At 67.4% G+C, this 57,671-nt stretch carries 43 protein-coding genes (1 of these 43 running past the window's edge); 21 read left to right on the top strand and 22 right to left on the bottom strand.

Annotation, left to right across the window (positions count from 1 at the left end):
• The 6 genes from ACFOD4_RS01095 to moaB all read left to right on the top strand — a co-directional run.
• Positions 1 to 309, top strand: the 3' end of a protein-coding gene (locus ACFOD4_RS01095; protein ID WP_379592721.1) for a uracil-DNA glycosylase. The gene continues 570 nt to the left of window position 1, outside the view; only the last 309 of its 879 coding nucleotides appear in the window; its start codon lies beyond the left edge, outside the window; the stop codon is at positions 307 to 309.
• 266 nt (positions 310 to 575) lie between these two features.
• Entirely contained in the window at positions 576 to 2,225 is a 1,650-nt protein-coding gene (locus ACFOD4_RS01090; RefSeq protein WP_379592719.1) for a lytic transglycosylase domain-containing protein, read from the top strand.
• Between the two features lie 270 nt (positions 2,226 to 2,495).
• Positions 2,496 to 4,982, top strand: a complete 2,487-nt coding sequence (locus ACFOD4_RS01085; RefSeq protein WP_379592717.1) for an ATP-binding response regulator — start codon at positions 2,496 to 2,498, stop codon at positions 4,980 to 4,982.
• Complete coding sequence (locus tag ACFOD4_RS01080; RefSeq protein WP_379592715.1) at positions 4,979 to 5,377, top strand: response regulator; 399 nt, start codon at positions 4,979 to 4,981, stop codon at positions 5,375 to 5,377. The genes ACFOD4_RS01085 and ACFOD4_RS01080 overlap by 4 nt, the downstream gene beginning before the upstream one ends.
• Positions 5,374 to 6,999 (top strand): GGDEF domain-containing response regulator, encoded by a 1,626-nt coding sequence (locus ACFOD4_RS01075; RefSeq protein WP_379592713.1) that lies wholly within the window; start codon positions 5,374 to 5,376, stop codon positions 6,997 to 6,999. The genes ACFOD4_RS01080 and ACFOD4_RS01075 overlap by 4 nt, the downstream gene beginning before the upstream one ends.
• 66 nt (positions 7,000 to 7,065) lie before the next feature.
• Complete coding sequence (moaB, locus tag ACFOD4_RS01070) at positions 7,066 to 7,599, top strand: molybdenum cofactor biosynthesis protein B (RefSeq protein WP_379592711.1); 534 nt, start codon at positions 7,066 to 7,068, stop codon at positions 7,597 to 7,599.
• Positions 7,600 to 7,615: 16 nt separating this feature from the next.
• Here moaB and ACFOD4_RS01065 read toward each other — a convergent pair whose 3' ends face one another.
• The 7 genes from ACFOD4_RS01065 to ACFOD4_RS01035 all read right to left on the bottom strand — a co-directional run bounded on the left by ACFOD4_RS01065 (position 7,616) and on the right by ACFOD4_RS01035 (position 17,530).
• The gene (locus ACFOD4_RS01065; protein WP_379592709.1) at positions 7,616 to 9,526 is read right to left on the bottom strand and encodes an AsmA family protein; all 1,911 of its coding nucleotides are present in this window, start codon (positions 9,524 to 9,526) and stop codon (positions 7,616 to 7,618) included.
• Positions 9,527 to 9,634: 108 nt separating this feature from the next.
• Positions 9,635 to 10,252: a hypothetical protein gene (locus ACFOD4_RS01060; protein ID WP_379592707.1), complete on the bottom strand. Its 618-nt coding sequence runs from the start codon at positions 10,250 to 10,252 to the stop codon at positions 9,635 to 9,637.
• Positions 10,253 to 10,319: 67 nt separating this feature from the next.
• A complete protein-coding gene (locus ACFOD4_RS01055) occupies positions 10,320 to 10,667 on the bottom strand; it encodes a hypothetical protein (protein ID WP_379592705.1) in 348 nt (115 codons plus the stop codon).
• Between the two features lie 63 nt (positions 10,668 to 10,730).
• Positions 10,731 to 12,818 carry a hypothetical protein gene (locus ACFOD4_RS01050; protein ID WP_379592703.1) on the bottom strand — a complete coding sequence of 696 codons (2,088 nt, stop codon included), beginning with the start codon at positions 12,816 to 12,818 and terminating at the stop codon, positions 10,731 to 10,733.
• A 47-nt stretch (positions 12,819 to 12,865) separates the two neighbouring features.
• Positions 12,866 to 15,592 (bottom strand): DUF4159 domain-containing protein, encoded by a 2,727-nt coding sequence (locus ACFOD4_RS01045; protein ID WP_408904438.1) that lies wholly within the window; start codon positions 15,590 to 15,592, stop codon positions 12,866 to 12,868.
• A gap of 65 nt (positions 15,593 to 15,657) precedes the next feature.
• Entirely contained in the window at positions 15,658 to 16,533 is an 876-nt protein-coding gene (locus ACFOD4_RS01040; RefSeq protein WP_379592699.1) for a DUF58 domain-containing protein, read from the bottom strand.
• The gene (locus ACFOD4_RS01035) at positions 16,526 to 17,530 is read right to left on the bottom strand and encodes an AAA family ATPase (protein WP_379592697.1); all 1,005 of its coding nucleotides are present in this window, start codon (positions 17,528 to 17,530) and stop codon (positions 16,526 to 16,528) included. The genes ACFOD4_RS01040 and ACFOD4_RS01035 overlap by 8 nt, the downstream gene beginning before the upstream one ends.
• Before the next feature lie 220 nt (positions 17,531 to 17,750).
• On the opposite strand from ACFOD4_RS01035, the gene ACFOD4_RS01030 reads away from it, so the two are divergent.
• The 3 genes from ACFOD4_RS01030 (at position 17,751) to ACFOD4_RS01020 (ending at position 19,603) form a co-directional block, all read left to right on the top strand.
• Positions 17,751 to 18,275 (top strand): DUF1285 domain-containing protein, encoded by a 525-nt coding sequence (locus tag ACFOD4_RS01030; protein WP_379592695.1) that lies wholly within the window; start codon positions 17,751 to 17,753, stop codon positions 18,273 to 18,275.
• A complete protein-coding gene (locus ACFOD4_RS01025) occupies positions 18,272 to 18,895 on the top strand; it encodes an NUDIX hydrolase (protein ID WP_379592694.1) in 624 nt (207 codons plus the stop codon). Before ACFOD4_RS01030 ends, ACFOD4_RS01025 begins: the two co-directional genes overlap by 4 nt.
• A gap of 87 nt (positions 18,896 to 18,982) precedes the next feature.
• Positions 18,983 to 19,603: a pyridoxamine 5'-phosphate oxidase family protein gene (locus ACFOD4_RS01020; RefSeq protein WP_379592692.1), complete on the top strand. Its 621-nt coding sequence runs from the start codon at positions 18,983 to 18,985 to the stop codon at positions 19,601 to 19,603.
• Positions 19,604 to 19,783: 180 nt separating this feature from the next.
• Here the strand turns inward: ACFOD4_RS01020 and ACFOD4_RS01015 are convergent, their stop codons facing one another.
• On the bottom strand, positions 19,784 to 22,018 hold the full coding sequence (locus ACFOD4_RS01015) for a TonB-dependent siderophore receptor (RefSeq protein ID WP_379592690.1): 2,235 nt from the start codon (positions 22,016 to 22,018) through the stop codon (positions 19,784 to 19,786).
• Between the two features lie 145 nt (positions 22,019 to 22,163).
• Here ACFOD4_RS01015 and addB point away from each other — a divergent pair, with 145 nt between their 5' ends.
• Positions 22,164 to 25,196, top strand: coding sequence for a double-strand break repair protein AddB (gene addB, locus ACFOD4_RS01010; protein WP_379592688.1), 3,033 nt, complete (start codon positions 22,164 to 22,166; stop codon positions 25,194 to 25,196).
• A 5-nt stretch (positions 25,197 to 25,201) separates the two neighbouring features.
• Complete coding sequence (addA, locus tag ACFOD4_RS01005) at positions 25,202 to 28,660, top strand: double-strand break repair helicase AddA (RefSeq protein ID WP_379592686.1); 3,459 nt, start codon at positions 25,202 to 25,204, stop codon at positions 28,658 to 28,660.
• Here addA and ACFOD4_RS01000 read toward each other — a convergent pair.
• Positions 28,657 to 29,370, bottom strand: coding sequence for a UdgX family uracil-DNA binding protein (locus ACFOD4_RS01000; protein ID WP_379592684.1), 714 nt, complete (start codon positions 29,368 to 29,370; stop codon positions 28,657 to 28,659). The genes addA and ACFOD4_RS01000 overlap by 4 nt on opposite strands.
• Before the next feature lie 309 nt (positions 29,371 to 29,679).
• Here ACFOD4_RS01000 and dnaN point away from each other — a divergent pair, with 309 nt between their 5' ends.
• Both dnaN and ACFOD4_RS00990 read left to right on the top strand, forming a co-directional pair.
• On the top strand, positions 29,680 to 30,807 hold the full coding sequence (dnaN, locus tag ACFOD4_RS00995) for a DNA polymerase III subunit beta (protein WP_379592682.1): 1,128 nt from the start codon (positions 29,680 to 29,682) through the stop codon (positions 30,805 to 30,807).
• A 1-nt stretch (position 30,808) separates the two neighbouring features.
• Positions 30,809 to 31,204 (top strand): hypothetical protein, encoded by a 396-nt coding sequence (locus tag ACFOD4_RS00990; RefSeq protein WP_379592680.1) that lies wholly within the window; start codon positions 30,809 to 30,811, stop codon positions 31,202 to 31,204.
• On the opposite strand, the gene mtgA is transcribed toward ACFOD4_RS00990, so the two are convergent.
• From mtgA to ACFOD4_RS00970, 4 genes are all read right to left on the bottom strand, one after another.
• A complete protein-coding gene (gene mtgA, locus ACFOD4_RS00985; protein WP_456316858.1) occupies positions 31,152 to 31,829 on the bottom strand; it encodes a monofunctional biosynthetic peptidoglycan transglycosylase in 678 nt (225 codons plus the stop codon). The two genes, ACFOD4_RS00990 and mtgA, sit on opposite strands and share 53 nt — an antisense overlap.
• A 25-nt stretch (positions 31,830 to 31,854) precedes the next feature.
• Entirely contained in the window at positions 31,855 to 32,445 is a 591-nt protein-coding gene (locus ACFOD4_RS00980) for a thermonuclease family protein (RefSeq protein WP_379592678.1), read from the bottom strand.
• Between the two features lie 99 nt (positions 32,446 to 32,544).
• Positions 32,545 to 33,456, bottom strand: coding sequence for an SAM-dependent methyltransferase (locus ACFOD4_RS00975; protein ID WP_379592676.1), 912 nt, complete (start codon positions 33,454 to 33,456; stop codon positions 32,545 to 32,547).
• Entirely contained in the window at positions 33,453 to 33,836 is a 384-nt protein-coding gene (locus ACFOD4_RS00970; RefSeq protein WP_379592674.1) for a DUF423 domain-containing protein, read from the bottom strand. Before ACFOD4_RS00970 ends, ACFOD4_RS00975 begins: the two co-directional genes overlap by 4 nt.
• A 183-nt stretch (positions 33,837 to 34,019) precedes the next feature.
• Here ACFOD4_RS00970 and ACFOD4_RS00965 point away from each other — a divergent pair, with 183 nt between their 5' ends.
• The 5 genes from ACFOD4_RS00965 to ACFOD4_RS00945 are packed head-to-tail and all read left to right on the top strand — an operon-like array spanning position 34,020 to position 39,206.
• A complete protein-coding gene (locus ACFOD4_RS00965; RefSeq protein ID WP_379592672.1) occupies positions 34,020 to 35,627 on the top strand; it encodes an ABC transporter substrate-binding protein in 1,608 nt (535 codons plus the stop codon).
• Positions 35,624 to 36,721, top strand: a complete 1,098-nt coding sequence (locus ACFOD4_RS00960) for an ABC transporter permease (RefSeq protein WP_379592668.1) — start codon at positions 35,624 to 35,626, stop codon at positions 36,719 to 36,721. The genes ACFOD4_RS00965 and ACFOD4_RS00960 overlap by 4 nt, the downstream gene beginning before the upstream one ends.
• 3 nt (positions 36,722 to 36,724) lie before the next feature.
• Positions 36,725 to 37,627, top strand: a complete 903-nt coding sequence (nikC, locus tag ACFOD4_RS00955; RefSeq protein ID WP_379592666.1) for a nickel transporter permease — start codon at positions 36,725 to 36,727, stop codon at positions 37,625 to 37,627.
• Positions 37,624 to 38,475, top strand: a complete 852-nt coding sequence (locus ACFOD4_RS00950; protein WP_379592664.1) for an ABC transporter ATP-binding protein — start codon at positions 37,624 to 37,626, stop codon at positions 38,473 to 38,475. The genes nikC and ACFOD4_RS00950 overlap by 4 nt, the downstream gene beginning before the upstream one ends.
• The gene (locus ACFOD4_RS00945; protein WP_379592662.1) at positions 38,472 to 39,206 is read left to right on the top strand and encodes an ABC transporter ATP-binding protein; all 735 of its coding nucleotides are present in this window, start codon (positions 38,472 to 38,474) and stop codon (positions 39,204 to 39,206) included. Before ACFOD4_RS00950 ends, ACFOD4_RS00945 begins: the two co-directional genes overlap by 4 nt.
• 234 nt (positions 39,207 to 39,440) lie before the next feature.
• Here ACFOD4_RS00945 and ACFOD4_RS00940 read toward each other — a convergent pair whose 3' ends face one another.
• The 3 genes from ACFOD4_RS00940 to ACFOD4_RS00930 are packed head-to-tail and all read right to left on the bottom strand — an operon-like array spanning position 39,441 to position 44,285.
• Complete coding sequence (locus ACFOD4_RS00940) at positions 39,441 to 40,649, bottom strand: glycosyltransferase (RefSeq protein ID WP_379592660.1); 1,209 nt, start codon at positions 40,647 to 40,649, stop codon at positions 39,441 to 39,443.
• Positions 40,650 to 40,662: 13 nt separating this feature from the next.
• A complete protein-coding gene (locus tag ACFOD4_RS00935) occupies positions 40,663 to 42,021 on the bottom strand; it encodes an O-antigen ligase family protein (protein ID WP_379592658.1) in 1,359 nt (452 codons plus the stop codon).
• A complete protein-coding gene (locus ACFOD4_RS00930; protein WP_379592656.1) occupies positions 42,018 to 44,285 on the bottom strand; it encodes a Wzz/FepE/Etk N-terminal domain-containing protein in 2,268 nt (755 codons plus the stop codon). Before ACFOD4_RS00930 ends, ACFOD4_RS00935 begins: the two co-directional genes overlap by 4 nt.
• Before the next feature lie 125 nt (positions 44,286 to 44,410).
• On the opposite strand from ACFOD4_RS00930, the gene ACFOD4_RS00925 reads away from it, so the two are divergent.
• Positions 44,411 to 44,866, top strand: a complete 456-nt coding sequence (locus ACFOD4_RS00925) for a calcium-binding protein (RefSeq protein ID WP_379592654.1) — start codon at positions 44,411 to 44,413, stop codon at positions 44,864 to 44,866.
• A gap of 26 nt (positions 44,867 to 44,892) precedes the next feature.
• Here the strand turns inward: ACFOD4_RS00925 and ACFOD4_RS00920 are convergent, their stop codons facing one another.
• From ACFOD4_RS00920 to ACFOD4_RS00905, 4 genes are read right to left on the bottom strand one after another with little or no spacing between them, the layout of a single operon-like run.
• Positions 44,893 to 46,200 (bottom strand): glycoside hydrolase 5 family protein, encoded by a 1,308-nt coding sequence (locus ACFOD4_RS00920; RefSeq protein WP_379592652.1) that lies wholly within the window; start codon positions 46,198 to 46,200, stop codon positions 44,893 to 44,895.
• Positions 46,190 to 47,539, bottom strand: a complete 1,350-nt coding sequence (locus ACFOD4_RS00915) for a lipopolysaccharide biosynthesis protein (RefSeq protein WP_379592993.1) — start codon at positions 47,537 to 47,539, stop codon at positions 46,190 to 46,192. Before ACFOD4_RS00915 ends, ACFOD4_RS00920 begins: the two co-directional genes overlap by 11 nt.
• 47 nt (positions 47,540 to 47,586) lie before the next feature.
• Entirely contained in the window at positions 47,587 to 48,714 is a 1,128-nt protein-coding gene (locus ACFOD4_RS00910) for a glycosyltransferase family 4 protein (RefSeq protein ID WP_379592650.1), read from the bottom strand.
• A gap of 11 nt (positions 48,715 to 48,725) precedes the next feature.
• A complete protein-coding gene (locus ACFOD4_RS00905) occupies positions 48,726 to 49,919 on the bottom strand; it encodes a glycosyltransferase (RefSeq protein ID WP_379592648.1) in 1,194 nt (397 codons plus the stop codon).
• A gap of 497 nt (positions 49,920 to 50,416) precedes the next feature.
• Here ACFOD4_RS00905 and ACFOD4_RS00900 point away from each other — a divergent pair, with 497 nt between their 5' ends.
• On the top strand, positions 50,417 to 53,464 hold the full coding sequence (locus ACFOD4_RS00900; protein WP_379592646.1) for an acetoacetate--CoA ligase: 3,048 nt from the start codon (positions 50,417 to 50,419) through the stop codon (positions 53,462 to 53,464).
• Positions 53,465 to 53,527: 63 nt separating this feature from the next.
• On the top strand, positions 53,528 to 54,163 hold the full coding sequence (locus tag ACFOD4_RS00895; RefSeq protein ID WP_379592644.1) for an ABC transporter substrate-binding protein: 636 nt from the start codon (positions 53,528 to 53,530) through the stop codon (positions 54,161 to 54,163).
• A gap of 24 nt (positions 54,164 to 54,187) precedes the next feature.
• On the opposite strand, the gene ACFOD4_RS00890 is transcribed toward ACFOD4_RS00895, so the two are convergent.
• Together ACFOD4_RS00890 and ACFOD4_RS00885 are read right to left on the bottom strand one after the other, a co-directional pair.
• Complete coding sequence (locus tag ACFOD4_RS00890; RefSeq protein WP_379592642.1) at positions 54,188 to 54,850, bottom strand: MlaA family lipoprotein; 663 nt, start codon at positions 54,848 to 54,850, stop codon at positions 54,188 to 54,190.
• 77 nt (positions 54,851 to 54,927) lie between these two features.
• The gene (locus ACFOD4_RS00885; protein WP_379592640.1) at positions 54,928 to 57,513 is read right to left on the bottom strand and encodes an MMPL family transporter; all 2,586 of its coding nucleotides are present in this window, start codon (positions 57,511 to 57,513) and stop codon (positions 54,928 to 54,930) included.
• Positions 57,514 to 57,671 lie beyond the last annotated feature (158 nt).

Genomic DNA, 57,671 nt, shown 5'->3' with positions numbered 1-57,671 from the left:
GAGGTGAACCTGTTCCTGCCTCTGGTGCTTCGCCACATCGCAATCGTCCGGCCACGCCACGTGGTGCTGCTGGGCGGCGTTTCGGCCAAGGCGCTGCTGGGACGCAAGGAAGGCATCACACGGTTGCGGGGCCGCTGGCACAGCGTGGCAGGGCTGGAGCTGGGTGGGCTTGAACCGCCGCCGGCCCTGCCGAGCTGGCATCCGGCCTATCTGCTGCGCAATCCTGCAGCCAAGCGCGACTCCTGGGCCGATCTGCTTCTGCTGCGGCGCACCCTAGACGGCGAAGCGATCTCAACCATTGCGGAATAACGAACTCGTGATGCAACCTGAGGCGCCAAGAAGCTGAAATGCTGCTCAGCTGTCCTGAATTTTGAGATTCGTCTCACTCATCGACATTGCCCTGCTTCGGCTGTGCCGGTAACGCCATCACTGCCATGAGAGCGATCTGCACCGTGGCCCTTCGTCCACCCGCCCTTGCCTTGTGCCTGGGATGGGCGGCGTCGCTGTGCCTCGGGGTTCAGGTCCCGGCCATGGCGCAACGGGCTGGAGAGACCGTCCCCCTTGAGCGGGCCGCCATGCGACCGGTCACGGCGCAATCTGGCGCCTTGATCGAGGAAGCCATGAGCGTGCCCCGGCCGTCACGGCATGGCATCGCGGGCTTGCCGCAGCCCCTCGCGGCTTCGGACGCCGCACGCCTTTCCCGCATCTTCGCATTGCAACGGCAAGGGGACTTCGACGCAGCCGAGGTCGAAGCGAGGCGCCTGGACGATCGTCGCTTGATCGGACATGTGCAGGCGGATCGTTGGCGCCGGGCGCCGACACCGCCTTCCACGCCGGAACTGCATGACTGGCTGACCCGCCACTCGGACCTCCCGGATGCGGGGGCCATTCACGCCATGCTGAGCCAGCGCTTGCCGCGCAACGTTCCGCAGCCGCCCGTGCCAACCGACGATTCGCTGCCGGCGGATATTGATATGGCCCCGGAAGACCGGGCCCCGGCCTCCGCGAGCCGCGATGCCGTTTCGCGGACCGAGGTGGCGCAGACCGCGTTCCATCAGGGCCGTGACGAGGAGGCCTATCGCATCGCTGCCGATGTGGCGAAGCGCAATCCTACCCTGGCGCACCCCGCCTATGTGGCCGGACTCGCGGCCTGGGGCATGGGTTGGCAGGACCGGGCCCTGACGCAGTTCGAAGCCGCAGCCCGCGCCGAGAATGCTGCTCCAGCCCTGCGCGCAGCCGCGGCCTTCTGGACGGCCCGCGCCGCGATCCGTACCCGTCGGCCGCAGCTTTATGTTCCGTGGATGCTGCAGGCGGCGCAGGAGCCGCGCTCCTTCTACGGGATGATCGCCCGTCGGGTGCTCGGCCTCAGTCCGGGCTTCGCGTGGGAACGCGACGTGGCCGGTGCTGCGGAAAGTGCCGCCCTGGCGGAAACCGCCGCCGGTTGGCGTGCCCTGGCCCTGCTCCAGATCGGCGAGCGAGAGCGCGCAGAGCAGGAACTTCGCCGGCTGTGGCCGATTGCCAAGGGAAACCCTGCGCTGCTCCGCGCGGTGCTGGCCGTGGCCAGCCAGGCCGGGCTGACCGACCTCGCCTCGCAGGTGGCAGGACTGGTGCAGAGCGCCGATGGCCGCCCGCGTGACTTCGACCGTTATCCCCTGCCCCATCTGGAGCCCATGAGCGGCTTCCGCGTCGATCCTGCCTTGCTCTATGGGCTGGCACTGCAGGAGTCGCGCTTCGATCCCAAGGCGGTTTCTCCTGCCGGGGCACGCGGCCTGATGCAGATCATGCCTGCCACCGCAGCCTACATCGTCGGCGATCCCAGCCTGAACGGTGCGGGTATCCGGCGCCTGCACGACCCGGGCTTCTCCCTGGAACTGGCACAGCGTTATCTGCACCACCTGACGGCGCGGGAGGTTGTCGATGGCGATCTGATCCGCCTGCTCGCCGCATACAACAACGGACCAGGCAACGTCGGTCGGTGGGCCCCCAATGTCCGCCACCAGGACGACCCCTTCCTGTTCATCGAATCGATCCCGGTGGGTGAGACCCGGGGCTTCGTGCAGCGTGTGCTGACCTATTCATGGATCTACGCAAGCCGCCTGGGCCTCCCGTCGCCTAGCCTCGACGCGCTGGCGCAAGGCGAATTCCCACGCTTCGGCAGCGCTCCACTGGAATTGGCCGAGCAGCCGCCCCTGCGCGGCCGCCCAACCCGTGCGGCGGCGCGCTAAAGATAGCGAGCCGGCATCCGCTTCCTGCGTGCACAGGTTACCGCCGCGTTTCACGAAACGACCCTGGGTTAATCATCGTGGTTGCAATGCAACTCGCGACAGTGTGAATTGCCTTTGGTCGCTTCCGCGTCCAGGGCGTATTGCCCTCTTCGGATTCAACCGCCGCAAGGGGCCTTCAGAACGATGGTCAGATCGCCGGGCGTTGTTCCCGCCCGCTGGTGGCCGCGTGCTGCCGGCGAAACAACCGATCGCCCTTTCCGATCAGCTTTTGTGACGCTGGGTGCGGCCGGGCTCGTGCTTGGCCTCTACCTCGGCGGCGGTGCCCTGGCGCTGCGCGTGCTCGACGACGCGCAGACACAGCGGGAGCGTGTTTCCGCCAGCCAGGAAATGGTGGAGATGCTGCTCGACCTTCGTGGCACGCTGTACGAGGCGGTGGCGGCGCGCAACCAGGTGCTGTTCGGCGATCCCGGCCCCTTCCGGCGGTCCTTCTTCGATTCGCGTCGCCGCATCACTGATCGGGTGGCAGTGTTGCATGGGCGTGTGCAGGATCGGCCCGACCAGTCGGCGCTGGTCGCGAGGCTCGATGCGCGCACCTCGGCCATGCTGAACCGGCTCGACGCCACGATGCGCTTCGCCTCGCGTGGGGAGGATGGTCCCGACATCACCATGATGATCCGCGAGGCGGGGGCGGAGCGTCAGGCCGTGCTGGCGGTCGCCGATCGCCTGGTGGAAAGCGAGCGTTCACGGCTTGCCGCTGGCAACCGAGCCTATTCCGCACGGGCCAACCAGGCCCGCGGCATCATGGCCGTGCTCTTCGGCGTGGCGCTGGTTTCCACCGCCGCAGCCCTCTGGGCCCTGCACCGGCAGCGGCGCAGCACACTGGCCCGCTACGCCTCGCTGGAAGCCTCGCGCCGGGCGGCCGAGGCGGACAAGCTGACGCTCAGCGAAAGCCGCACCCGACTGCAGTCCATTCTCGACCATGCGAGCGATACCATTCTGCTGGTGGACCGGGCCGAACGCATCCAGATCGCGAACGAGGCCGCCGCCCAGCAATTCCGCCAACCCCTTCATGCCCTGCTCGGCCAGCCCGTGCAGGCGTTGATTCCCGCCTTTGGCCGCCGGCAGGGCGAGGTCGAGGCCCGCCGCGCGGATGGCTCCAGCTTTCCGGCCGAGCTGTCCATGGGCCGCTACGACCAGGATGGCGAGCAGGGCTGCGTCTGCGTGCTGCGCGACATCACGGAGCGCCGCCGGCTGGACGAGATGAAGAACGAGTTTGTTTCCACCGTGAGCCACGAGCTGCGCACGCCGCTCACCTCCATCCGCGCCTCCCTCGGCCTTGTTGCCGGCGGCGTGGCCGGCACCCTGCCCGAGCAGGCGCGTGAACTCCTCGACATCGCGCACAAGAATTCCGAGCGGCTGGTGCTGCTGGTCAACGACATCCTCGACATCGAGAAGATCGAGAGCGGGCGGCTTGAGTTTCATCGTGAGCGCGTCTCGGCGCGGCAGATGCTGGAGCAGGCCGTGGCGGCCAACCGGGCCTATGGCAGCCAGTTCGAGGTCCGCTTCGCCATTGAGCCGGGGCGTGACGCCGCGGTCTATGCCGATGTGCAGCGCATCCAGCAGGTGCTGGCCAACCTGCTGTCCAACGCGGCGAAGTTCTCGCCGCATGGCGGCACGGTGGAGGTTGGCCTCTCGGTCGATGCAGGCAACGCCACCTTCCACGTTCGCGACCATGGCAACGGTATCCCCGAGGTCTTCCGGTCCCGCATCTTCCAGCGTTTCGCCCAGGCGGATTCATCCGATGTGCGGCAGAAGGGCGGTACCGGCCTTGGCCTCTCCATCAGCCGCGCCATTGTGGAGCACCATGCCGGCCAGATCGGCTTCGAGGACGCGCCGGGCGGCGGCACGCGCTTCTGGTTCGCCCTGCCGCGCCTGGTGGAGCGTCCGGTGCTGCGCGCCACCGAGCCGGGCCGACGCCGTCGCGTGCTGATCATCGAGGACGATGCCGACGTGGCCCGGCTGCTGCAGATGATGCTGGACCAGCATGGCTGGGACGGACACATCGCCGCCACAGCGGAGGCCGCCTTCGCTGCCCTTGACCATGGCAGCTTCGACGCCCTGACCCTCGATCTGATGCTGCCGGATGAGGACGGGATCTCGCTGTTCCGTCGCCTGCGCCTGCGGCCGGACGGCCATGCCCTGCCCGTGGTGGTGGTTTCCGCCGTCGCCGATGAAGGGCGCCTGAGCCTGAACGGAGACGCGGTGGGGGTGGTGGATTGGCTGGAAAAGCCAATTGACCAGGCCCGGTTGCGCGCGGCGCTGACCCAGGCGCTGCACCGCGCCGAAGGCCCCTCCCGCATCCTGCATGTCGAGGATGACGACGACATCCGCCGCGTCGTTTCAGCCGTCATGGGCGACGCGGCCGAGATGCTGCCGGCGCGCAGCCTGGCCGAGGCACGCATGGCTCTGGCTGAACCGGGAACGCTGCGCCTCGTTATCATCGATGTGGGCCTGCCGGATGGCAGCGGACTTGATCTGCTGCCGGACATTCAGGGCCTTTCGCCTCAGCCACCCGTGCTCATCTTCTCAGCCACCGACACGGGCGCCCACACCGCCGGCAGCGTTGCCGCCGCCCTGGTCAAGAGCCGCACGGAGAACAACACCCTGCACGACACGATCCGACAATTGATCGAGGCAGGGCCGCTGGCTGGCACCAGCCCCGAGAACACCCCGCGCCGCACGGAGCCTGCCGCATGAGCGAGACGCTCAGCCGCATCCTTTATGTCGAGGATGACCACGACATCCGTACCCTGGCGGGCTTCGCGCTGAAGGCTGTGGGCGGCTTCGCCGTGGAGGCCTGCGCCTCGGGCGAGGAGGCGCTGGGCAAGGCCATGGGATTTGCGCCGCAGCTGCTTTTGCTGGACGTGATGATGCCAGGGATGGACGGACCCACGACTTTCGGCCGTCTCCGCGCCCTGCCGGGGATGGAGGCTGTGCCGGCGATCTTCATGACCGCCAAGGTGCAGCCGCAGGAGGTTCAGCGGTACCGGGACCTGGGCAGCCTGGACGTGATCTCCAAACCGTTCGACCCCATGACCCTTTCCACCAGGGTCCGGGAGATCTGGGCCGGCCGACAGGAGGCCGCGGAATGATGGATTCGGTTGCTTTGGAGGCGGAGGCCCGCGACGCCCTGGCCCGGATGCGTGCCGACGCCGTGCGCCGGATGGGCGAGCGGGTGAACGACCTCTCGACCGCATGGAAGACCCTGACACTGCGACCCTGGGACGAAGGCACGCGCGCGGCCGTCGGCGAGCTGGCCGGGGTGGCGCATCGGCTGGCCGGGGCCGGCGGGACTTTCGGCTTTGCGGCCCTGTCCGACGCCGCAGCCCCTTTGGAGCTGGTTCTGGCGGGGCTCGCCAGCAGCGAGATGCCGGATGCCGAGCGGGTCAACCAAGCGCACAAGCTGGTCACCGCGGTAATCAATGCCTGGGAAGCCGGCGCCGATCCCCTGCCGAAAGCCGAGCCCCAGTCGGTCGGCGTTGGCGAGCCCGCGGAGCCGGTTCTGGTTTGCGCGGAAGCTGACGCACAGCCCGCCCTGGCCTCGCTGGTTGCCAATCTTGGCTATCCCGTGCTGCGGGCTGACAAGCCACCTCCACCCGGGCAACGCCTCGCCGCCGCGGTGGTGGATGGCGCCCTGCCCGGCGCGCTGGAAGCCTGCCGCCTGCTGGCCGGACGGTGCCCGATGATTCTTCTGGCCGAGGCGAATGGCTTTGAGGCTAGGCTGGCCGCTGCCCGCGCCGGGGTGGAGGCCGTGGTGCCGAAGCCGCTGGAAACCAACGAGTTGGCCGACTGGCTGGACCAGTTCGCCAATCACCGGCGCGATGCCCTGCTCTCGATCCTGGTGGTCGACGACGACACGGTGCTGGCCGAGGCTTACGCCATGGCACTGCGCCAGGCCGGGATGGAGGTGACCGTTGTTACCGAACCGTCCCGCACCCTGGAGGCGATCGCCTCGGCTGCGCCCGACCTCGTGCTGATGGATCTGCAGATGCCCGGGATCGACGGGATCGAACTGGCGCAGATCATCCGCCAGGCCCGTCGCCATCTTTCCCTGCCGCTGCTGTTTCTCTCGGCGGAGCAGGATGCGGCCCGTCAAATCCAGGCAAGGCGGCTCGGTGGCGACGACTTCATCGCCAAGCCGGTGGATCTCAGCCGTCTGGCAACAGTGGTGCGGCTGCGAGCCGAGCGTGCACGGGCGCTGCGGGCCATCATGGAAAGCGATAGCCTGACCGGCCTGCTCAACCACGGCCGGTTCAAGGAGCGGCTGGCCCTGGAGCTGGAGCGTTGCCGCCGCGATGGCGGCACGATGAGCCTCGCCCTGCTCGACATCGACCATTTCAAGCAGGTCAATGACCGCTACGGGCACCTCATGGGCGATCGGGTGATCCGCTCGCTGGCACGTGCCCTGCAGAAGCGGCTGCGTCGTACCGACGTGATCGGCCGCTACGGCGGCGAGGAATTCGCCGTGCTGCTGCTCGGCACCCAGGCCGAGGCGGCGCGTGCCGCCATCGACCAGGTGCGTGACCGCTTCACGGCGCTGCCTTTCGAAGCGGAGCATGCCAGCTTCACCGTGAGCTTCAGCGCCGGCATCGCCGGGGTCACGGGCGGCCAGTCCGAGATCGAGGCGGAAACCCTGATCCAGGCCGCCGATGCTGCACTCTACGCGGCCAAGCACGCGGGCCGTGGCCGGACCTTCCTGCCCGGCCGGCTTTGAGTTCTGGCATCACGGCGGCCGGTGGTTCATGAACGCCGTGAACCCCGGGGTCAAAGGATGCCGACCATGCCGATCGACGAGAGCCTGCCCTTTCTGCCGGTCAACATCGCGATCCTCACCGTCTCCGACACGCGGGATCTCGCCTCCGACCGCTCCGGTGCCCTGCTCGCCGAGCGGATCGGGGCAGCGGGCCACCACCTGCATTCCCGCTCCATCGCGCGCGATGAGGCCGACGCGATCGAGGCCGTGCTGCGCGGATGGGTGGCCGATCCGGCCGTGGATGTGGGGATCACCACCGGCGGCACAGGCATCACTGGTCGAGACGTGACGCCAGAAGCCTTCACCCGTGTGCTGGAGAAGGAGATCGGCGGCTTTGGCGAACTGTTCCGCATGCTGAGCTATGCCAAGATCGGCACCTCCACCATCCAGTCCCGTGCCATGGGCGGGGTCGCTGGCGGCACCTACCTTTTTGCCCTGCCCGGCTCCTCGGGAGCAGTGCGCGATGGCTGGGACGACATCCTCCGCTTCCAGCTCGATGCCCGGCACAAGCCCTGCAACCTGGTGGAATTGATGCCGCGGCTGCAGGAACATCTGCGCTGAGGACCGGGCACCCGCCTCAGCGTGCCCGCCGCACCAGCTCCTCGCACCGATTGTCCTCGCCGACGCCGAGCTGAATGGTGGGAAGGATGGCCAGCGGCAGCGCAATGATGCCGAGGCCGATCGCTGCTCCGCCCCGCGCCCCGAGTTCCAACATCTCCGGCCGCACGTTCGGGTTGCTGAACGTGCCGCCGATCAGAATATCGGTCGGCAAGGAACCCACCGTGAAGTGCTTGGACTCGGTACGCAGGGCGTAGTCCAGGCGTTCGTTCCGAAGATCGATGTCGCCACGCCCGCTGATGATCGAGCTGTCTGTGTCGATCAGCAGGGTCTTGCTGCGCACCACGCCGCGCTGGAGGGCCATGTCTGCCACGAAGCACTGCACCTTGGTGCGGGTGGGCAGGCCAAGGGCGGAAAGAATGGCGTTGCCCAGCTGCAGCCCGGAAATGTCCACCAGCAAGGCCGAAAGGTTGCCGCCGGCCATGCCGAGCGTCAGCGCCCCGTCACCCCGTCCCAGCATCTCGGCCAGGCTGCGTCCGCGAGTCTCGATCCGGGCGCTGCCGCCGATCGCCCCCTGGCCCTCGCCCAGAGGCGTGACGCCCATCAGCCGCGACAAGTCCACCCTCTGGAAGTTGACCTGGCCCTTGGCCGAAAGCCCGCCTTCCTTTGCCGGCGCGAAGTCGAACTCCCCCTCGATGCGGCCACGGCCGACGCCGAAGCGCAAGGGATGGAGGGCAATGGCCCCGTCCACGATGTCAAGCTTGGCGTGCATGTCGTCGAGGGGCATGGCCTGCCCGCGGATCTGCGCGGCATCATAGATCAGGTGGATATCGGCGGCCTGCAGCCGGGGCAGGTCCACCGGTGTGTCGGGCAGGACGCGGTTGCGGCTGCCTCGCGACTCGGGACGGCCTTCCGGCGCCTGGCCGATGAACCCGGCAAGATCGCCGAGATCCACCCTGCGAGATCGCAGGGCGGCGTTGACCACCGGTCGGGGCTGCCTGGGTGTCACGGCAATGTCGCCGGCGATGTCGCTGCGCCCCAGCTCGCCGCGAAGATTGGTGAAGCGCACCGCGCCATCGGCATAATCCAGCTGCCCTCGGAGACGGTAGGCTGGCGTTTGCGGGATCGGCACTCCGGTCAGCGGTGTCAGGAGCCGCGCGTCGGGGCCGGAAAAGTCGAGGCGGATATCGGCGCCGGCGAATCGCAGCGGATCGCGCACCGTTCCTTCCGCCGCCACCCGCGTCGGTCCGTTCGCGAGGTCGAGCTTGACGGGCCACGGGTTGTTGGGATCGCGCAGGGACAGCACAGCGCCGCCTTCCAGCGTGCCGCGGATCGGCTGGGCCGCATAGGTGCCGTCGGCGGCAACATGCAGGCTGGGGGACTGCCCTTCGGCTTCCCGGGTGTTCACCAGAAGACGCATATCGGCGCGCAGCGGTGCCAGCCTGGCCTGCACCTGGCCTTCCCGGACCCGCAATGCCCCGATCTCAAGAAAGGGCTCGGCATCCTGCTGCGGCTCAGCAGGCGTTTCAGTTTTTCCACCACCGAATGTGTAGTTGTTGTCGCCCTCGGCCCGCGCGATCAAGTTCACCGCCGGGCGGTCCAGCGTGATCTCAGGGATGATCAGCCGCCGGGTGCGGATAAAGTCCCACACACTCACGTCGACAGAGAGCCGCGGAATGGCGGCGAGGGGTGGCTCCTCGGAGTAGCCCTCGGGATTGGCGACGCGGACATCGCCTAGCGAGATACGGGTGACGCCACCGAAATCCACATCCAGCTCGCCGATCGTCACAGGCCGGCCCAGCGCAGCGCTGGCCTGTCTCTCGATCAGCGGGATGAACCAGGCCCAGGACCAGAAAGCCACCAGAAGGACCAGCGCAAGCACCGGGAGAGCGGTCCACAGGATCACGCGGCGCGCGCGGTGCGAGGCCATCCGGCAGCTCCCTTCCTGCCATTACAGGGTTCAGGGAGAAAAGCTGTTCAAAGCGGTTTTGGTTGCGGCGGCGACCAGTTACCGCCGGACGGGCTCGGGCGCGGCCTGTCAGCCGCCGCTGGGGCGTCCCGCGTCGAAGCCGAGGAAGCCCTGCTCGGGCCGCGGCGTTCCGCCATCGGTGCGGGTGCTGGAGGACAGGGCCGGGGCGCTGGGTCGCGGTGCCGGGGCGACGCGACCGGTCGTGATCTGGGAAGAGGGTGCCGAGAGCGGCATGTTGCGGGCGGCCGCCGAACCCTGGCGCGGTGCTGCCGCCGGCGGGGGCGCACCGACCACCATCGGGCGGCTGGAAAGCAGAAAGAAGGTGATTTCCTTCCGACCTTGGTCCACCGAGGATTCCAGCGGCGTCAGCCCCAGGACGTTGCGGGCGTTCAGATCGGCACCGCGCGCCATGGCATCGCGCGCCGCCGCCAGATCGCCACGATCAATGGCATCGAACAGCGCCTCCTGCGGACCCAGATTTTGCCCGGGCTCGGCCGGGATCGGGGCGGGCGCGGCACGCCCGGCCAAACCTGGCAGCGCGGGCGCCGCTGATTGCGGCCGCGGGCCCTGCGGAGTGTCCGGCATCATGGGGCCGTTGAGCATCTGCGCCATGGCAGACGGGCTCAGGACCATGGCCGCAAATCCGGCGGCGAGAACGGGCAGCGTGGGAATGCTGGTTCGGCGCATGGGGAACCTCTTAGAGCAAAGCGCGATCCGGTGGAAACAAGCGATGCGGCCGCGACGGAGAATCCGCCTAGTAGCCGCAGCCATCGCCCCGCGCGGCATAGCTCTCGACCCGTCCGCCGCGCAGGGTGAAGGTCAGATCGCAGCGCACGGTCGCGTAGGTGGAAGGGCTGATCCAGGGACGCCGGTAGTATCCCCCCCCATACCCCCAGGGATCCCCGGGCACGATCACCGTGCGGTACTGCTCGAACTGCAGGAAACGGCGCCCTTCCGTCTCGTAGGTGCGCACCGGCACGCCAAGGCGGGTGACCACGTCACCCTCACTCTGGCCCACAAAGGTCGAAAGCTGCTGGTCGAGGGTAGGCCCGGTGGCGCAGGCGCCCAGCAGCAGGGGAATGGCGAGAATCAGGCGGCGCATCGCGGCTTTCCTCCGGAGAACAGACACATAAGCGCGGAAAGGCGGCGGAAAAGAGACGGGTCTTCAACGCCCCTCGCGCCGCCAGGCAATCAACGCCAGGCCGAGCACAAGCGGAAGCGCCAACCAGGGCGGCAGCAGCGGCAAGGCGGCGACGCCGGTCACCAGGTGGTCCTCGTTGCGGCGCAGCCCGATCCAGCCGGAGCCCGCCGCGTCCCGCCCGGATGCCACGCGCCGAAGGTCGGGCACCACCGGCTGCGCGGCTGTTCCCAGCCAGTGCGCACTCCCCCCCATGGCACTCGTCACGGCGGCGGAACGGGAGGCCTCGGCACGCAGATCGGCCATCTCCGGCGGATTGGCCGCCGCCGCGGCGGCGAAAGCGCTCCGCCGGCCATCGCTGACCTGCCAGACCCCTGGCTGATCCGCCGGAACGGACAGGCTGGCGCGACCGCCTCCCGTGGCGAGGGCCTCGGCACGGCTGACAGTGCCGTCCGGCGCGGTGATGGTGATCCCGGGCTGTGGCCCGGCCTCGACCGAGCGGCGGGTGATCCGGAGCTGGCCTGCCTCGATGCGGGCGGTCAGATCCTCTTCCTCCAGTTCCGGTTCCTTCATCAGCCAATGCGCGGCCCGGCGCAGCAGCTCGGCCTGCGGACCGCCTCCATCGTGGCCGCGCGACCACAGCCAGATCTGGTCCGACAGCAGCAGTGCCACCCGCCCTTCCCCCACGCGGTCGAGCTGCAGCAGCGGGGTGCCGTCGGGGCTGCCCATCACCGTAGTGCCGCTTTGCGGCTCGGTGCGCAGATGGCGATACCAGCGACCCCAGCTCGCCGGGGTGGCCGTGCCGGCATTGGCGCCCGACAGACCTTCCGTCACCGGATGCCGCTCCCCCGCCTCGGTGACCAGAGGGCGGAAGGCGCCCTCGGCCAGCGCCTGCGGCCCTTCCGTGGGCCGGGCGGGCAGGATCTGCCCCAACGGCGTCGAGGCCAGGCTGGTCGGCCCGGTGAATTCAGGCCCCACCGAGAGCAGCAGAGCCCCGCCTTCGCGCACATAATCGGCGATATTGCGCAAATACAGCGGCGGCAGGATGCCGCGGTTGGAAAACCTGTCGAACACGATCAGGTCGAATTCCCGCAGCTTCACCTGGAACAGCTCGCGCACGGGGAAGGCGATCAGGGCCAATTCGTTCAGGGGCGTCAGGTCGTCCTTCTCGGGCGGGCGCAGGATGGTGAAGTGAACCAGGTCGACATTCGGATCGGCCTTCAGCAAGCGGCGCCAGGTGCGCTCCCCCGAATGCGGCTCGCCGGAAACCAGCAGCACCCGCAGCCGGTCGCGCACACCGTTCACCGTCACCACGGCCCGGTTGTTCAGGGTGGAAACCTCGCCCGGCCGCTCCTCTGCCGTCAGTTCAACCACCGAGGGTCCGCCGCGCTCCACCGGCAGGGTGATGCGGTGCTCGCTGCCAACAGGAACGCTTTCCACGCGCGGGGCGGCGCCATCGCGGCGGATGGTCAGCCGCACCGCACCGCCGGGCTGGGTGGCGCCCAGATCCTCCACCGCAAGGCGCAGTTCCACGCTGCGGCCAACAATGCCGTAGCCCGGCGCCTCGATCACGCGGATGCGGCGGTCGGTCTCGCCCGCGCGCCCTGGCAGCACCAGATGCAGCGGCGCGTCAAAGGAGGGCTGGGCCGGCACGTCATGCGCCTGACCGTCGGTCAGGGCGATCACACCGGCCAGCCGGGCGCGGGGAATGTCGGCCAGGGCCCGGTCGATGGCCGAGAACAGCCTGGTGCCCTGCTGTCCGCCTTCCGGCAGCTCGACCGAGCGCAATTCCAGGTCAGGAAAGCGCGAGGCTGCCTGCTCGATCGCCCGCCGCGCCGCGTCGAGTTGCGCCGCGCGCGCGCCCAGCCGGGCAGAATCGCTGCGATCCTGCATCAGCAGGGCGATGTCGGGCCGCGTTTCGCGGGTTTCCTCCACCAGGCGGGGGTTGGCCAGTGCCAGGATCAGCACGGCGAAGGACAGGCCGCGCCACCATGCCCCCCGCGCGCGGCGCAGCAGCGCCACGGCGAGGACGAGCAGCGCCAGCACCGCCAGGGCAGCCAGCAGCCACAGCGGCAGGATGGGAGCGAAGTCGAGGCCGGCGATCGCCTGGCGCATGCGCTAGCTTCCTTGCGGTGTGTGGCGGTGGCGGCGCGGAACCGCCTTCAATTCCCCAGCCTTTCCAGGATGGCCGGCACATGCACCTGATCGCCCTTGTAGTTGCCGGTCAGGGCATACATCACGAGATTGACGCCGAACCGGTAGGCCAGGGTGCGCTGCCGGTTGCCGCCCGGAATGGCGGCATAGGGGTTGGAGCCACGGCCATCCACCGCCCAGGCCCCAACCCAGTCATGCCCGCCGATGATCACGGGGGAGACACTGTCATTCGCCCGGTCCTCCTGCCGCGACACCCAGACCTGCCCGCCGGCGAAGCGGCCAGGAAGCTCTGGCGGCAGCAGGTAGAAGGCACGTGTCAGCACGTGCTCCGGCGAAACGGGAGCCAGGGGCGGGATGTCGAGGCCGCGCGTCAGCCGCATCAGGGCGTCCTGGGCGCCGGGCGCATAGCCCTCCCCCGAGCCTTCGTCGCGCGTGTCGAACAGGATGATCCCGCCATTGCGCATGTACTCGTTCAACGCGGCCAGGGCGGCGGCGTTGGGTTCGCCGCCCTGCGGCGTCACCGCCCAGTAGAGGAGCGGCAGAAAGGACAGATCGTCCTGACCCGGCACCACCGCCACCGGCTCCGCCAAGGCCGCGGCGGTGCGGCGGTTGACGTAGTCGGACAGGCCGGCGAGCCCCATCCGCACCGCGTCGTCAACCGAAGGATCGCCGCTGGCGACGTAGCCGATGCGGGTGGCCAGCGGCATGTCGGCGGGATCGACCGTCTGGGCCTGGGCAGCCGGCCCGCTGAACCACAACAGCGCAAGCAAGGCCGCCATCCGGGCCCCGCGGCCGAGCAAGCCCCGCTGGAACAGTGAAAGGATCAGGTCGGCCGCCAACAGCAGAAGCGCCAGCCCCAGCAACCATGGCCCCAGATCGCGCTCCTGCGGCACACCGCCAACCGAGAAAACCGTCGTACCCGGCGGCGGTGCTGCGGCGGGGCGCAGGCCGGGCACGGTGGCCGAAAGGTTCAGCGCCCGCCGCTCTCCGCCCTCCCCCGGCACGCCATACCATCCGGGCGGGTGGCGCGGACCGGTCATCGTTTCGGCAAAACGGCTGGCGGGAATGGCGGCTACGCCACCCGGCGGGGGTCCGAGCCGACCGAAGCCATCCATGGTCTCGATGGGTGCCAGAGGAACCTCCCCTTCTGCTCCGGCAACCCCGGAGGACAGCGCCACGACCCGGCGCAGCATGTCGATGAACAGGCCCGACAACGGCAGATTCGACCATTCCGCGTTGGCGGTCACGTGGAACAGCACGACGCGCCCGGCGCCGCGCGCCTCGGCGGTGACCAGGGGCGTGCCATCGGTCAGCCGTGCCCATGTGCGATCAGACAGCTGCGGCCCGGGTTCGGCCAGAACCTGCGAGGCAATGGTAACCTCGGCCGGTGGACTCAACCCGGCAAAGGGAGAATTCTCCGGAAACGGGGCCATGGCCTGAGGCTGCTCCCAGGAGAGAGCACCTCCCAGCTGCCGCTCCCCCGCGCGCAGCCGCACCGGCAGCAGGCTGTCCGGATGCTCCGCCAAGCGCGGTCCTGCGAACCGTACCAGCGTGCCACCCCCCTCCACCCAACGGGCCAGTTGTTCGCGTTCCCGCCCGTCGGAAACCGGTCGGTCGGCTAGCACCATCACGGCGAGTTGCCGGGACAGGAGCTGTTCGACGCTGCCCTGCCGCAACTCGGCGAAGGGCGCCAGCGCCCGATCCAGGTAGAAGAGAGGGCCGATCAGGGGCGTCACCGCCCCCTGTTCCGAGGGCCCGATAAGCCCGACCGGGCGGCGACGGAAGCGCTCGTCCAGCAGCACGGCGGCGCCGGCGGTGTCCTCGCCCTCGATCTCCAGCCGCGTGATCTGGTTGCGGATCTCCAGCGGCAGGTCGAGCGCCGCGCTTCCCTCTCTGGTGGCGGCCGCGACCGGAATGACGGCGCGAGCCAGCGCCCGCCCGTCGCCGGTGCGGGCCAGCACCGCCACCTCGCCATCGGCGGCAACCGGCGTCTGGCGCAGCGCCAGGTGCAGGCGGTCCGGTTCGGCACGCGGCGGCAACAGCAGCCGTACGGGGCGGCCCTCGGCGCTGGCCAGGGTCAGCGGCCCCGCAGCAGCCAAGGCCTCCGCCAGCGGGGAAAAGCCATCGCCTTCCGCCTGATGCTCCACCGCATCGGCCAGGTAAAGGCTGGAAAACCCGCCGGGATGCGCCTGCCGCCAGGTTTCCAAGCCGGCCAGGGCGACAGCGCGGTCCGGCGCCCAGGGCTTGGGCCGCAGGGCGCTCAGCCTGGGGCGCAGCTCCTCCGCCGGCATCAGGGCGGTGGGTCGGATGGGTTCGGCATTCTCGGGCGATGCGGTGGTGAGCAGGGCAGCACGGCGCCCTTCCCTGGCCGCGGCATCCACGGCGGATTGCGCCACGGCAATGCGCGCCGGCCAGGCAGCGGCGGAGGGCCAGCCATCATCCACCACGATCAGCAGCGGCCCGTCGCCCCCCGCCGAAGCTCCCGGTCCCCAGACCGGCCGCGCCAGCCCCACCACGATCAGCGCGGCGGCGGCAAGGCGCAGCAGCAGCAGCCACCAGGGGGTGCGGGCAGGGGTTTCCTCCGGCGCCGGCAGGTCGCGCAGCAGGCGCAGGGGTGGAAAAGCCTGCCGCCGGGGTGAAGGAGGTGTGACCCGCAGCAGCCACCAGATCAATGGCAAGGCCGGCAGGGCCAGCAGCAGCCACGGCACCACGAAGCCGAGCGGACCCAGAATCATCATGCCGAAACCGCCATCATGCCTTTTTGGTCCTCATGCGCGATTTCCCTGCCTGTGAGATGGGGCTAGGCCCCGCTGGGCGCCAGGGCCTGCCAGAGACCCAGCAGCGCGACCTCGGGCGCGGCATCCGTGCGATGGGTGGCGAAGCGCCAGTTGGCGGCGGCGGCAATGGCTTGCAACCCGGCGCGATGGGAGGCCAGACGCTCCGCGTAAAGCTGGCGGATACCTTCCGCCCTGGGCAGCAGCAGGGGCATCTCGGCGGACAACCCTTCGAACCGGACGCGGCCGGAATAGGGAAGCGTTTCCTCCGCCGGGTCCAGGACCTGCAGCAGATGGCCCTGCACGCCACGCGCCGCCAGGGCCGCCACCGCCGCACGGGTTTCCTCCAGCGGCGCGAGGAAGTCGCCGAACATCACCGCGCGGGCATGGCGCGGCAGGCTGTCATCCGCCGGATCATGCTGGTGGCGCGACAGCGCATCGGCAAGCGTTCCCATGGCACCGCGCCCGGCATGGGCACGGCGGGCGCCCAGCAGCCGCACCCGCTCTCCGCCGCGCAGCAGCAGGGAAGCCAGGGCCAGCAGCAGCAACTCGGCCCGTTCGCCCTTTTCGGGCCGGTCGGTGCCGCCACGCCAGCGCATGGTGGGGCCGGCGTCGCGCCAAAGCGCGACGCTTTGCGCCGCCTCCCATTCCGTCTCACGCAGAAACAGACGGTCGGATTTCGCGCTCTGGCGCCAGTCCACACGGCTGACCGGGTCACCGGGAGCATAGGGGCGGAATTGCCAGAAGGCGTCGCCCTGCCCCGCTCGCCGGCGACCATGCACCCCCTGCATCACCGTGGCCGCCACCCGCTCGGCCGCGACCACCAGCGGTGGCAGGCGCCCGCCCAGCGCCTCGGCGCGGAGCGCGGTGCCGGCGCGGTTCGCGGCGCCTGCCTCAGCCAAGGCTGGCCTTCAGGGCGCCGATCACCTCCTGCAGCCTCACGCCATCGGCCCTTGCCGAGAAGTTCAGGGCCATTCGGTGTCGCAGCACCGGCTCGGCCAGGGCGATCACATCCTCGACCGACGGCGCGAGGCGGCCGTCCAACACCGCCCGCGCCCGCGCCGCCAGCATCAGCGCCTGCGCCGCACGCGGCCCCGGACCCCAGGCCAGATGCTGGCGGATGGCAGGCAGCTCGGCTGTTTCGGGCCGCGCCCCACGCACCAGCTTCAGAATGGCATCCAGCACCTGGGCGGAAACGGGAATACGGCGGATCAGCCCCTGGGCGGCGATCAGCTCGGCCCCGCTCATGGCCTGAACGGCACGAGCTTCCTGGGCCCCGGTGGTGGCGAGCAGCATGGCGCGCTCCGCCTCCTCATCCGGGTAGGTCACCTCGACCTCCAGCAGGAAGCGGTCGAGCTGCGCCTCCGGCAACGGATAGGTGCCCTCCTGCTCGATCGGGTTCTGCGTCGCGAGCACGTGGAAGGGCGCCGGCAGGGCGTGCACCTGCCCCGCCATGGCCACCTTCTTCTCCTGCATCGCCTGCAGCAGCGCCGACTGGGTGCGTGGCGAAGCGCGGTTGATCTCGTCCGCCATCAGCAGCTGGCAGAAGATCGGGCCCTTGATGAAGCGAAATGCGCGCCTGCCATCCGCCCCTTCTTCCAGCACCTCGGAACCCAGAATGTCGGCCGGCATCAGGTCCGGGGTAAACTGCACCCGGCTCTCGTTAAGCCCCAGCACAGTGCCCAGGGTTTCCACCAGCTTGGTCTTGCCAAGCCCCGGAACACCTACCAGCAGAACGTGTCCACCCGAGAGAATGGTGATCAGAACCTGCTCCACCACCTCCGGCTGGCCGAAGATCACACGGCCCACCGCCTCCCGCACACGGGCTAGGCGGGTACCCAGCGCCTCCACCTCATCGAGAAGGATGTTCGGATCGGGGTGGTCCACCACTTCAACCATGCCCTGTGGGTTCCTTATATACGCTTCGTCACATTCCAGCCGTGGAGGAGGCGCCGGACCGGTCCGGCCCGAATCCGGGGCGCCGTATGTAGCCTGCGAGGGGAAGCCTATGCCCGTCCGGCCTCTGGACGAAGCACTGAAACAATCCGGAACCGCTTCCGAAGTTTGCGGAGGCAGCGACGGCAGGCCCATCAAGGCTCCGCCCCGATCCGGCAACGGGATGCGGCCGAAGCGCGATTGCGGCCATTTCGACATGCGCATCGCCCGGGACGGGAGCTGGCACTACAAGGGTAGCCCGATCGGCCGGAAGGAGCTGGTCTGCCTGTTTTCCTCCGTGCTGCGGCGGGAAGCGGATGGTTCCTACTGGCTGGAAACCCCGGTCGAGCGCGGCCGGATCGAGGTCGAGGATGCGCCCTTTATCGCCGTGGAAGTATTCTGGCGCCGCTGCGCGGGCCGGCAATGCCTGACCTTCCGTACCAACCTGGACGAGATGGTGACCGCCGACGCGGATCACCCGATCCGGGTCGAGATCGATCCGCGCACCCGGCAGCCACGCCCTTACGTGACCGTCCGGCCCGGCCTGGAAGCCCGCATCAATCGTGCCGTCTTCTATGAGCTGGTGGCCCTGGCCGAGCCGGAAACACTGGCTGGCCGGGAAACACTGGGCGTTTGGAGCGAAGGTGTGTTCTTTCCGATCGACGAGGCTCCCGCCGAGCCGGAGCTGCGTCGCGCGGCTGCCGAGTGACAGACGCGACTGCGCCGGCAGGACTCGTTCCTGCCTCCGTTTCCGCGCTCGCGCTGGATGCCGCGGCAGTATCGCGGCGCCTCAACGATCCGGAACGCCTGGGTCCGGGCGAGGCGCCGCCGCCGGGCGGCGTGGCCAGCGCCGTCCTGGTGCCGGTGGTGCTGCATCCCGAGCCAACGTTGCTGCTCACCCTGCGCGCCGCCACCCTGTCCAGCCATGCCGGACAGGTGGCGTTTCCCGGCGGCCGGATGGACCCGGGAGAAACGCCGGAACAGGCTGCGCTGCGCGAGGCGGCGGAGGAGATCGGTCTCGATCCGCGCCTGCCGCGTGTCACCGGCCGTTTGCCAGGGCTGGTTACCGGGACGGGATACCACATCATCCCGGTTCTTGCCTTGCTGGAGCCGCCGCTGAACCTGACCCCCTCGCCTGACGAGGTGGACCTCGCCTTCGAGTACGAGCTGGCGCCGCTGCTCGACCCGGCCCTGCCGGAAACCCGCACCGCCCTTTGGAAAGGGCAGCGCCGCAGCTTCGCCGTTTGGCCGCATGCCCGGCACTACATCTGGGGTGCGACGGCCGCCATCATGCATTCCCTCGCAGCGTTGCTCCGCGAGGAAGACTGACACGGAAACATCACGGCCACGCTCTTCAGATGACACGAGGATTTGTCTATACAAATCTTCAGCCGCAACCGGTTGGAGAAGTTCCGCATGGCCGTCATCCGCAGCATCGAAGCACTGGAGTCGATCTACGGTGCCCTCGGCGATGTCGGCGAGGCCTCAACCGCCAAGGTCACCGACTGGATCACTCCTGCCTATGCCCGCATGATCGAGGCCTCGCCCTTCTGCGCCCTGGCCACCGTGGGACCGGAAGGCCTGGATTGCTCGCCGCGCGGCGACCGCGGTCAGGTGGCCGTGATCCGCGACAGCCGCACCCTGTTGCTGCCGGACCGCCGCGGCAACAACCGCATCGACAGCCTGCGCAACGTGGTGCGAGACCCGCGCGTGGCGCTGATGTTCCTGATCCCCGGCAGCGGCAATGCGCTGCGCATCAATGGCGAGGCGCATCTGGACGATGACCCTGCCCTGCTGGAAAGCCTCGCGATGGAGGGCAAGGTGCCCCGCACAGCGATGGTGGTCGTGGTCCGCGAAGTCTACTTCCAGTGTGCTCGTGCCATTATCCGCGCGGGGCTGTGGTCGCCGGACAACCTGGTCGATCCGAAGACGCTACCCACGCCGGGCCAGATCCTGAAGGACCTTTCCGCCGGCCGCGTCGGAGGTGACGAGTACGACCGCGCGTGGCCGGAACGCGCCAAGGCCAGCATGTGGTGAGGGGTGGAAGCTGGGATGGATGAAACAATCCTGTCCTCGACATAGCCCGCCCTTGCCGAGGCAGCACGCCCGAGATCCATGATCTCGGGCAAAAGACGAAGTCCAGGGTGACACCGTCATCACGGCGGGAGGGCATCACGGCGGCAGAGGAGGGCATCGCCCCCGCCAGCCCGCCGGTTTTCACCAGCGATAGGCCAGTGAACCGAGCACGTTCAACCGGTTGCCGTAGAAGCAGCCGCTTTCGCCGCTGCAGCGGCCGACATAGCGCGTATCGGCCAGGTTGCTGGCGGTCAAGGCGAACTCCAGCCCCTTGGCGCGCTCGCTGATCTTGGAAAAGTCGTAGCGCAGGGCGGCGTCGAACAGCGTGGTCGAGGGCACGACGCGGCCGCCCGGCGTCGCCGTGGTGTTGCCCAGGTAACGCGTGCCGAAGCCCAGCGTCAGGCCGCCAAGCGGTCCGGTGAACGCATTGGCGAAGCTGTATTCCACATAAAGGGCCGCATTGGTCTTAGCGACGCCGGCCGGCCGCTGACCCTGTTCGGGCACAAGGCCGATCCCAGGGATATCGTTGACGGTGCCGCTTTCCGTGATCTCAGGGTCGAGCACGGTCAGGTTGCCGACCATGCTGACTCCGGCACCCAGTTCCGCGACGCCCTCCAGTTCGACGCCGCGGACGCGGATCTCGCCGGTCGACACCTGCTGGAACGTGTCGGCCGGGTCGGCGCTCAGCGTGTTCTGCTGCGTCAGCTCGAAGGCGGCGAGCTGCACAAAACTGCGTACGCCGTTCGGCTGGAACTTGAGGCCGATCTCGTACTGCTCGCCTTTCAGGGGCCGCCACCCGCGGGCAATGCCCTGCCCGTCAGTGCCGATCTGCGGCTGGAAGGATCGCGCATAGCTGGCATAGGGCGCCAAACCGATGTCGGTGAGGTAAAGCGCACCGAGCCGCCAGGTGAAGGCGTTGTCGTTCTGATAGCTGCGCACGCCACCGGCATCGCGGTCGTCAATATCCGAATACGCCCAGTCCTGCCGGATGCCGGCCAGCAGCACCAACCGGTCGAAGCGGATCTGGTCCTGCAGGTAGAGGCCGTACTGCTGGTTGACCTGCCGCACATTGTCGTAGGAATTTCCCAGATCCGGGATCGGGCTGCCATAGACCGGCGTAAACACGTCGAGCCCCGGCGCGAAGGCGAAGAACTGGGCATTGCGATAGTTGACTCGGCTGTAGTCGAAGCCGGCCAGAACGGTGTGCTCCGCTGGACCCGTGGTGAACCGCGCCTTCAGCTGGTTGTCCACCTGGAAGGTCGCGACATCGATATTGGCGCGGTAGGCGAAGCGGTTCAGCGTGCGCTGGTCGGCCTGCAGCCCGCCGCCATAGACCTGGTCCCAGCGGATCTCCGTCTGGCCGTAGCGCAGGTTTTGCTGGAAGGAGAACACCTCGTTGAAGCGATGCGACAACTCGTAGCCGACGCCGAACTGAGTGCGGTCAAACTTGTCGAAGCCGGGTTCGCCGGTGAAGCGGTCGCGCGAGATGCGGCCAAAGGGCGTCGGCACCACCGAGCCTTCATAAGGCAGGAACTGGTTCCCGGAGGTGCGGTCGCGCTGATAATAGCCCAGCACCGTCACGGAGGTGTCCTCCGTGGGCTTCCAAGTCACAGTGGGTGCCACGAAGATGCGGTCATCTTCGACGTAATCCACCGTCGTGTCGGCGTCGCGCACCAGTCCGGTGATGCCGTATTGCAGGCTGCCATCCGGCGTCAGCGACCCGCTGGCATAGCCTTGTCCCTGGAAGCGATCATGCAGGCCGGCGGAGAGGCGCACCTCGCCCTGGCTGAAATCGGTCGGGCGCCGCTGCACCATGTTGACCAGCCCGCCCGGCGCGATCTGGCCATACAGCACCGAGGTCGGGCCGCGCAGCACCTCGTAGCGCTCCAGCCCGTAGGTCTCGAACATCGAGCCGGCATAGCCGGTGTTGTAGCGCAGACCGTTCAGGAAGATGCCGTTGTCCTGCGCGTTGAAGCCGCGGATCTGGAACCAGTCGGTGCGGCTGTCCGTGCCATAGTTCTCGCCACGGACGCCAGCGGTGTAGCGCAACGCCTCGCCCAGCGTCTGCGCCTGGCGGGCATCGATCTGGTCGCGCGGAATGACGCTGATGGACTGCGGGTTCTCGATCAGCGGCGTGTCGGTTTTGGTGCCGGTGATCTCCTGGCTGGCGACGTAGCCGCGGATCGGGTCCAACGCGCGCTCGCCCACGGCGCCCACATTCACCTCCGGCAGCAGCAGCGTGTCGGCCGGGGTAGACGGCATGCTGCCGATGCCCTGCGCCCAGGCGCCATCCGCGAACGCCACAGGGCACAAGGCAGTGGCGGCCAGCAGCAGCGAAAGCCGCGCAGCGCGGCAGGCGGGGCGTGGATGGGGCATGGATGTGTCCTGAGGGTGACCGAGCGCCTCGGCCGGGTACTGCAAATCATTCTCAAAGGCAACGCGGCGCCATCGAAATGACCGGGGTGCGGCATTCCCGCCACAGTGCTTTGCCGGCACGCCTTGAGCCGGTATCTTCCACAACATGCGCCTGTTCGAGATTTCGGCTCACCTGCCCTTCCTGCCCAGCCTGGCCCGGGGCGTGCTCGGCATGGTGGGGACCGACGATCCGCTGGCGCTGTCCCGCACCACGGTCCTGTTGCCAACGCGCCGCGCGGCCCTGGCGCTGCGCGAGGCCTTTCTGGCCGCTGCCAGCGGTCGTACCCTGCTGTTGCCGCGCATGCGCGCACTGTCCGGCCTCTCCACCGAGGAGGCGGATGAGCTGTCCCTGCCGGAACTGCTGGATCAGCCGCCGGCTGTGGATGCCGCGCGGCGGCAGGCGGTGCTGACCACCATGATCCTGCGCCTGCCGACACGCTATGGGGGCCCCGGCACGCCCGAGCAGGCCTGGGGCTTGGCCACGGCCCTGGCCGAACTGATGGACGAGATGGCCCTGGAGGGCTGCGACCCCGCGCGCCTCGCCGAGCTGGTGCCGGAGGAGTTCTCCGCCCACTGGCAGGTGACGCTGACCTTTCTGCGCGGTGTGCTGCAGGCCTGGCAGGGGTGGCTGGCGGAACACGGCCTGTCCGATATCGGTCCGCGCCGCGTGGCGGCGCTGGAGGCCCAGGCGGCGCAATGGCGTGCCTCGCCGCCCGCAGACCCGGTGATCGCGGCCGGCATCGGCGCCGGGGGCACCATTCCGGCCGCGGCCGCGCTGCTGCGCGTGGTGGCACGCCTGCCCCAGGGCGCAGTGGTGTTGCACGGCACGGGCGAGGCAACGGGGGATGGGCTCTGGGGCGCCATCGGCGAAAGCCCCGGCCATCCGCTCTCGGGACAGGTGCGGCTGCTGTCGGCGCTGGACGCGGTGCCGGGCGATGTGATGCCCTGGCCCGGCGCCGGCGCCGGCGATCCCGCCCTGGCCAGACGGTCGGAGATGTTGTGCCGCGCGCTGCGGCCCGCTGCCGGCATCGGGGCCTGGCTGGAGCGACGCCCGGATCATTGGCGTCCCGGGCTGGAAGGACTGTCGCTGCTTGATGCGCCGGACCTGCAATCCGAGGCCGCTGCCATCGCCCTGCTGCTGCGCGAAGCGGTGGAAACCCCTGGCACCCGCGCCGCGCTGATCACGCCCGATCGCGAACTGGGCCGCCGCGTCGCCGCCGAGCTGACACGGCACGGCGTGCTCGCTGACGACTCCGCCGGCCAGCCTCTGGGCGAAACCCCAACTGGCGCTTTTCTGCGACTGATCGCGCTGGCCGTGGCGGAGGGCTTCGCGCCCGTGCCGCTGCTGGCCCTGTTGAAACACCCGCTCTGCGCCGGCGGCCTGTCCCGCGCCGAATGGATGGAGGCGGTGCGTCTGGTGGAGCGCCGTGCCTTGCGCGGACCCCGCCCCGCCCCCGGCCTGCCCGGCCTGCGTGCCCGGGTGCGGGAAGCGCTGGGACGTGAGCGGGATGCGGCGCTGCTCGCCCGGGCCGAGCGCCTGCTTTCCGCGCTGGAAGCCGGGCTGGACGGCTTTGCCGAGCTGGATGACAGCATCGCCCGCCCGCCCGCCGACCTGCTGGACTGTCACCTGGCCGCAGCCGAGCGGCTGGCGACCACCGACACCCGACCCGGGGGCCTGCGCCTCTATGCCGGTGAGGAAGGCGAGCCGTTGGCGGTGCATCTCGCGAACCTGCCCCCAGCGCTGCGGCAGATGCCGCCCATGGGTCCTGCCGGATGGCCTGCCCTGTTCGACGCGCTGTTGGAAGGCCCCGTCGCGCCGGCCATCCGCATGAGCCGTGGCAAGAAGGGGGACCGGCATCCGCGCATCGCCATCCTGGGCCTCCTGGAAGCGCGGCTGCAGGATTTCGACCTCGCCGTGCTGGGCAGCCTCGAGGAAGGCGCCTGGCCACAATCCACCGATCCCGGCCCCTGGTTGTCGCGCCCCATGCGGCATGATTTTGGCCTGCCGGAGCCCGAAACGCGGATCGGCCGCGTTGCCGCCGATTTCCTGCTGGCTGCCGCCTCGGCGCCGCGCGTGGTGTTGTCCTGGACGCGCAAGCGCTCCGGCGCCCCCACGGTGCCGTCTCGCTGGCTGACACGGCTGGAAACCTTTCTGGCCGGGCAGCACAAGGGCGACGGCAAAGGATTGTCGGTGGCGCGCAGTCCGGCCTTGGCCTGGGCGGCGCAACTCGACATGCCCCAGGTCGTGCGCCCCTGCCCTCGTCCCGCGCCCTCCCCCCCGCCCGAGGCACGGCCGCGCGAGATCAGCGTGACGGAGGTGGCCGGGCTGATGGCCGACCCCTATGGCTTCTATGCCCGCCGGGTTCTGCAGCTTTCCCCCTTCGACCCGCTGGATGCCGAGGTGGGGGCATCCGACTACGGCTCGCTGGTGCATGACGCGATGGCGCGGTGGACGGCGCGGCTGGATGGCAGCCCCAATGGCTGGCCAGGGCAGGAGCAGGCCCGCGCATGGTTCGATGAATGCGCGGAGGAAGCACTGGCCGGTGCCGCCGCCCGCCCCAGCCTGCTGGCTTTCTGGCGTCCCCGGCTGGCCCGCATCGGCGACTTCGCCGTGGCCGAGGAGGAAGCGTCGCAGCCTGCCCGCACCATTCTGCGCCGCCATGCCGAGCTGTCCGGTCGCCTGCCAGTGGCGGATGGCGCCGTCACCATGAAGGTGCGGGCCGATCGCATCGATGAGCGGTCGGATGGCACCCTCGCCATCATCGACTACAAGACCGGCACGCCGCCCAGCGACAGCGAGGTGGCCAAGGGGCTCGCGCCGCAGATGCCGCTGGAAGCCGCCATTGCCGCTGCCGGCGGCTTCCGCGCCGGGCAGCGCGCCGTGCCCAGGGCGCCGGTTTCGTCCCTGGCCTATTGGCGGCTGACCGGGGGCAGCACGGCTGGAGAGGTGAAGCCGCTAAAGGGTGATCCCGCAACCCTGGCAGCGGACGCCCTGGACAACACCGAGGCGCTGCTGCGCGGCTTTCTGCTCGGCCACCGGCGCTTCATCGCCCGCCCGCATCCACGGCGCACGCCGGTCCGAAGCGATTTCGACCATCTGGCACGAGTGGCCGAATGGGGCGATGCGGGGGAGGAATGAGCCCGATGGACACTGTTCTTTCCCCCCGCGCGGCGGCCCAGTCGGCGCAGCGCCAGGCTTCCGACCCGCTGGCCTCGGCCTGGGTCGGCGCCTCCGCCGGATCCGGCAAGACCAAGGTGCTGACCGACCGGGTGCTGCGGCTGCTGCTGCGGCCGGGGGCGAAGCCGGGGCGGCTGCTCTGCCTCACCTTCACCAAGGCGGCGGCGGCGGAGATGGCGACGCGCCTGGCCCGCCGCCTTGGTGAGTGGGTGGTGGCGGAGGAGGAGGATCTCGGCCGCAGCCTGCACGCCCTGACCGGGCAGCGCCCGGATGCCGCACTGCGCGCCCGCGCCCGTGCCCTGTTCACCGAAGTGCTGGACATGCCGGGCGGCATGCGCATCTCCACCATCCATGCCTTCTGCCAATCCCTGCTGCGCGGCTTTCCGCTGGAAGCCGGGTTGCCGCCGCAGTTCCGGCTGGTGGACGAGACCGATGCCAATACCATGCTGGCCGAATCACGCGAGGCGGCGCTTGCATCCGGGCGTCTGCCGCTGGGGGCGATCGAGGCCATGGCCGGGCTCGGCACCGCCGAGGATTTCGCCACCACGCTGCGCCTGCTGGTGACCGAGCGGGACCGTTTGGCCGCCGCCATCGAGGAATCCGGCGGACTGGCCGGCTGCGATGCCGCACTTCGCCGCCGCCTCGGCTTGCCGCACGAGGGCAGCGAGGCGGAGGCCCTGCGCAGCGCCGCAGCGCGTGCGGGAACGGAGATGATCCGTGCCGCTTCCATGCTGGGGCAAAGCAGCAATACCAATGACAAGGAGCGCGGCGCCCGGATGCGCGCCTGGCTTGCTCTCGCGCCGGCCTCGCGCGTCGCGCGGTGGGAAGATTGGGTGGAGATCTTTCTCACCGGCACGGGCACGGTGCGCAAGAAGTTCGGCACCAAGGGGCTCGCCCACAACGAGGCCGAGTTGCAGGCCATGATGACTGCCGAAGCCGAGCGCGTGCTGGAGGTGGAGGAGGAGCGCAAATGCTGGCGGCTCCACACCGCCACCGCGGCGCTTCTGGCCCTGGCCCAGCCGGTCCTGGAAGGCTATGTGGCCCGGAAGGCCCGCATTGGCGCGGTCGATTTCGACGACCTGATCCAGGCGGCACGGCGGCTGCTGCATGATCCGGGCAGCGCCTGGGTGCTGTTCAAGCTGGATGGCGGACTCGACCACCTGCTGCTCGATGAGGCACAGGACAGCAATCCCGAGCAGTGGGAGATCGCCGCCCGCATGGCGGAGGAGTTCTTCGCCGGCCAAGGCACGCGGCACGACGATGTTCAGCGCACCATCTTCGCCGTGGGTGACGAGAAGCAGTCGATCTACAGCTTCCAGGGCGCCGACGCCGCCGGCTTCGGCCGGTGGGAGCGGCACTTCGCCGCCCGCGTGGCCGAAGCCCGGGCCAATTTCGCCACCGTGCCGCTCAACGTGTCCTTCCGCTCCACTGCGCCCGTGCTGGCGCTGGTGGATGCGGTGTTTGCCGAAGGTCCGGCGCGGCGTGGCGTGGTGGGGGAGGACGGCATCCTGGCCCACCGTGCCGACCGCGAGGGTGAGGCCGGGCTGGTGGAGTTGTGGCCGCCACTGGCGACGCCGGACAAGGCCGAGGCCGAGCCCTGGCAAGTGCCCGACACGCCGGTGGCAGAAGCTAATGCGATGGCGCTGCTGGCGGATTCTATCGCCGCGCGCGTGGCCCGCATGGTCGCCGCCGAAACCCTGCCGGCGCGGGGCAACCGCCGCATCCGTCCGGGCGATATCCTGGTGCTGCTGCGCCGCCGCACCGCCTTTTCCGGCCTGCTGGTGCGGGCGTTGAAGGCACGCGGCGTGCCGGTGGGCGGGCTGGACCGCCTGAGGCTGGTGGAGCAGATCGCGGTGCAGGACCTGCTCGCGCTGTGCGACGTGCTGCTGCTGCCGGAAGAGGATCTGCAGGTCGCGGCCGTGCTGAAGTCGCCGCTCTGCGGCGCCTCGGAGGAGGAACTTTATGAATTGGCCACCACGCGCGGCACGCAGCCCCTGTGGTGGCGGCTGATGGCCGAGCGCGGGCGCGACACCGCGCCCGGCCGCGCCGCCGAATGGCTGGCCGAGTTGTCGGACCGCGCCGATATTGCCACTCCCCACGCCCTGCTTGCCGAGATCCTGGGTGAGCATGGCGGGCGTGCGAAGATGCTGGAGCGCCTTGGCCCCGACGCTGTGGACGCTCTGGACGAAGTGCTCAACGCCGCGCTGCTTTACGAATCGCGCTATCCGCCCAGCCTGCAGGGCTTCGTGCACTGGTTGAGGCGCGGTGGTGCCGAGGTCAAGCGCGAGGGCGAGTCCGGGGCCGATGTGGTGCGGCTGATGACGGCTCATGGCGCCAAAGGACTGCAAGCGCCGGTGGTGATCCTGCCCGACGTGGGCAGCGGACGCGGCGACACTCCTCTGCGCTGGGACGAGACGGTGACGCCGCATCTGCCGCTCTGGGCGCCGCGCTCGGGCAAGGCCTTCTTCGCCCCGGCCTGGAACTCGCTGGCCCTGGCCGATGGCGAGGCCCGCGCGGCGGAGGAGAACCGGCTGCTTTATGTTGCCCTGACCCGCGCCGAGGACCGGTTGCTGGTTTGCGCCTGGGGAGAACCCAAGGAGAACAGCTGGTACGACCTGGTGGCGCGCGGCTTCGGCCGGCTGGAGGGCGCCAGAGAGGACGGGTTCGACCCGGTGGAGTTCGGCGCCCCCGCCGAAGCCAGCTTCAGCGGCACACGACGCTGGCTGGACTGCCCGCAATCGGCGCAGCCGCGGGAAGATGCGGCTCATGCCACCGCCGGAGCCGCCTCCGCCCTGCCCGCCTGGGTCGGCCGGCCCGCGGCACCGGAAAGCGTGGCGCTGACACTTTCACCCTCCTCCCTGCCAGGCGAGGAGCAGACGCCCACCTCCGCCCCGCATGGCCGTGCCGATCCGACTGGCGAGCGGTTCCGGCGCGGGCGGCTGATCCACGCCCTGCTGCAGCACCTGCCTGACACGCCGGAGGCAGAACGCGAGGCAGTGGCGCGCCGCTTCCTGGCCCGCCCCGGACATGGGTTGCCGGCGGCCGAGCAGGCGACAACACTGGGGGAAGTGCTGGCCATGCTGCGCCATCCGCGGCTACGCGATGCATTTGGCCCCGCTTCTCTGGCCGAGGCTCCCGTGGCGGGACGGCTGGCGGGGCATCCGGTGGCGGGGCAAGTGGACCGCATGCTGGTGGCGCCGGACCGGGTGGTGATCCTGGACTACAAGACCAACCGCCCGCCGCCGGCGGAGGTGGGGGATGTGGACCCGCTCTACCTGCGGCAGATGGCAGCCTATCGCACGCTGATGCGCGACGTATTCCCCGACCGCCGGGTGGAATGCTGGCTGCTCTGGACCTGGGAAGCGCGAGTGATGGAGCTGCCCGATGCCGTACTGGACCGCCATGCCCCGCGCGAGAATGCCTAGGCGCGCCGGGGCAGTGCCCGCGAGGTTTGCAGTGCCACCCCGAGGTCATGCACGAAGCGGCCCCATTCGGCGCGTTTGGCAGCTTCGTCCGGCAGGCGCAGCAGGTAGCTCGGATGCACGGTCAGCAGGATCGGCATGCCGCCGGGGCCTGAGAGCACCTCTCCGCGCATCTTGGTGATCGGCACTTTGCGGCCCAGCAAAGCCTGCGACGCCGTCGCACCCAAAGCCACCAGCAGCCCGGGTGCCACCTGCACGATCTCGCGCATCAGGAAAGGGCGGTAATGCGCGATGTCGCCGGCATCGGGCGTCTGGTGCAGCCGGCGTGGGCCGCGCTGCACGTATTTGAAGTGCTTCACCGCATTCGTCACGTAGCAGGCGGTGCGGTCGATCCCGGCTTCCTGCAGGGCACGATCCAGCAATCGGCCGGCCGGGCCGATAAAGGGCCGTCCGGCGCGATCCTCCTCATCTCCCGGCTGCTCGCCGACCAGCATCATCGGCGCATCCAGCGGGCCTTCGCCCAGCACTGCGGCACGGCCTTCGGCCCAGGGTGCGGGAATAACATCCCGCTGCGGCTCGTGATCGTTGGGACTGCGCTGCCGGGCCGCCTCGTCACAGGTCTCGGCGGCGGGCTGACGTGCCAATTCGTCCTGCACTGCGTCAGTGTCGGGTGTCCTCTGCGCCAAAGGTTGCCCAGCCTCCGCGGCGGACATGGGAGCATCGCGCGCTGGTTGCCCGGCAGCAGATTTCTTTCGCGCTGAAGGTCCGGAGCCGCTTCGTTTCGAACGCGGCGCATCGGTGCTGGGAAGATCCAGGGGCAGGCTGGGTTGCTCTGGCATGGCGGAATGAAAACCCCTCAACCGCCGCGAAGTTCCGCGAACACCTTGCGGATATTGGCTTTTTCGCCGCTGATGGCCTTTCCTGGCCTCCGTCGCACTGGTAGACAGGACGACTTATTTTCCGATTCGGGGCGCCAGATCAGTGCGGTGTAGCGCCCCTTTCCGCGCGGGGGTGTTCGAGCCATGAAGTTCACGGTGGACCGGGCGGTGCTGCTCAAGGCGCTGGCGCATGTGCAAAGCGTGGTGGAGCGGCGCAACACCATCCCCATCCTGGCCAACGTCATGCTGGCGGCGCAGGAGAACACGCTGACCCTGACCGCCACCGACATGGAGATCGCCATCGTGGAGGCGGTGCCGGAGGTGACGGTGGCCCGCGCCGGCCGCACCACCGCCCCGGCGGCAACGCTTTACGAGATTGTCCGCAAGCTCCCTGATGGTGCCAAGGTGGAGCTGGACCATCCGGGCGGCGATGCGCCGCTGGCGCTGCGCGCCGGGCGTTTCGCGACCAGCCTGATGGTGCTGCCGGTGGAGGATTTTCCCTCCATGACGGAGGGCAAATTGCCGCATGGCTTCGACATCACGCCCACCATGCTGCGCGAGCTCGTGGACCGGACCAAGTTCGCCATCTCCACCGAAGAAACACGCTACTACCTGAATGGCATCTATGTGCACGCCACCGAGGTGGAGGGACAGCCTGTGCTGCGGGCCGTGGCCACCGATGGACACCGTCTGGCCCGCATCGAGGAGCCGTTGCCGGAAGGTGCCGATGGCATGCCCGGCGTGATCATTCCCCGCAAAACAGTGAACGAGATCCGCAAGCTGGCGGACGAAACCAGTGAGCCTGTGCAGGTTCGCCTTTCCGACACCAAGATCCGCTTCGCCTTCGGCGCCGTGCACCTGACCAGCAAGCTGATCGACGGCACTTTTCCCGAATATGAACGGGTCATCCCGCGCGGCAACGACAAGATCATGACGGTGGACAAGCGCGCCTTCGCCGATGCCGTTTCCCGCGTCGCGGCGATCTCCTCCGAGCGCTCGCGGCCGGTGAAGCTGTCCATCAAGCCGGACAGCCTGACGCTCACCGCCAGCAGCCCGGACCAGGGCCAAGCGGAGGAAGAGCTGGATGGCGGCGCCGTGACCTATGGCGCAACACCCATCGAAATTGGCTTCCAGGCGCGGTACCTCGCCGATATCACCGATCAGATCGCCGACAAGGTGGAGTTCCGCTTCTCCGACGGCTCCGCCCCCACGGTGGTCGTGGACGCGGCGAAGCCCGAGGCGCTCTACGTTCTGATGCCGATGCGCGTCTGACATGGGCGCCCTCCGCCTCGCCGCCCTGGCCATGGCGGTGCTGCTGGCAGGCAGCGAGATCGCCCGTCGTATCATGACCGGCGGCGCGATCGAGGCGCTGGACGAAGTGTTGGTTGCCGCCACGCTTCTGTGGGCCGCTGCCCGCCCCTCCGGCCCGCGCATGGCGGCCGCCTGGGGCGTCTTTGGCGGGTTTTCGGTTGTGCTGCTCACCACCACCCTGGCCGAGACGATGCGGCCGGAAGGCAAACCCGGCGCCGGCCTCTATGCCGCGTTGCTGGGTGGCATGCTGGCGCTCTCCCTCTGGGCGGTGCGGCGGGCGCTTCGGCGGGAACAGCCCGGCGCCTTCAGCCCGCGCAATCCAGCAGCGGGCCGAGTTGGCCGACCCGGCGGCGGATGACCCCCGAGCGCTCGCGCACATAGGCGCCGGGCTGTGCCGCCGACCAGTTGAGCGGGCTGGGCAGAACGGCGGCGAGCTGGGCTGCCTGCGCCATGGTCAGCGCCGAGGCGGGGCGATTGAAGAAGCCGCGCGCCGCCGCCTCCGCACCATAGGTGCCGGGACCGAATTCGACGATGTTCAGGTACACTTCCAGCACGCGCTGCTTCGGCCAGAGCAGCGCGATCTGCGGCGTCAGCCAGGCCTCAAGCACCTTGCGGACCGGGTCCCGTCCCGGCCAGAGAAACAGGTTCTTGGCGACCTGCATGGTCAGGGTGCTGGCGCCCCGGGGGCGTTCCCCGTCCAGAGCCGCGGCGAACTGGCCCTGCAACTCGCGCAGGTCGAAGCCGATCCACTGGGTGCAGAATGTGTTGTCCTCAGCCGCGATCACCGCATGCGGCAGGGCCGCGGCAATGTCCGGATAGGCGACCCATTCCTTGGACAGACCATAGCCCTGGGCGGCGCGGATTAGCATCAGAGGCGTCGCCGGAACCGGAACGAAGCGGAACACCAGGATCAGCAGGGGCGGTCCGAGCAGCAGCAGCAACATCAGCCGCCGCAAGTGGGAACGCCAGCGCGAACCGATCACAGAATATTCCTCATGGACTGCCCCTTCATCGGCCACAGGCCCCGGCACGGTCACGGAAAGACCAGGGATACTGGAAACGCCCTGCCCAGGCGCCCCGCCCGGCAGCGCGGGCTTCCGCCTCAACCCCTGCATAGCGGCCATTGGAGAAGCGGGGGCAATCGAAGGCAAAGCCCGAACGCACCATGCCTTCGCTCAGATCCACCCGTCCGCCGCCCTGCCGCGGGACGAAGCAGTTGGCAACGACGCGGCCATAGGTCTGCGAGCCATCTGGCTCGCACGTCACAGGCCGGCCGCCAATCAACTCGGTGAGTGCGCGCGTGGCCTCTTCCCCGCAGGCGAAGCGGCCGCCCTGGCGGCGGTTGCAGCTTTGCTCGGTTTCCAGCGCGTCGATGCCCTGCATGCGCACCCGGACGCCGCCCACATCGAAGGTGTCACCGTCGAGAACCCGTGCCAAGCCGGAGAAATCTTCATCCGTATTCGGGAGCCGGCGCTGCTCCTGCTCGACCGCGCGGAACAGGTTGCGGACCAGGCGCAGGAGGTCACCCTGCGTGACCTGCTCGGCGCCGAGCAGGCCGATCGCGGCGATGGCGGCCGCCAGCCAGGCTTTCCGGTTCATCGGACGCGGTCGCAAGGCCGGGCCGGTAGGAAGAGGAGGTTCATCCCACAGGGCTAGAGCATGTCCGAGGCCGCTTGTGCAGCCCGAAACTGGCGCCTGTCAGTTCCGCAACAGGCAGAACATCAGCTCGTGCTTGTTGTGCGCGCCGTGGAACAACCGGCCACCGGGAATGGCGGCAAAGGCAGCGGCGGTGTCGTGGTCCGTGTCGCCCTGAAATTTCAGCGTGCAAACGAAGTTGCGCGCACGATCCGCAGCCATCCATCGCTGCACCAGCCCGAGCAGCCGCGCCGGGTAGCAGATGATGTCGCTGAACAGCCAGTCCACCGGCGGATGCTGCTCCGGCTCCAGTCCGAAGGCGCTTTCGGTACGGATGGACACGTTGGGCAGGGCGGCCACGGCGGGATCCATCGCCGCCTTGTCCACCGCGATGACCTGCCCGCCAAGCTGCGCCAGCGCCCATGTCCAGCCGCCAGGCGCGGCGCCCAGATCGAGGCTGGTTTCGCCCGCTCCGGGCCAGCGGCCTAGGCGCGTCAGGGCTTCCCACAGCTTCAGATAGGCGCGGGAGGGCGGGCCTTCGCGATCTTCCTCGAACCGCACTTGGCCCTGCACGAAGGGACTTGTCTTGGTGGGCGAGGCAAGCATCCGGTCGGGGGCCAACAGCGTCCAGGCCCCGAGATGGCCGGTCGGTGCCGGCTCCGGAAAGCGCAGGGCACGCGCCTTCACCGGCGGCAGCGTCGCTTCGATCAAGGCGGCGCGGCGATGATGCATCACCGGCTCGAGCGACCAGTTGCGCTGAATGGCGCGCAAGGCATTGGCAGCGCCCTTGATGGAAGGGATCTCCAATTCGCGCGGCTCTGTCCAGATGTCGAGGGCCCAGGCGCAGGTCACTGGCGGCGCCTGCGTCAGCGCCAGGGGGCCGTGCCACGCCTCGATAGCGATGCCCGCGCGGCGCAGTTCTTCCTCGATCTCCCGCTCGAAGCCTTCGGCGGCGCGGTAGACGGCGCGGATCATGCGGGCCGCCGCAGGCCCGCGAGGGCCAGAAGCAGCCAACCCGCCATCAGCAGCGTGCCACCCAGGGGCGCGATGCCAAGGGATCCGCCGCCCAGCAGCCGCCACCAGATGGCGCCGCAGAAGCCCAGCATCCCCAGCACGAAACATCCCCCCGCCAGATGCGCCAGGCGCCCTGTCCGGCGCTCGGCCAGCAGGCCGGTGGCCAGCAGCGCCAGGGCATGCCAACCCTGCATCGTCAGCGCGCTCTGCGCCATGCGGTGGCCAGCCTCGTCCAGCCGCGGGGCCAGGCCATGCGCTGCCCAGGCGGCGAGACCCACGGCGAGGAGGCCGGCCAAGCCGCCAAGGAACAACCAGATGCGGGGCAGGATCGGGACGGGCATGGCGCCGGGCTTAAAGCGGATTGGCCGCCGGTGGAAGCCAGCGCACCGACCCGGCGGACAAGTTCCCCGAGAAGATGCCGCGCTCAAGCCTGTTAACATTGCCGCTTGTTCATGATGTCTGGCGGACATGGCGCGGCGCCCCCGGGAGGCGCTAGAGAATCGTGGATCAGGAGGTCCAACCCAATGACCACACGCCGTTCATTGCTGCTTGCATCCGCCGCCATGGCCACGCTGCCGCTGCTGGCACGATTTGGAATCAACCCGGCCGCGGCGCAGGCGCCAGCCAACGTGCTCGTCTTCGGCAAGCAGATCGACGACATCATCTCCCTCGATCCGCATGAGGCCTTCGAGTACACGGCCTCGGAGATCGCCGGCAACGTCTACCAGAAGCTGGTGACGACGCCGAACTCGGATCCGGCCAGCCTGGAAGGCGAGCTGGCGGAGAAGTGGGATGTCTCCGCTGACAACAAGACCTTCACCTTTACCCTGAAACAGGGTCCGAAGTTTGCCTCGGGCAAGCCGGTGACGGCGGAGGACGTGGCTTTCTCCCTGTCTCGCGCCGTGCTGATGAACAAGTCGCCCGCCTTCATCATCAACCAGTTCGGCTTCAACAAGGATAATGTGGCGCAGAAGATCCGCGCCAACGGCGAACGAACCGTGGTGCTGGAGACGGCCGAGGCCACCTCGCCTTCCTTCCTGCTGTACTGCCTCTCCGCCGCCGTCGGATCGGTGGTCGAGAAAGCGGTGGTGATGGCCAACGCCCAGGGGGACGACCTCGGCAATGCCTGGCTGAAGCAGAACTCCGCGGGTTCCGGCGGGTATTCCGTCCGGCAATGGCGGGCCAGCGAGAGCGTGATGCTCGACATCAACCCGCACAGCGACGTCAAGCCGAAGATGCGGCGCATCATCATGCGCCACATGTCCGATCCCTCGACGCAGTTGCTGGGCCTGCAACGCGGCGACGTGGACATCGCCCGCAACCTGGTGGCCGATCAGGTCAAGCAACTGGAAGGCAACAAGGACTTCACCGTCCAGTATGCCCGCAAGGCCAGCCTGCTCTACCTGACCCTCAACCAGAAGCACCCGATCCTGTCGAAGCCCGAGGTTCGGCAGGCGATCAAGATGGCGCTGGACTACGACGCCATTCAGAAGAACATCGTGCCCACCACCTACGCCGTGCACCAGGCCTTCCTGCCGGCAGGCTTCCCAGGTGCGCTGAACGAGCACCCATTCAGCAAGAAGACGGCCGAGGCCAAGGCCCTCCTGGCTAAGGCCGGGCATGCGGAAGGCTTCGAGGTGGCGCTAGACTACTTCTCCGGCACACCCATGTCCGACATCGCCCAGGCCATCCAGGCCAACCTTGCCGAGATCGGGATCCGGCTGCGCATGTTGCCGGGCGAGCAGCGCGCCGTGATCACAAAGACCCGCGCGCGCCAGCACGACATCGCCATGGTCCGCTGGGGATCGGATTACTTCGACCCGCACAGCAACGCCGAGGCCTTCTCGATCAACACCGACAACAGCGACGATGCCCGCAACCGCACCATCGCCTGGCGCGCCGGCTGGGACATTCCTGAGCTTTCGAAGAAGACGCTGGCGGCACTCAGGGAAACCGATGCCGAGAAGCGCGCGGCGATGTACGTGGACATCCAGAAGGAGCACCAGCAGAGCTCGCCCTTCGTCATCATGCTGCAGGAGATCGAGGTTTCGGTGTCGCGCAAGGGGGTCAGCGGCTTCGACATGGGGCCGATGAACGACCGGCATTCCTACACCAACATCGCCAAGGCATGAGCGACAGCACCATCTCCCCGGCGGCCCCGCCGCCGGGAGACAACGCCGGGGGACAGCCGGGACGTGCACGGCCCTCCGCCATGCGGCTGCGGTTTCAGGCCGTTTCCGGCACGCTGGCCAGCATTCCGATCACGTTGTTCGGCCTGGTTCTTGTCACCTTCTTCATCGGCCGCGTGGTGCCGATCGATCCGGTCCTGGCCATCGTCGGCGACCGTGCGCCACAGGATGTGGTGGAGGCGGCACGGCTCAGGCTCGGTCTGGACCAGCCGCTCTACATCCAGTTCTGGAACTATCTGGGACAGATCCTGTCCGGCGACCTCGGGACGTCGGTGATGACATCGAACCCGGTGACGCAGGACATCGCACGCTTCTTCCCGGCCACCTTTGAACTGGCGACGGTTGCCATCATCATCGCCGTGGTGATCGGCATCCCGCTCGGCGTGCTGGCGGCGACGCGACAGGGCTCCTGGATAGACCAGCTGGTGCGCCTGTTCTGCCTTGCCGGACATTCCCTGCCTGTCTTCGTGCTCGGGCTGATCTCGCTGCTGCTGTTCTATGCGCGGCTCGGCTGGGCCCCAGGCCCAGGGCGGCAGAGCATCTTCTACGAAGGCATGGTGGACGAACGCACCGGCATGCTGACGGTGGATGCGTTGCTCGCGCGGGACTGGGGCGCGTTCGTCGATGCCCTGCAACATCTGGCGCAGCCAGCCGGCGTGCTGGCCATGTTCTCTCTCGCCTATATTGCGCGCATGACTCGCGCCTTCATGCTGAACGAGCTGAAGAGCGAGTACGTGACCACTGCCCGCGCCAAGGGCCTGTCCTCCTTCAGGATCGTATGGGGCCACGCCTTTCGCAACACCGCCGTGCCGCTCGTCACCGTGCTGGCCATGACCTATGCCGGGCTGCTGGAAGGCGCCGTGTTGACGGAAACCATCTTCGCATGGCCTGGTCTCGGCCAGTACCTGACCGTTTCGCTGCTGAACGCCGACATGAATGCGGTGCTGGGCGCGACGCTGGTGGTCGGGCTGATCTACGTCCTGCTCAATCTGCTGTCGGACATGCTGTACCGGCTGCTCGATCCCCGGGTGAAGTGAGCCATGTCCACGACAACGCGCCGTGACTGGCTGCTTTCCGACAGCCCCGCTTCCCGCGCCCAGGCCCGGTGGGGCCGGCGCTACCAGCTCTGGCTCGCTTTCCGGCGCAACTGGCTGGCGGTGGCCGGGCTGGCCGTCGTCCTGGTTATGCTGGCGCTGGCCATCTTCGCGCCGCTCCTGGCGACGCATGATCCCGGCGTGCAGCAACTCGCCAATCGCCTTCAGCCGCCCTCTGCGGAGCATTGGCTGGGCACGGACGAGCTGGGCCGCGACTCTTATTCTCGACTGCTCTATGGCGGCCGGGTCACACTGGGCATGGTGGTGGCTGTGGTGATCCTGGTGGCACCGCTCGGCCTGATCGTCGGCTGCGTAGCCGGCTATGCCGGCGGGCTTGTCGACAAGATCCTGATGCGCGTGACCGACGTCTTCCTTGCCTTTCCGCGGCTGATCCTCGCCCTGGCCTTTGTTGCCGCCATGAAGCCCGGTGTGGAAAGCGCCGTCATCGCCATCGCTCTCACGGCCTGGCCGCCCTATGCAAGGCTTGCCAGGGCCGAGACGCTGACTATCCGCAACACGGACTACATCGCCGCGGTGCGGATGACCGGTGCCTCGCCCTGGCGCATCATCTGGAAACATGTGACGCCGATGTGCATGCCGTCCCTGACGGTGCGCGTGACGCTCGACATGTCGTCCATCATTCTGACGGCGGCGGGGCTGGGCTTCCTTGGACTGGGCGCGCAGCCGCCGATCCCGGAATGGGGCACCATGATCGCGACCGCCCGACGCTTCATCCTGGAGCAGTGGTGGGTGCCGGTCATTCCCGGCATCGCCATCTTCACCGCCTCCCTCGCCTTCAACCTTCTGGGCGACGGGCTGCGCGACGTGCTGGATCCCAAGCAACGATGAGCGAGACCCAGAACCTTGTGGAAATCCGCAATCTGCGGGTGGATTTCCCGAGTCCGTCCGGCTTCACCCATGCGGTGCGCGGCATTTCCTTCGGCATGGGTCGGGAAAAACTGGGCATTGTCGGCGAAAGCGGCTCGGGAAAATCCGTCACCGGTCGGGCGTTGATGCGACTGCTTCCAGGCTCGGCGCGCATCCAGGCGGAAGCGCTGCGCTTCGATGGCATCGACGTGCTGGCCGCCCCGGAGCGCCGCATGCGTCAGCTGCGCGGCGGACGCATCGGCCTGATCATGCAGGATCCGAAGTACTCGCTGAACCCGGTGATGACGATCGGCCGCCAGATCTCCGAAGCCTGGCTGGCACATCAGAAGGGTGGCCAGCGTGAGGCTCGCGACGCGGCCCTCACCTTGCTGGATCAGGTGCGCATCCGCGATCCGAAGCGCGTCCTTGAAGCCTATCCGCATGAAGTGTCGGGCGGCATGGGTCAGCGCGTGATGATCGCGATGATGCTGGCGCCCGACCCGGATCTTCTGATCGCAGACGAGCCGACGAGCGCATTGGACGCCAGCGTTCAGGCTGAAATCCTGAAGCTGATCGAGGACCTCGTCTCGGCGCGCGGCATGGGGCTGATGCTGATCAGCCACGACCTTCCGTTGGTTGCCCGATTCTGCGACCGGGTCGTCGTGATGTATGCCGGACAGATCATGGAGGAATTGCCGGCACGGGATCTGCACCGTGCGAAGCATGCCTACACTCGCGGGTTGTTGGACTGCATGCCGAGCCTGTCGCAGAAGCGGGTCCGGCTGCCCACGCTGAACCGCGATCCCATCTGGCTGGAGCGTCGCGGATGATCGAGATCGAAGCGCTGAATGTCCACTTCGGCAGCAACCATGTGGTGCGCGACGTCTCGTTCCGGGTGGAAGCAGGCGAGACCTTCGGATTGGTGGGCGAGAGTGGCTCAGGCAAGTCCACCGTGCTGCGCACCATTGCCGGGCTGAACTCCGACTGGTCCGGACGCATGACGCTGGATGGCAAGCGGCTCGGGCAGCGGCGTGATCGGGCCTTCTTCAAGCAAGTGCAGATGGTGTTCCAGGATCCCTACGGCTCGCTGCATCCACGGCAGACCGTGGATCGCATCCTGGCGGAGCCGCTGGAGGTGCACGGGGTCCCGGATGCGGAAGCGCGGATTGCCCGTGCTCTGGAGGAAGTTGCCCTTCCTCGTGTGGCTCGGTTCCGCTACCCGCACCAACTTTCGGGTGGGCAGCGCCAACGGGTGGCGATTGCGCGCGCCTTGATCGCCGGCCCCTCGGTGCTGCTGCTGGACGAACCCACCAGCGCGCTCGATGTCTCGGTGCAGGCGGAGGTGCTGAACCTGCTGGCCGATCTGCGGCAGATCCGGCAGCTCACTTGCATCCTCGTGTCGCACAACTTGGCCGTTATCGCCCATCTTTGCGAAAGGCTGGCCGTTATGCAGGGCGGCAGGATTGTTGAAATCCTCTCGGAGCGGGAACTACGCGTAGGCCAGGCAAAGCATTCCCATACTCAGGACCTTGTTGCGCTGTCGCACGAATTGGAGAAATAGCGGTTGTCGGCGCTGTGCAGGCGCTGACCTCCGACATCAAGCCGGGCGGGCTGATTCTCGTAGGAACATGCTGAGCCGAAGGATCACCGTCGACGTTGCTGCCGCTGTTGGCCAGTGGGGTCTAGCTGTCAGCGGTCACCATGAAGTGCACTTCGGACCAGGGTTGTAAGGCGCAGCGCTGGAAGGTTGCGGCACTGGCGAGAGAAGCTCCGAGAAGGTTTTTCTCCGCAGCCGCTACTCCGGCGCCGTGGCAACCGGCCTCAGACGACGCAGCACCGCCTCGGCGAACGAATCCGGCGCGTCGGCAACGTCGATTCCCCGCACAGCGTCATGCGGCAATCCCCGCACGCCGATCCGCGTGCTGACGATTGGCTTGCCGAAGGCCATGGCCTCCAGAACCTTGATGCTTACGCCCGTGCCGAAGCGCAAAGGAACCACAGGTACCGCGATATCGGCATAGAACTCGCCGACATCCCTAGTGTGCGGGCGGATATGGATCTCAGGCACACTTTCCACCATTGGTCGCGCCTTCTCCGCCAGCGTTCCGGCGAGCAGCACCGTCACATCGGGTTTCTGCCGCCGCAGCAGCGGCAGGATCTCGTCACGGAGAAATGCCACCGCATCGAGGTTCATCACGTCCTCGGACCCGATGAATCCGATGTCGAAGCGCGCAGTGCCGGAAGGTGGCCGCACCACTGGTTTCAAGTAGTGCCAGGGCCGGTGCACCACTCGTTGCCGCAACTCCGGAAAGGAAGCGTAGCGCTCGGCCTCCTCGTCCGAGGCGATCACGACTTCCTCGCACCGGTTCAGGAAGCGTAGTTCCACCGCGCGTGAGCGATCTTCACGTGCCCGGCGGAAGCGGTGCCGCAGCCAGGCGAAGCCATGCTGCTGTGCGATCAGCCCTGCAGGCAGCTCGTGAAACAGCCGGGCATAGGCGTGGTCGTAATCCGCTGCCTTGCGCACGAAGTCGTCGTGCAGGTCCAGCGTCACGGGCAAGCCCGGAAGCCGATCCAGCACGGGGGCGAACATCTGCAAGGCATTGACCTTGTGGCAGTAGACCCGCTGCACCTGCCAGTGCCGGATCAGAGAAGCCAGTTCTTCGGCAACGCCACGCCGCTTCGTATGCAGGAAGGGATGGCCGGAGAAGACGTCTCCGGTGATCCAGCGCCGGGCCTCACGCCAGGCAAGCCCGGCCTTGCCACGTAGCCCGCCTCCACCATTCCAGCCTGGCAGCATCAGGTGACCGTCGAAACGCTGTGCGTAGGCTGCCCATACCTCAGCAGAAAGGGCGTGATCGGCGTCCTTGTAGAAGCAGATGCAGAAGCTCTTCCCACCCCGCCGTCGATGATTCTCCGCCACAGAAAGATAAACCTGAGACGAGCCATTGCCGGGCGGCAGAAAAGGCTCCTCGGCAATGAAAAGTGTTGCTTGCGCGTCCTGCATTGCCGATTGCCCCTCAGGTTGCCTTGAGGAGCAGCACTGCCTGGCGTGCCATCCTGGCGGCCATGAGGCGGCGCCAGACCTCCTGATGAGCCCGCACGGCGGTCCAGACGAACAGCAGGGTCAGCAGGTCATTGCCCTGTAAGATCCGGGACTCGCTGATGTTGCAGGCCAGAAAGAAGCCCAGCAGCAATGCGGCGCAGGGAACAAGGCGTTCGGGATCGTCGCCGCTGCGCAGCAAAATGATCATCCGCTGCACCAGCACAAGGAGCCCACAAAGGAACAACGCCATTCCGACGATTCCGGCATCCAGAAGCAATTGCAGATAACCGTTATGCGCGTGCAGTTCGTATTGACGCGACCAGAACCAGAACACTCCGCCCGGAGCTGCCTCGCCAAGCCAGAAGATGCCGAAGCCATAGCCAGTCCACGGATGCTCGGCGATGGCATCCGCCACGAAGCTCCAGACCGTGGTGCGGCCCGAGAAGCTGGGATCCCGGCCCAGCATCTCCGCGACTCCTGTGCTCAACGACACACCGGAATTCGTCAGCAGAGCGCATCCGCAGCCGAGCAGCGCCGGCAGCATCGCGCGGGGCAGACTGTGCCCCGCGGCAATCAGGCTGACCGTGGCATAGGTACCCAGCGCCATCATCATGCCCAGCAAAGGGGTAGCCGAGTGCGCAAACAGAAGGGCGCCGAGGCAGGCGGCCAGCAATCCGCCATCCAGCATGCGGCTCCAGCCCCCAGCCGGGGTGCCGGTCATCCGGAAGATCAATGCCAGCACTGCCAGGGCTAGAAAGGAGCCCAGCAAATTCTTGTGCGAGAACAGTCCGCGAAGGTGGCCGTCATGATCGAAGGCCAGGGCGGGGAACACAATGGCATGCAGTGCCGATCCCACCAGCACAATCGCCGCGCTGATCCGGAAGGCTTCTGCAAGGCCCGCCGGTCCAAGCCTCAGCCCCAGAAAGAGCCCTGCCGCCATCGTACCGCTCAGGGCCACCGTCCGCCGCAGGGTTGGGTCCGGCATGGGAGACCACAGCATGGACAGCAGCGCCCATCCCAGGAACAGCATCAGGGGCCATCCCAGGAAACGGATGGCCCAAGGGCGCAGCAGCCAGCCAAGCAGGACCAGGTGCAGGCCGTAGAGGCCGAGCAGCACGAGCTGGCGGATGCTGTCCCCTTGCTCCTGGATGGCCCCGACCAGCGCGGCGGGCGGGCCGACCGGCTGCCCTCCGATGAAAGCCGGCAGGATGCTGGCGATCAGCAGCAGGGTTGCGACACCGCAAGCGATGTCGAAGCCAGATGCCACAGCATGGCGGCCAAGAGGCCGCGTTGCCGGGACGAGCGCTGTTGCGGGCGCCAGGACGTCGTTCAACCGCGCCCTCCGCCCGCAATGCGCAGGCTGTTGGCCGCGCTCCGGTAACGGCGGCGGTAAGGCTCGGCTCCGGGCGTGTCGAAGGTGGCGAAGCGGGAAAGATCCACCTGCGTCAGCACAACACCCGTCACCTCCACGCCGGCATTCAACAGCTCCAGACGGGCCTCGCGCACCGCCGCGGTTGGCGTGGCAGCCCAACGCACCGCGAGCACGACGCCGTCGCCCAGGGTGCTGAGCGTCAGCGTGTCGCTGGCCACCAGTACGGGCGGTGTGTCGATCAGGATCAGGTCGAACTCTTTCCGCATGGCCTGCAGCATTGTGGCCAATCGGGGCGAGCGGGCGAAATCCTGCGGCCTGCCACGCCAGCTTCCGGCCGGCATCACGAATACACCGCTCGCCTCATCGTCGTGGCCGGCCTGCCGCCAAACGGCGACATCCCCCGCGACATAGGCGGCAACGCCAGGGGCCGTGCTTCCCGGAAAGGCGGCATGCTGGGTGGGCGCGCGCAGGTCGCCATCGATCAAGGCCACCCTCTGACCCGACGCCGCCGCGGCGGCAAGGGATGCAACGGTTGTCGACTTGCCCTCATGCGGCAGGGCCGACGTCACGATCAGCACACGGCCGCCTTGCGCAGGAGCCGCCAGGGCAAGGCGGTCTTGCAGGCCCATGATCGCCTCCGCGAAGGCGTGCGGTGCGCCGGACAGAACCGCCCGCACCGCTGCGCCGTCGCGGCGCCGCAGGCGCGGCACGAGGCCAAGCTGCCGGACAACCCCGAGGTGGCGCGCCACATCGTCGCCGTTGCGCAGCGTGCGGCTCTGGCGGAACTCGCGGAAGCCGACGGCACTGGCGCCGAGGCCCAGCCCTGCCAGGGCAGCGGCGGCCAGCACCAGGGGCACCTTGGGCCAAGTCGGATGCGCGGGGATGGTGGCGGGGGAAACCAGCCAGCCATTGGTGTCGTCGAAGCCGACCTGTTGCGTGGTACGCCAACGGCCGACGAAGTTCTCGTACACAGCACGGTTGGCACTCGCCTCCAGTTCCAGAGCCTGCAGCTGCACCTGCTGACGCCCCAGCTCGTTGGCCTGGGCGCGCAACGTGAGCAACCTTTCCTCCAGCGATGCGGCCAGGGAGGCTGCCGCCGTGCTCTCGGCCTGCACCCGCAGCAGCCGAGTGCGTGCTTCGGTCTCGAGCTGCCCCTGCGCAATGCGTTGCTGCGCCTGGGCCGCACGCAAGGACAGGCTCTGGCTGCCCTGATCCACGCCCAGCCGGCCCGCCTCCTGTCGCGCCTCGGCCAAGCTGCTGCGCAGGCGGTCAACGTAGCGGTCGCCCCCGCCCGACTCCTCGAGATCGAGCAACGCAAGCAGCCCCGCGCGCTGCACCATGTCCTCGGCCGTGATCAGCCGCCGCCTTGCCCGCTCCTGCTCCACCCTGGCCTGGAGGATGCGCTCGTTGAGGCCGGTCATCTCAGCGTCGATCTGCGTGTGGTCTCGACCTTCCCGTTGCAGGCTCAGGCGCATCTCCGCGGCGCGACGCTCGGCATCGAGCACGCTGCCACGCATTTCCTGAGCACGGTTCTGCAGCCAGTCCGCCGCACGACCTGCCGCGTCCTGCCGTCCGCGCACCCGTTCGTCGAGGTAGTTGTCGGCGATGGCGTTGGCCACCTCAGTCGCCAGCGAGGCATCGGTTGCGCTGATGCGGATGCGGGCCAGGTTGGACCGGCCGACCGGCGTCACCTGCACGGCGTTGGTGAGCTGGTCGACCAGCCTTCCATGGGTGTCCCGCAACGGATCAGGCCGTGCCGCCGCGGCAAGATCCAGCGCGGCAGGAGCCAGCCGCCCCAGCACGGCGCGGCTGACACGCTCCAGCGGTTCAGGATCGCCCGCAACCGAAGCAAGACGGTCCGCCCTTTCGGCAAGGCCCAGGCGCTCAACCACTCGCGCCAGCGCGGCCGGCGAGCTCATGATCTGCAACTCCCCCTCGACGTCCGGAACGCGCAAGGCGGCGTCGCGGGACACCGCGTCGGTGGTGGCGATGTCCGTCTGCCGGGGGGCAGCCATGATGATGGCGCCGGCGGTGTAGCGCCGGTCAACAAGGGCCAGGTAGGTGGCCGCCAGCGACGCCACCAGCATCGCAACCATGAACAGCACCCGCCATTCGCGGCGGATAGCCCGGAGGATCTGGTCGATCGTCTGCGCCGGGCCGGATTGCCGAACAGCTTCGTCCAACAGAGAGGCCATGGAAGCGTCCACAGCAGGCAGGCGGCTCATGATGTTTTTCGCTCCCTTCAGGGATGCCGGGTGGTTGCAAGGCGCCCAGAAAAACAGGCCGATGGCATCCGGATGTACCGGGGGAACCCGAACGGCCCCTTGATTGGCTCCAACCTGGTTCCACGATGGCCCTGACACCCGAGCGGGCGATGCTGCCGAGCACCACGTCGACGTTCAAGGACGGGACGTCTGGGATTAACAGGCCGACCGGCAATACCGGGAAGGATTGGGTGAGCGGCGGCGCCGCAGAAGATGCGATCAACGTCAATCGCGGCCATGACACGCTGACTGGAGCCGTTGGCAACGACATTCTGCAGGGTGGTCCCGGCATTGAGCGCATGGCCGGCGGCAGAAACGGCGAGATCCTCGCGCCCTGGGGCAATGAGGGGCAGGACATGATCAGCGACTGTGCCCGCGGCGTCGACAGGATCAAGTTGCTCGGCATCAGCTCCAGTCGCGTGAGCTGGCAGCCGACCCCACAGGATGGCGGGGCGGCGATGCTGACGGAGTTCGGAAGTGGAGCGACCATGACGCTGGATCACGTGGCCGCACCTGGCCAGAGCGACTTCATCCTCGCCTGAGGCTGACAGCGGAGGGTGTGCCGCGCTCATGGCACTCCTTCCAGATGGCGCAAGCCTTGCGCCGTAACCTGAAAGACTTGCGGAGCAGCATCGAGGCGCAGGCGGATTCCGGCCGGAAGCGGACCGCATCCACTTCCATCGTCCGAGGCGCTGCAGGGGATCACCGGCAGAGCAATGTCCTCTGTCGCCCCTCCCGTGTGCCAGGCTACGATGCGCTGGGTCATGCCATCCACCTGGCGGAACAGCAGCAGGTACGCCTGTGGCTGGCTCACCTGGATGCGGCCGAGGTAACTGAATCCCTCCAGCGCTCCGATCAGGTTCGACAAGGCCGCGTGGAGCGGCTTCGGGCGTCCGTGATGGTCCACGATGCCGAAGCTTGCTTCCTTCTCCGCAGGGTCGGGACCATCGTCCCACCAGTCATAGATGATGCTCATCGGCACGCCAGCCATGCGGTCAAGCAGCCACAGCCGTGACACATAGGCGGCCTGGCGTTCGCGGCTCCACTCGCCGCCCATGGAGGAGAAGCCCCACTCGCTATTGACCCGCTCGGGCAACGTGCGCCCCTGCCCTTCGGTGATGCGGCGCAAACTGCCGTGCAGGCGGCCCCAATCCTCCAGCACATCCTCCGGCGAGCGGTCGCGGTAGGGGTGCACGCTCACGGCATCGAAGCAGGCACCGGCATCGGCGCGCACGAAATCGTCCAGAAACCACCAGAGGAAGCCTGATGCGGCCGGCCCCATCACGACGGCATCCGGATCATGATGCCTAAGGGTACGGCAAGCCTCACCCGCGAAGTCGATGAAGCTGTGCAGGTTCACAGGATTGCCGAAATTATGGTCCGGCTCGTTCCAGATCTCCCACGCCACCTTTCCGCGATACCGCTGCGCAGCCGCGGCAACGAAGCGCATGAAGGCGATGCGCGGCTCGCCGTGCTGCGGCGCTGCAAAAGCCAGCGAGGGGGAGCTCGATCTCCCTGCTTCCCGTGCCGCATATAACGGATTGGAATAGGCCAGGATCAGCAGCGGCTTGAGGCCATGCGCCTCCATAGCTGACAGAAGCCGATCTATCCGGCCCCAATCATAGGCACCCTGCTGCCGCTCCACGGAAGCCCAAAGCAGATCCGTGCGGATGATGCGGAAACCAAGCTTGCTGATGCGCTCGAAATCATGCGGTCGACCCGGTGGAAAATGAACGTTCACACCTAGTCCGGCCGTGACACCTGTGTTTCCGATCCAGCCACGCAGGCGTTCGCCGGCTTCGGCCCCGGCGGATGACAAAGCTGCCACGAACAGGCCGAGAATGAGCCCTGATGCGATATGCCCGCTAGCCCGCATGCCTTCCCCCCATCAGCAGCCGAAGCGCTCGGCGGGGTGTGGCGGGGCTGAAGGTGTCCAAGATCGAGACACCTTCGATGGTGCGGTGCGTGCCGTGCACATGCAGCGCCAGCAGTACCACCTCGCTCAACAGGGCTGCCCAGGCGGCACCTTCTGCACCCTGCAATGGCACCAGCAAAAGATTCGCGGTGACGCCGCAGGCTGCCGCGACGCCCAGATAGCGCACCTTGCACGCCACCTCGCGAGGTGTGACGAAGCTGGCGCTATAGGACGCCTGCACGAAACGCACAGGCAGGCCGAGTGCCAGAATGGCCAGGATCGGCACGGCCTCCGCCAACGATGGGCCGAACAGGGCGGGAATAATCCAGGGCCCGCCTAGAACAAGAACAATGCAGCCCGCGGCGCCACTGCAGAACATGCCGATCACACCCAGATGCAGGAGCGCGCCAAACCGCGGCCTGTCATGCACCGACCAACGGGCGATGATCGGCGTCAGGAACTTCATGTAGATGACCTGGGGCAGCATGGAGGCTGCCGCGATCAGCAGCAGGGCCGCATTGTAGGCGCCCGCCGCCGCGCCCCCGAGCTGCCAGTCCAGCAGAACAACAGCCCACTGGAAGTAGACCACATAAAAGATGGTCATGAGCGCAAAGGGTGCTGCCTGCGCCAGCGTCATGCGGAGCGAAGGGCTGATACAGGCCATCCTCTCCGCACCGGCTGCGACATTACGATTCCTGAGGCGGAGCCCGCCGCCGTGCCAAAGCGGCACCATCAGCCAGATGCCAACCACAGTGACGACACAGCCGGTGGCGGCATACAGCAGGATCACCGCTTCCAACGAAATCGCCGACGATGACGAGAGAACAAAGACCAGAAGAAGCCCCATGCGCATTGCCTGCGTGACGCACTGCCAGAGGGCGAGGGTGGAAAAGCGTTCCTCGATCTGCAGCCGCGCGGAGGCCAGCTCGGCGGCAGCCTGCCCCGCGAGCATCGCCAGCCCGCCCAGCAGGATCCAGGAACGCTGCCAAGGCTCGGCGCTGCTGCCCAACAGCGCGTAGACGGAGAACAACAGCGCCGCGGCCACGCCGGCCATCAGCAGAACCCGGCCAAGAGGCCGCAGCCACCTTCGTGCCGCTTCTCCCTCAGCTCCAAAGGCCTGCACGAGGAACCAGTTGACCCCTGCGGAGGCCACGGGCGTCACCAGGCTGGCGGCCGCCAGCAGGGCAGCGAAGCGGCCATAATCGGCCGCCGTCAGCGAGCGGGCCAGCACCATCTGCGCGCTAACCGCGAGAAGGGATGCCGCGACGGTGCCACCAAGGAGGGCCGACAGAGCCCGCATCACCAGGCGTAGGCTGCTTCTGGACGCTGTTCCACGGGCATCGGCAGTCACAGGGCCAGCTCGCCCATTGGTTCGGGCGACGTCAGCGTCTCCGGGGAAAGCAGCCGCCGATACAGGGCGAGATGGCGGTCGAGCTGGGCATCCAGTGAGAACAGGTCGGCGGCTCGGCGCCGGGCGGCATCGCCTAGCGTCCGGAGCCCCGCATCATCGGCCAGCAGCGAAACCAGACTGGCAGCAAAGGCACGGGCATCACCGGAAGGAACAAGATCTCCGGTTTTGCCCGGAAGGATCATCTCGCGCAGTCCCGGCATGTCGGTGGCGACAACCGGCAGGCCAAGATGCATGGCCTCGATAACAGCCATCGGCAGGCCTTCCCAGAGGGAAGGCAGCACCATGCAGCGTGATCCGGCCAATGCGGAGAGGGCAGCGTGATGCGACAGGCCGCCCAGAAAGCTGAACCGGCTCGTCATGCCGAGTTCTTCCACGCGCGCCCGCAAGGCAGGACCTAGAGGACCGTCACCGATAATGCGGAAGCGCAGCCCGGTGGCCAAGCGCGCGATCTCCGCCAGCAGAAGGGGGTTCTTCTGGTGGTGCAACCTGCCGAGAAACGCCACGTCATGCGTGGATGTTCTCAGCACGGCCCCCGCAAGTCCGTCGGAGCCGTTATAGATGACCTCGCCGATCTGCCGATCCTGCAGCAGGCCGTCGGCGCGGGCCAGCGCTTTGTCGGCTTGCGACACGAAAACAGTGGCGTCGGCCCGGGCGATGCACTTCCCTTCGCTGATCCGTGCCAACTGCCGCAGAGGAGCGCGCTTCTTTTGATAATGGAAGCCGTGAACGGTGTAGACGAAGGCCGGAAATGCGCGGCGTGTGAGGAGTGCACAAGGCAGGCCGGCCCTAGCACCATGTGCATGCACCAGGTCAGGCCGGCTCTTCACCAGGATGCGCTGGAGCGCGCGCGACGTTAAGGGCGACGCGAGCCGACGGGAAAAATCCAGCTCATGCACCGTGACGCCCTGCGCCGGCGCTGTCCTGGCAAGCTCGGTTCCCGGCTGTGTCACGATGCCGACGCGGACGCCCAGCACTGCCATGCGGGATGCCAGTTGCAGTACGGCCGTGGTGCCGCCCCCCATGGAACCGTCACCGATCACATGCAGGACAGACAAATTGCTCATCCGTGCGCGCCTCAATCCGCAGCGAGTGGCGCGGATGCGGGGAGAGGCATAGCCACGGTTCGCTGCCGCCCCATCCACGCCTCGGTCGGGGGGGAAAGCCTCGGCACATGCTCTTCCATGGCGATTTCGAGCCTCGCCAGGAACTGCCGGCGGAACTCATCCTTGGAGAAGCGCGCCGCATGGGCTGCGATGCGAGCAGGATCGAAGCCCTTCTCCATCGCCTCAAACTGCCTGATGGCATCAACCAGCGACGCAACTCGTTGCTCATGGAACAGCAGACCCGTAAGGCCATTCACCACGGTTTCGGTGGCACCTCCACGACCGTAGGCGATTACTGGACGACCGCAGGCCATAGCCTCCAGCGGAACGATTCCAAAGTCCTCCTCGCCAGTGAACAGTAGAGCCCGGCAACGGGCGTAATAGGAGCGGAGGGTATGATCATCGACGCGGCCGAGGAACTGCACCAGCGGTCCGGCGCCGCGTGCGAGCTCGTCGTGCTCGCCACCATTACCGATCACCACAAGCCTGCGGCCGAGCGCTCTGCAAGCCTCAATGGCGAGATCCACCCGCTTGTAGCGGATAAGCTGTCCGGCCACGAGATAGAAATCGTCCGCTTCAACGTCGCGCCGCGTGGTGGAAAAGGTGCCGAGATCGACTGGCGGATGAACGACCGAGGCTGGTCGCCGATAATACTTGTTGATGCGCTCAGCAACGGTTCTGGAATTGGCTATGAAGTAATCCACTCTGGCCGCGGAGCTGTAATCCCAGTTGCGCAGGCGATGGGCCAGAAACGGGATCACCGCACGCATCGGCCTTGACGCGCCATCCCGGTAATCCTGATACATGTTCCAGATATAGCGCATGGGCGTATGGCAGTAGCAGACATGCAGAGCATCCGGCCGTGTCAGCACACCCTTTGCTGGACCGGACTCGCTGCTGATCACAAGGTCGTAGTTGCGGAGATCGATTTGCTCCAGCGCCAACGGCATCAGCGGCAGGTAGGACTGATACATCCGATGCGCGAATGGCAGACGGGCGATCATGGTCGTGGTGACCTTGTGCCTCCGGATGGTGTCAGAAATCCTGTCCGGCACATACACATGCGTGAAGATGTCCGCATCCGGAAACATCTCACACAAGGATTCCAGAACCTTCTCGCCGCCGCGCATGCCGACCAGCCAATAATGAACAAGGGCAACACGCATTGTTGGTTCTCGCCTAGCTGCGTCAGCGGGAACGTTGAGCGTCCGGGCTGGCGACACTGCGCTGCACAATGGCTACCCTGACCATGACCTTTAGAAAGTTCCGCGACAAGCAGCATTCTTTCTGGGTTCGTTTCGGTTGCCAGCTGACAAAAATGTGCGCGGATATCTGGACGCACCTCCCCCAGCCGCGCTTTGTCTCACGGGAGTAGATTCTTGAGATGCTCCGATTGTTTTGGTGCCGGCTCATACATCAGGCCCGCAAGAGCTTCTCGATGCACCACAACCACTGCTCTCCGCGCCTGATGCTTCTCACTCTCCGTCCAGACGTGGATTGAATTTAATGTGATGGGTGCGGGCCGTTGCTCGCAGCATCAAATCCCGCCCTCCTTCTTATCCGAAAGTTTTCAGCGCCCTGCAGGACCGTTCCCGAGGGGGCGCCGATGCGAGCCTAAGCAGTGCCGCAGGGCATTGCCGTCGGCTGTTCCAAGGAGAGCGGCGTGTACGACCGTGAACTTCGCCTGAGCCAGACGAGGACTGCAGCCCAATTTCGTCGCTTCTGCGCCGAGCGCACCGGAAGCGACCTCCACGATGTTGCGGCCCTGGACACCTTTGCCGTGGATCAAGCGCGATGCTTCTGGCCACTGATCATCGACTGGTCGGAGCTTCCGACTGAAGGAAGCCATGAACCTGCCTGGGAGGGGGATAGCATCGAGGCTGCTCGCTTCTTCCCCAACCTACGACTGAACTTCACTGAATGTGTTCTCGCGGGTAGGCATCAGCGCCGCCCGGGCGAGGCTGCGCTGATCGCCTGCAAGGCCGATGGTTCATCAAGGATCGTCACCTGGGCGGAACTGCATCTGCGGGTGGCTCACTCCATCCAGGTACTGCGAGGTCTGGGAGTCGTCGAAGGCACGCGCGTCGCGGGCGTCTTTGTCAATGACGACCACGCGATCATCACATGCCTGGCTGTTGCTGCCCTGGGCGCCAGCTTCTCGAGCACGGCGCCGGAAATGGGGGATGAAGCCATTCTTGCGCGCTTCCGCCGGTTGCAGCCAGACCTCCTTGTCGGATCATGCTTTGCTGGCGTGCAGAACCAGGCTGCCGGAGCCCGCATTTTTGGACTGGGCGTTGAGCTTCAACCAAGGCTGGGATTGCTGCTGCTTGACGAAGAGCCTGCTGCCCCCGCTGTGCCTCTTCAACTGGCTTTGCACCTGTTGGGGCCACTGCCGTCCGTTCCGCCGGATATCCAATGGGTTCGACATCCTTTCAATCAACCGCTCTTCATCCTGTTCTCGTCCGGCACAACAGGCGAGCCGAAATGCATCGTGCATGGCGCAGGCGGCACACTGACCGAGCACATCAAGGAGCATCGTCTGCATTGTGGCCTTGGTCCGGCAGACCGTCTGTTCTTCCATACGTCCTGTGCATGGATGATGTGGAACTGGCAGCTCACGGCGCTAGCAGGTGGCACGACCCTTGTGCTCTATGACGGTCCTGTTACCGATCCAGAGAGTTTGTGGAGGATTGTGGAAGAGCAGCAGGTCAGCGTTTTTGGCACCAGCCCCCCCTACCTAAGACTGTGCGAAGAGCACAGCGTCGCGCCTGCCTGGCGCTTCCAGCTCGCGGCGCTGCGCACAATTCTCTCGACAGGTTCGATCCTGCAACCGGGCCAGTACCAGTGGGTATCGTCGAATGTGAAGGATGTTCCGCTGCACTCCATATCGGGCGGCACGGACATCATTGGCTGCTTTGTTCTCGGCCACCCGGAATTGCCTGTGAACGCCGGAGAATCATCCTGCCGCAGCCTCGGCATCGATGTCCGCGCACTTGGTGCGGAAAGCTCTGACGGTGTCGGCGAGCTGGTCTGCGCCAAGCCGTTCCCTTCGCGACCTTTGGGCTTTCTCCACGACGAAGACGGCAGCCGTTTCCATGCCGCCTACTTCGCCCAGAACCCAGGCTACTGGACGCATGGCGACCTTGTTTCGCGAACACCATCCGGAGGATGGCGGTTGCATGGGCGATCCGACGGCATCCTGAACGTGCGCGGCATTCGGGTCGGTCCTGCCGAAATCTACGCTGCCCTGTCCGAGATCGCCGAGCTGGATGAAGGCCTTGCCGTCGAGCAAACGCTACCCGATGGAAGCACCCGGATTGTGTTGCTCGTTGTTCTGCGCGGGAATGCTCATCTCGACGATGCATTGACGCTGAGCATCAAGAGGATCATCGGCCAGCGCAACTCCGCGGCTCATGTTCCGGCAGTGATCGCTCAGGTCAGCCAACTGCCACTCACCCATAGCGGCAAGCGGTCGGAACGCGCTGCGGCCGATGCACTGAACCATCGTCCCCTCGTCAACCTTGCCGCCTTGCGTAACCCGGAATGCCTCAAGGAAATCGTATCTCATCCCGCCCTGCGCCTGCACGACGGTGCGGGCCGGACGCCGGCAGGACCTCTGTCCAAAGGCGCCACTCCTCAGGAGTGCATGAGGGCCATCTGGGAGTCGGTGCTCGGCGTATCGCCACTCCGGGAGGAAGATGATTTCTTCCACCTTGGCGGTAACTCCCTTACCGCCATGACGCTCGCTGCGACCGTGGAACGCAGCATGGGACTGCGGATGCCCATGGGGCTCTTGTTCGAGTTGCGGCGCCTGGGCCCCGTTACCGACGCCGTCCTAAGCGGGCATGCTTCAGCTGAACGTGTGATCGTTCGGGTCCATGCGGGCACAGGGCGGCCAATCTTCAGCGTGCATGGAATTTCTGGCACAGTGCTCGAACAACGGGCCTTTCTGGCTGCCTTGGCAGCCGCCACAGAACGCCCCGTCTACGCCGTACAGGCTCTTGGACTCGATCCCGACCATTTGCCGCAGCATAGCGTTGCAGCGATGGCCTCCTCGTATGTCGAGGCACTGCGTGATGTTCAGCCCGGGGGTCCATATGCCCTCTGCGGTTACTCGTTCGGCGGAATTGTGGCGCTGGAGATGGCAAGGACCCTGCGGGCATGTGGCGAGGCCGTGGAGATCCTCGGCATCATCGACGCCGGCTTTCACCCCGGGCATTTGCGCCGTGGTGAATGGCTGCGCTACAGGCTCGGACGCCTTGCGGTTTACCGGGATGCGATGCGCGGCCTGAACGGAAGCGGCAAGATGCGTTACCTCCGGGATGAGGCAGGCAATTTGGCTGACGCCTTACGCATGGCCCTTGGGGCACGTCCGCGCCATCGCGACGCAGCGCCGGATCAAACGAGGCTGCCTGAGCCACTGGCGCGCGTTCGCGCGGCCTGTGAACTGGCCTATGCCCGCTACCGCCCTGCTGCCTACGCGGGAGAAGTAACGCTGTTCAGGGCACAGCGACGTGATGGGCGAAGTTGCGATTCGCTGCCTGCGTGGCGACGCAACGCGGGTGCGCTGCGGATCGAGTTGATGGATACCACCCACCATGGACTGGTTGTCGGGGCTGCGGCGCAGGAGTTGGCGCAACGCCTGGCAGCCGTCCTCGCCGGCCAGGCATTGTCCAAGTCCGCCACCACACAGCATGTGATCGCTGCCTGATGGTGCCGCCATACGCAAGAGGGGGGGCTTCATCTGCAGTGGGCATCCCTGTATGGATCTGACATGCTTCGTACCGGTACCGCCTTGTCTTTCCTGATGCACCGCCGCCTTCTGCCCGGCTTGTTGGCTGCGCTGATGATGGCGCCTGGCACGGTGCGCGCCCAGGTTCAGCCCACTCAGGTGGTGGAGAAGTTGCACGGAGCCCTGCTCGACGTGATGCGTGAGGCGTCCCGCGTCGGAACCCGCGGCCGCTTCGAACGGCTTCGGCCCGTCATGGAATCCAGCTTCGACCTTGCTGCCATGACGCGGATCGCCGTCGGTCCTGGGTGGACGTCGGTTCCGTCGGACACGCAGGCGGATCTAAGCCGGGCTTTCTCGGATTGGTCGATTGCCACCTACGCCAGCCGCTTTAACGGCTTTGCCGGCGAGAGCTTCACCACCGAAGGCGAATCGACGCTTCGCAATGGCGACCGGATGGTGCGTACGCTGCTCAACAGGCCAGGGCAGGATCCGGTTCGCCTGGGCTACCTGCTGCGACAGCGCGGGGGGCAGTGGTGCATCGTCGATGTTTACCTGTCCGGCTCCATTAGCGAGCTCGCCTCTCGCCGGGCGGATTTCGCTTCCATCCTGTCCGATGGCGGCGCCGGCCGTCTGATCGGCGAGCTGCGGCGCCGCACGGCCGAGCTGCTGCGCAGCTGACGCTGGCCTGATCCCTCCGTCAGATCAAGGAGGTGGCGCCTCCGGGTCGTCGAGCAGCTGCGGCTCCGCGTCTGCCGGAGCTGTATCGGCGGGCATGGGTCCTGCACGCCCGAGCTCGGCATCCCGGTTTTGCTGCCAGACGCTGCGCAGGCGGGCATAGTAATCAAAGGAACCTTGGCGCAGTTCATCGAGGCTCTCAATGTTGCGTTCCCGGAGAACAAGCCCGTTCGTCGCGATGCGGCCCGCAGTGGCTTCCCAGGGTAGAATCCAGTTCAACGGGTTCACGGCCAGATCCCCTAGCAGCCCTGCGGCATCCCGGGCGTTCGAGGGCCCGGCGAGCGGCAGCACCAAATAAGGCCCGTCACCAAGGCCCCAGCCATGCAGAGTTTGCCCGAGATCGGCCTCGCTGCGCGACATGCCCCATGATCCCGCAATGTCGTAGAAGCCCGCCAATCCAAGCGTTGAGTTGAACACGAACCGCAGCAGCGTCGTCGCTGCATCCTCCACCCGCACCTGAAGCACTTGGTTGGCAAAAACCCGCGGAGAGTCGAGATTGCGCAGGAAGGCATTCACACGCTGCTTTCCATAGGCCGGCATCGTCGCCCGGTACCCCTGCGCCACCGGTCGGATGGCAGCGTCGTCGACAGCCGTGTTCAGGCGCAGCACCTCGCGGTTCAAGGTCTCCAACGGATCGCCTGCTATCCCGCCAGGACGGGCTGCGCACGCGCTCAACCCCAGGATCAAGACGGAGGCGGCCACGAGCCTCATGGGGCAGCGGGCCGCGCGAGCAGCGCCGGACGGAACAGCAAGGTCACCAGCAACTCCCATCCCAAGGACAGCATCAGCAATCGCCCCATGCTCGCGGTTCCGGGATGACTCGAAAGCCAAAGCGCCCCGAAGGCGGTGGCCGTGGTCAACGCGCTGAAGATAACTGCCCGGGTCAGGCTTGATTGCAACAAGGCCGTCTCGCCGCGCCGCCACGCCATGACGAAGTAGATGTTGAACGCCACGCCAATCCCAAAGAGCAAGGGAAGCGCGATAATATTGGTGAAGTTCAGCGGCAGGCCGAAGGCGGCGCAGGTCGCCAGCGTCAGAAGACCGCTCAGCAGCACCGGCAGCATGGTAAGCACGACGTCCCGCAGCCGCCTCAACACGAACACCAGCAGCGCAACAATGGCGCAGAAGGAGAAAAGGCCGGCTTGAAGAAACGCCGTGACGATCATGTCACCCGCCGCGCGGATGGAAATGGGAACACCCGTCGCCTCCGGAGCGATACGCTGCACCGCCTCGGAGAAGGCGATCAGCTCTGCGTTGCCTTCCGATCCGGGCTGAGGAAAGGCCTGTACCCGGAAGCGACCGTCGCGCGTAGTCCAATCGGCAACGAGGTCTTGCGGCAGATCCTCCCGTGTCACAGGCCCCGCCTGCAGAAGGTCCGAGATCTGCCTGAGCAGGATGCGGAGCGGATCCACAACGCTTGCCGCTGCCTGCTCGCGCACCGCGGCATGGGCGTCGCGCAAACCTTGCAACGCGTTGGCAAGGCGCTCGGCGGAAGGTCCATCCTGCCCGGCACTGCCTTGCACGCTCCGCAGCAGAGCGGCCGTTTCCTCCAGGGCACGGACCACTTCCTCATCGGACGGCGGAGGTGCCGGCGCAAAGCCGTCGAGGACGGGCGAAAGGAACATCGCCGCGTCGCCGATCAGATCGAGCTTTTCTTCCTGCTGATCCGGCACGAAATCCGCGAGGGTCAGTGCGCGCGACACTTCCGGCAGCGCAGAAAGCCGCTGCGCCATCTCGGCCGCTCGGGCTTGGCTTTCAGCAAGAACGGTGATGCCGTTGGGAGTGCGGTTGGGATCGGCGGTAAGGTCACGCAGGGTCGCCATGGATTCGACCCGTTCGCTCCGCATGTGCAGCGGATTGAAATCGAACCGCACTTGCGGCAGGAGGAACACGCAGCCGACGGTGGTGAGACCGGCCAGGATCAGCACGACTCCGCGTTGGCGCGCCAACAATCTTTCCATCGGCGCCAGCATCGGGAAGCCGGCCTCCGCCAGGCCTTGCCCCTTTCTGCCGAAGAGCACCAGGAGGGCCGGCAGCAGCGTGACGCTGAGCAGAAAGGCGATGCCCATGCCAAGGCCGGCGATGGCCCCCAGTTCAGCCACGCCCAAATAGCTGGTCGGCAGGAAGGCAAAGAAACCGACGGCGATCGCGGCGGCCGAAAGCGCCAATCCTCGCCCGACGCTTCGCCCTGCTTCCTGCAAGGCGGCCGGCGCGTTCTCCATTCCTCGCAATGCCGCAAGGTAGCGCACGCTGAACTGGATGCTGAAGTCGATGCCCAGGCCGACAAACAGGGGGATAAAGGCCACCGAAATCAGGTTGAAGCGCCCGGTTGCCAGAAGACCCAGTCCCGCTGTCATCACCAGGCCCAGCAGCGTGCTAGCGAGGATCGCCGCCACGATCCGCCAGGACTTCACAGCCAGCCACAATATGCCGATCAACGCCGCCAGCATGGTTCCTGTGACGAGGCCTGCATCTTCCGCGAGCGAGGCGAACTCCTCATCGCTCAGGGGCACCGGGCCCGTGAGGCGGACCTGTACGCCCGTGTCCGGTCGCAGACCGAGAGATGTTGCCTCATCACGAATCGCCTGGCTTGCGGCGGCCCCCGGCTGCAAGGCAGTGAAATCCATCACGGGCTGTACCAGCAAAACCTGGCGGGCTGGCGGCCCTTCTCTTCCGGCGTCGCCGGCGATCAGCCGTCGCCAGGAAAAAAATGCAGGGCGATCTTGCAGCACTGCTTCGAAGTTCTCGGCCAGCATCCGCATTGCTGGCTCCAGAATGGCTAAGGGCGCCTCGCCGCGTTGGACGCCCTGCAGCACCGTGGACAACATCGCTATAACGCCGCGCAGGCTTGGGTCGGCGGCAAGAGGTCCCAGAAAGGGCTGAGCCCTCACCAGCTGTTCCATTGCTCGGGCAACGTCTTCCCGTGGCAAGAGCAGCAGGCCATTGCGGGCGAAGAATTCTCCGCCTTCCGGTTGCCGGACGCTACGAAACAGTTCCGGCTTTGCGCGGAGCGCCTCCGTCAGCCGCTGCGCCCCGTCATCCGCCAGCTCCGGTGTTGCGCCATCCACAACAACCAGGATCAGGTCCTCCAGCTGCGGAAAGGCCGCATCGAAGGCAATCTCGCGCTGGCGCCATTCAAGGTCGGTGGAAATCAGTTCCGCCGTGTCCGTGGTCATGGCGAAGTGCCGCCCGGTGTAGATCAGGGCCAGCAATGCCAACAGGCATCCCAGGATGGCAACCTGCCATGGATGCCGCGTGGACGCACCGACGATGCGGCTGTGGATCGAGTCCATCGTGGCTGGGCCTTGCCGCCTTGTTCAGGCGCGGACCGGCACCGCTCTTCCTGACTGCCCCAGAGCGTTGAGGGCGGTTTCGACGATGCTGCGGGCGGACAGGCCGGCGGCGTCGTACTGGGCCTTGGGGGTGTCGTGGTCGATGAAGCTGTCGGGCA

Source organism: Teichococcus globiformis, from assembly GCF_042646265.1.
GTDB classification, from domain to species: Bacteria; Pseudomonadota; Alphaproteobacteria; order Acetobacterales; family Acetobacteraceae; genus Pseudoroseomonas; species Pseudoroseomonas globiformis.
This window is presented reverse-complemented; position numbering and strand designations above follow the sequence as displayed.

What these genes read in the sequence shown, in the direction of transcription:
- ACFOD4_RS01090 (WP_379592719.1), top strand. Translation starts at nt 576, where the DNA reads ATGCGACCGGTCACGGCGCAATCTGGCGCCTTGATCGAGGAAGCCATG.
- ACFOD4_RS01080 (WP_379592715.1), top strand. Translation starts at nt 4,979, where the DNA reads ATGAGCGAGACGCTCAGCCGCATCCTTTATGTCGAGGATGACCACGAC.
- ACFOD4_RS01075 (WP_379592713.1), top strand. Translation starts at nt 5,374, where the DNA reads ATGATGGATTCGGTTGCTTTGGAGGCGGAGGCCCGCGACGCCCTGGCC.
- moaB (WP_379592711.1), top strand. Translation starts at nt 7,066, where the DNA reads ATGCCGATCGACGAGAGCCTGCCCTTTCTGCCGGTCAACATCGCGATC.
- ACFOD4_RS01065 (WP_379592709.1), bottom strand. Translation starts at nt 9,526, where the DNA reads ATGGCCTCGCACCGCGCGCGCCGCGTGATCCTGTGGACCGCTCTCCCG.
- ACFOD4_RS01060 (WP_379592707.1), bottom strand. Translation starts at nt 10,252, where the DNA reads ATGCGCCGAACCAGCATTCCCACGCTGCCCGTTCTCGCCGCCGGATTT.
- ACFOD4_RS01055 (WP_379592705.1), bottom strand. Translation starts at nt 10,667, where the DNA reads ATGCGCCGCCTGATTCTCGCCATTCCCCTGCTGCTGGGCGCCTGCGCC.
- ACFOD4_RS01050 (WP_379592703.1), bottom strand. Translation starts at nt 12,818, where the DNA reads ATGCGCCAGGCGATCGCCGGCCTCGACTTCGCTCCCATCCTGCCGCTG.
- ACFOD4_RS01045 (WP_408904438.1), bottom strand. Translation starts at nt 15,592, where the DNA reads ATGATTCTGGGTCCGCTCGGCTTCGTGGTGCCGTGGCTGCTGCTGGCC.
- ACFOD4_RS01035 (WP_379592697.1), bottom strand. Translation starts at nt 17,530, where the DNA reads ATGGTTGAAGTGGTGGACCACCCCGATCCGAACATCCTTCTCGATGAG.
- ACFOD4_RS01030 (WP_379592695.1), top strand. Translation starts at nt 17,751, where the DNA reads ATGCGGCCGAAGCGCGATTGCGGCCATTTCGACATGCGCATCGCCCGG.
- ACFOD4_RS01020 (WP_379592692.1), top strand. Translation starts at nt 18,983, where the DNA reads ATGGCCGTCATCCGCAGCATCGAAGCACTGGAGTCGATCTACGGTGCC.
- ACFOD4_RS01015 (WP_379592690.1), bottom strand. Translation starts at nt 22,018, where the DNA reads ATGCCCCATCCACGCCCCGCCTGCCGCGCTGCGCGGCTTTCGCTGCTG.
- addB (WP_379592688.1), top strand. Translation starts at nt 22,164, where the DNA reads ATGCGCCTGTTCGAGATTTCGGCTCACCTGCCCTTCCTGCCCAGCCTG.
- addA (WP_379592686.1), top strand. Translation starts at nt 25,202, where the DNA reads ATGGACACTGTTCTTTCCCCCCGCGCGGCGGCCCAGTCGGCGCAGCGC.
- ACFOD4_RS01000 (WP_379592684.1), bottom strand. Translation starts at nt 29,370, where the DNA reads ATGTCCGCCGCGGAGGCTGGGCAACCTTTGGCGCAGAGGACACCCGAC.
- dnaN (WP_379592682.1), top strand. Translation starts at nt 29,680, where the DNA reads ATGAAGTTCACGGTGGACCGGGCGGTGCTGCTCAAGGCGCTGGCGCAT.
- ACFOD4_RS00990 (WP_379592680.1), top strand. Translation starts at nt 30,809, where the DNA reads ATGGGCGCCCTCCGCCTCGCCGCCCTGGCCATGGCGGTGCTGCTGGCA.
- ACFOD4_RS00980 (WP_379592678.1), bottom strand. Translation starts at nt 32,445, where the DNA reads ATGAACCGGAAAGCCTGGCTGGCGGCCGCCATCGCCGCGATCGGCCTG.
- ACFOD4_RS00975 (WP_379592676.1), bottom strand. Translation starts at nt 33,456, where the DNA reads ATGATCCGCGCCGTCTACCGCGCCGCCGAAGGCTTCGAGCGGGAGATC.
- ACFOD4_RS00970 (WP_379592674.1), bottom strand. Translation starts at nt 33,836, where the DNA reads ATGCCCGTCCCGATCCTGCCCCGCATCTGGTTGTTCCTTGGCGGCTTG.
- ACFOD4_RS00965 (WP_379592672.1), top strand. Translation starts at nt 34,020, where the DNA reads ATGACCACACGCCGTTCATTGCTGCTTGCATCCGCCGCCATGGCCACG.
- ACFOD4_RS00960 (WP_379592668.1), top strand. Translation starts at nt 35,624, where the DNA reads ATGAGCGACAGCACCATCTCCCCGGCGGCCCCGCCGCCGGGAGACAAC.
- nikC (WP_379592666.1), top strand. Translation starts at nt 36,725, where the DNA reads ATGTCCACGACAACGCGCCGTGACTGGCTGCTTTCCGACAGCCCCGCT.
- ACFOD4_RS00950 (WP_379592664.1), top strand. Translation starts at nt 37,624, where the DNA reads ATGAGCGAGACCCAGAACCTTGTGGAAATCCGCAATCTGCGGGTGGAT.
- ACFOD4_RS00945 (WP_379592662.1), top strand. Translation starts at nt 38,472, where the DNA reads ATGATCGAGATCGAAGCGCTGAATGTCCACTTCGGCAGCAACCATGTG.
- ACFOD4_RS00940 (WP_379592660.1), bottom strand. Translation starts at nt 40,649, where the DNA reads ATGCAGGACGCGCAAGCAACACTTTTCATTGCCGAGGAGCCTTTTCTG.
- ACFOD4_RS00930 (WP_379592656.1), bottom strand. Translation starts at nt 44,285, where the DNA reads ATGAGCCGCCTGCCTGCTGTGGACGCTTCCATGGCCTCTCTGTTGGAC.
- ACFOD4_RS00925 (WP_379592654.1), top strand. Translation starts at nt 44,411, where the DNA reads ATGGCCCTGACACCCGAGCGGGCGATGCTGCCGAGCACCACGTCGACG.
- ACFOD4_RS00920 (WP_379592652.1), bottom strand. Translation starts at nt 46,200, where the DNA reads ATGCGGGCTAGCGGGCATATCGCATCAGGGCTCATTCTCGGCCTGTTC.
- ACFOD4_RS00915 (WP_379592993.1), bottom strand. Translation starts at nt 47,539, where the DNA reads ATGCGGGCTCTGTCGGCCCTCCTTGGTGGCACCGTCGCGGCATCCCTT.
- ACFOD4_RS00910 (WP_379592650.1), bottom strand. Translation starts at nt 48,714, where the DNA reads ATGAGCAATTTGTCTGTCCTGCATGTGATCGGTGACGGTTCCATGGGG.
- ACFOD4_RS00905 (WP_379592648.1), bottom strand. Translation starts at nt 49,919, where the DNA reads ATGCGTGTTGCCCTTGTTCATTATTGGCTGGTCGGCATGCGCGGCGGC.
- ACFOD4_RS00895 (WP_379592644.1), top strand. Translation starts at nt 53,528, where the DNA reads ATGCTTCGTACCGGTACCGCCTTGTCTTTCCTGATGCACCGCCGCCTT.
- ACFOD4_RS00885 (WP_379592640.1), bottom strand. Translation starts at nt 57,513, where the DNA reads ATGGACTCGATCCACAGCCGCATCGTCGGTGCGTCCACGCGGCATCCA.